The 57326-nt window shown below is 68.6% G+C and carries 57 protein-coding genes (1 of these 57 running past the window's edge); 44 read left to right on the top strand and 13 right to left on the bottom strand.

Features of this window, described 5'->3' with window-relative positions:
• The 13 genes from ftsY to trmD all read left to right on the top strand — a co-directional run.
• A protein-coding gene (ftsY, locus tag NG1_RS10405) for a signal recognition particle-docking protein FtsY (RefSeq protein ID WP_062969841.1) crosses the window boundary here: on the top strand, positions 1-126 show its 3' portion. The gene continues 1374 nt to the left of window position 1, outside the view; only the last 126 of its 1500 coding nucleotides appear in the window; its start codon lies off the left edge, out of view; it ends in the stop codon at positions 124-126.
• Between the two features lie 327 nt (positions 127-453).
• Positions 454-1833, top strand: coding sequence for an ammonium transporter (locus NG1_RS10400; protein ID WP_062969840.1), 1380 nt, complete (start codon positions 454-456; stop codon positions 1831-1833).
• A 4-nt stretch (positions 1834-1837) separates the two neighbouring features.
• Positions 1838-2176: a P-II family nitrogen regulator gene (locus tag NG1_RS10395; protein ID WP_040868325.1), complete on the top strand. Its 339-nt coding sequence runs from the start codon at positions 1838-1840 to the stop codon at positions 2174-2176.
• Between the two features lie 83 nt (positions 2177-2259).
• Positions 2260-4731, top strand: a complete 2472-nt coding sequence (locus NG1_RS10390) for a [protein-PII] uridylyltransferase (protein ID WP_062969839.1) — start codon at positions 2260-2262, stop codon at positions 4729-4731.
• Positions 4732-4851: 120 nt separating this feature from the next.
• Entirely contained in the window at positions 4852-5166 is a 315-nt protein-coding gene (locus NG1_RS10385) for a hypothetical protein (RefSeq protein WP_040868323.1), read from the top strand.
• Positions 5167-5272: 106 nt separating this feature from the next.
• Positions 5273-6835, top strand: coding sequence for a signal recognition particle protein (gene ffh, locus NG1_RS10380; RefSeq protein ID WP_062969838.1), 1563 nt, complete (start codon positions 5273-5275; stop codon positions 6833-6835).
• 130 nt (positions 6836-6965) lie between these two features.
• Positions 6966-8060, top strand: a complete 1095-nt coding sequence (locus NG1_RS10375; protein WP_062969837.1) for an amidohydrolase family protein — start codon at positions 6966-6968, stop codon at positions 8058-8060.
• Positions 8061-8114: 54 nt separating this feature from the next.
• Positions 8115-9098 carry an LLM class F420-dependent oxidoreductase gene (locus NG1_RS10370; protein WP_174315405.1) on the top strand — a complete coding sequence of 328 codons (984 nt, stop codon included), beginning with the start codon at positions 8115-8117 and terminating at the stop codon, positions 9096-9098.
• Between the two features lie 49 nt (positions 9099-9147).
• Complete coding sequence (locus NG1_RS10365) at positions 9148-9885, top strand: class I SAM-dependent methyltransferase (protein WP_062969835.1); 738 nt, start codon at positions 9148-9150, stop codon at positions 9883-9885.
• A 196-nt stretch (positions 9886-10081) separates the two neighbouring features.
• The gene (gene rpsP / locus NG1_RS10360; protein WP_062969834.1) at positions 10082-10513 is read left to right on the top strand and encodes a 30S ribosomal protein S16; all 432 of its coding nucleotides are present in this window, start codon (positions 10082-10084) and stop codon (positions 10511-10513) included.
• A 94-nt stretch (positions 10514-10607) separates the two neighbouring features.
• Complete coding sequence (locus NG1_RS10355; protein ID WP_011210690.1) at positions 10608-10850, top strand: RNA-binding protein; 243 nt, start codon at positions 10608-10610, stop codon at positions 10848-10850.
• Positions 10851-11375, top strand: a complete 525-nt coding sequence (gene rimM, locus NG1_RS10350) for a ribosome maturation factor RimM (protein ID WP_062969833.1) — start codon at positions 10851-10853, stop codon at positions 11373-11375.
• Between the two features lie 73 nt (positions 11376-11448).
• Complete coding sequence (gene trmD, locus NG1_RS10345; protein WP_062969832.1) at positions 11449-12156, top strand: tRNA (guanosine(37)-N1)-methyltransferase TrmD; 708 nt, start codon at positions 11449-11451, stop codon at positions 12154-12156.
• 213 nt (positions 12157-12369) lie between these two features.
• On the opposite strand, the gene NG1_RS10340 is transcribed toward trmD, so the two are convergent.
• Positions 12370-13221 (bottom strand): helix-turn-helix transcriptional regulator, encoded by an 852-nt coding sequence (locus NG1_RS10340; RefSeq protein WP_062969831.1) that lies wholly within the window; start codon positions 13219-13221, stop codon positions 12370-12372.
• A 99-nt stretch (positions 13222-13320) separates the two neighbouring features.
• Between NG1_RS10340 and NG1_RS10335 the strand changes: the two genes are divergently transcribed.
• From NG1_RS10335 to NG1_RS10270, 14 genes are all read left to right on the top strand, one after another.
• The gene (locus tag NG1_RS10335; RefSeq protein ID WP_062969830.1) at positions 13321-14955 is read left to right on the top strand and encodes an AMP-binding protein; all 1635 of its coding nucleotides are present in this window, start codon (positions 13321-13323) and stop codon (positions 14953-14955) included.
• Complete coding sequence (locus NG1_RS10330) at positions 14952-16589, top strand: AMP-binding protein (RefSeq protein WP_062969829.1); 1638 nt, start codon at positions 14952-14954, stop codon at positions 16587-16589. Before NG1_RS10335 ends, NG1_RS10330 begins: the two co-directional genes overlap by 4 nt.
• A 145-nt stretch (positions 16590-16734) precedes the next feature.
• Positions 16735-19107, top strand: a complete 2373-nt coding sequence (locus tag NG1_RS10325; RefSeq protein ID WP_062969828.1) for a Tex family protein — start codon at positions 16735-16737, stop codon at positions 19105-19107.
• Positions 19108-19134: 27 nt separating this feature from the next.
• Positions 19135-20055 (top strand): hypothetical protein, encoded by a 921-nt coding sequence (locus NG1_RS10320; RefSeq protein ID WP_245659852.1) that lies wholly within the window; start codon positions 19135-19137, stop codon positions 20053-20055.
• Between the two features lie 154 nt (positions 20056-20209).
• Positions 20210-20503: a hypothetical protein gene (locus tag NG1_RS10315; protein WP_063910312.1), complete on the top strand. Its 294-nt coding sequence runs from the start codon at positions 20210-20212 to the stop codon at positions 20501-20503.
• 244 nt (positions 20504-20747) lie between these two features.
• The gene (rplS, locus tag NG1_RS10310; RefSeq protein ID WP_040780792.1) at positions 20748-21089 is read left to right on the top strand and encodes a 50S ribosomal protein L19; all 342 of its coding nucleotides are present in this window, start codon (positions 20748-20750) and stop codon (positions 21087-21089) included.
• Between the two features lie 77 nt (positions 21090-21166).
• Entirely contained in the window at positions 21167-21949 is a 783-nt protein-coding gene (gene lepB, locus NG1_RS10305) for a signal peptidase I (protein WP_040868300.1), read from the top strand.
• A 23-nt stretch (positions 21950-21972) separates the two neighbouring features.
• Positions 21973-22782, top strand: coding sequence for a ribonuclease HII (locus NG1_RS10300; protein ID WP_084498827.1), 810 nt, complete (start codon positions 21973-21975; stop codon positions 22780-22782).
• Positions 22783-22828: 46 nt separating this feature from the next.
• On the top strand, positions 22829-23134 hold the full coding sequence (locus tag NG1_RS10295) for a DUF2469 domain-containing protein (protein ID WP_011210678.1): 306 nt from the start codon (positions 22829-22831) through the stop codon (positions 23132-23134).
• A 101-nt stretch (positions 23135-23235) separates the two neighbouring features.
• The gene (locus tag NG1_RS10290) at positions 23236-23592 is read left to right on the top strand and encodes a YraN family protein (RefSeq protein WP_062969827.1); all 357 of its coding nucleotides are present in this window, start codon (positions 23236-23238) and stop codon (positions 23590-23592) included.
• Positions 23593-25101 (top strand): YifB family Mg chelatase-like AAA ATPase, encoded by a 1509-nt coding sequence (locus NG1_RS10285; protein WP_062969826.1) that lies wholly within the window; start codon positions 23593-23595, stop codon positions 25099-25101.
• A gap of 629 nt (positions 25102-25730) precedes the next feature.
• A complete protein-coding gene (gene dprA, locus NG1_RS10280; protein WP_157113963.1) occupies positions 25731-26924 on the top strand; it encodes a DNA-processing protein DprA in 1194 nt (397 codons plus the stop codon).
• 54 nt (positions 26925-26978) lie between these two features.
• Positions 26979-27902: a tyrosine-type recombinase/integrase gene (locus NG1_RS10275; RefSeq protein WP_062969825.1), complete on the top strand. Its 924-nt coding sequence runs from the start codon at positions 26979-26981 to the stop codon at positions 27900-27902.
• Between the two features lie 802 nt (positions 27903-28704).
• Positions 28705-29394, top strand: a complete 690-nt coding sequence (locus NG1_RS10270) for an FHA domain-containing protein (RefSeq protein WP_084498826.1) — start codon at positions 28705-28707, stop codon at positions 29392-29394.
• Positions 29395-29432: 38 nt separating this feature from the next.
• Here the strand turns inward: NG1_RS10270 and NG1_RS10265 are convergent, their stop codons facing one another.
• From NG1_RS10265 to NG1_RS10260, 3 genes are all read right to left on the bottom strand, one after another.
• On the bottom strand, positions 29433-30098 hold the full coding sequence (locus tag NG1_RS10265) for a chymotrypsin family serine protease (protein ID WP_062969823.1): 666 nt from the start codon (positions 30096-30098) through the stop codon (positions 29433-29435).
• A gap of 208 nt (positions 30099-30306) precedes the next feature.
• Complete coding sequence (locus NG1_RS36555) at positions 30307-30621, bottom strand: hypothetical protein (protein WP_157113962.1); 315 nt, start codon at positions 30619-30621, stop codon at positions 30307-30309.
• A gap of 173 nt (positions 30622-30794) precedes the next feature.
• Positions 30795-32258, bottom strand: coding sequence for an MFS transporter (locus tag NG1_RS10260; protein WP_062969822.1), 1464 nt, complete (start codon positions 32256-32258; stop codon positions 30795-30797).
• 54 nt (positions 32259-32312) lie between these two features.
• Here NG1_RS10260 and NG1_RS10255 point away from each other — a divergent pair, with 54 nt between their 5' ends.
• The 5 genes from NG1_RS10255 to NG1_RS10235 all read left to right on the top strand — a co-directional run bounded on the left by NG1_RS10255 (position 32313) and on the right by NG1_RS10235 (position 37118).
• Positions 32313-33056: a TetR/AcrR family transcriptional regulator C-terminal domain-containing protein gene (locus tag NG1_RS10255; protein WP_062969821.1), complete on the top strand. Its 744-nt coding sequence runs from the start codon at positions 32313-32315 to the stop codon at positions 33054-33056.
• Between the two features lie 162 nt (positions 33057-33218).
• Positions 33219-33947 carry an acetoacetate decarboxylase family protein gene (locus tag NG1_RS10250; RefSeq protein WP_062969820.1) on the top strand — a complete coding sequence of 243 codons (729 nt, stop codon included), beginning with the start codon at positions 33219-33221 and terminating at the stop codon, positions 33945-33947.
• A gap of 550 nt (positions 33948-34497) precedes the next feature.
• Complete coding sequence (locus tag NG1_RS10245; protein WP_040868283.1) at positions 34498-34863, top strand: YidH family protein; 366 nt, start codon at positions 34498-34500, stop codon at positions 34861-34863.
• On the top strand, positions 34860-35168 hold the full coding sequence (locus NG1_RS10240) for a DUF202 domain-containing protein (RefSeq protein ID WP_062969819.1): 309 nt from the start codon (positions 34860-34862) through the stop codon (positions 35166-35168). The genes NG1_RS10245 and NG1_RS10240 overlap by 4 nt, the downstream gene beginning before the upstream one ends.
• A gap of 48 nt (positions 35169-35216) precedes the next feature.
• Positions 35217-37118, top strand: coding sequence for an alkyl/aryl-sulfatase (locus NG1_RS10235; protein WP_062969818.1), 1902 nt, complete (start codon positions 35217-35219; stop codon positions 37116-37118).
• Between the two features lie 26 nt (positions 37119-37144).
• Here the strand turns inward: NG1_RS10235 and NG1_RS10230 are convergent, their stop codons facing one another.
• The 3 genes from NG1_RS10230 to NG1_RS10220 all read right to left on the bottom strand — a co-directional run bounded on the left by NG1_RS10230 (position 37145) and on the right by NG1_RS10220 (position 38739).
• Entirely contained in the window at positions 37145-37660 is a 516-nt protein-coding gene (locus NG1_RS10230) for a DUF1990 domain-containing protein (RefSeq protein ID WP_062969817.1), read from the bottom strand.
• 238 nt (positions 37661-37898) lie between these two features.
• Entirely contained in the window at positions 37899-38375 is a 477-nt protein-coding gene (locus NG1_RS10225; RefSeq protein WP_062969816.1) for a M23 family metallopeptidase, read from the bottom strand.
• Positions 38376-38457: 82 nt separating this feature from the next.
• A complete protein-coding gene (locus NG1_RS10220; protein ID WP_062969815.1) occupies positions 38458-38739 on the bottom strand; it encodes a hypothetical protein in 282 nt (93 codons plus the stop codon).
• Between the two features lie 378 nt (positions 38740-39117).
• Here NG1_RS10220 and rpsB point away from each other — a divergent pair, with 378 nt between their 5' ends.
• The 5 genes from rpsB (at position 39118) to NG1_RS10195 (ending at position 43484) form a co-directional block, all read left to right on the top strand.
• Positions 39118-39930 carry a 30S ribosomal protein S2 gene (gene rpsB, locus NG1_RS10215; RefSeq protein WP_062969814.1) on the top strand — a complete coding sequence of 271 codons (813 nt, stop codon included), beginning with the start codon at positions 39118-39120 and terminating at the stop codon, positions 39928-39930.
• 99 nt (positions 39931-40029) lie between these two features.
• Complete coding sequence (gene tsf / locus NG1_RS10210) at positions 40030-40854, top strand: translation elongation factor Ts (RefSeq protein WP_040868273.1); 825 nt, start codon at positions 40030-40032, stop codon at positions 40852-40854.
• A 195-nt stretch (positions 40855-41049) separates the two neighbouring features.
• Positions 41050-41778 (top strand): UMP kinase, encoded by a 729-nt coding sequence (pyrH, locus tag NG1_RS10205; RefSeq protein ID WP_040868271.1) that lies wholly within the window; start codon positions 41050-41052, stop codon positions 41776-41778.
• Positions 41779-41828: 50 nt separating this feature from the next.
• Positions 41829-42386: a ribosome recycling factor gene (gene frr, locus NG1_RS10200; RefSeq protein WP_040868343.1), complete on the top strand. Its 558-nt coding sequence runs from the start codon at positions 41829-41831 to the stop codon at positions 42384-42386.
• Positions 42387-42494: 108 nt separating this feature from the next.
• A complete protein-coding gene (locus NG1_RS10195; protein ID WP_210750145.1) occupies positions 42495-43484 on the top strand; it encodes a phosphatidate cytidylyltransferase in 990 nt (329 codons plus the stop codon).
• Positions 43485-43493: 9 nt separating this feature from the next.
• Here the strand turns inward: NG1_RS10195 and NG1_RS10190 are convergent, their stop codons facing one another.
• Positions 43494-43838 carry a LapA family protein gene (locus NG1_RS10190; RefSeq protein ID WP_083863826.1) on the bottom strand — a complete coding sequence of 115 codons (345 nt, stop codon included), beginning with the start codon at positions 43836-43838 and terminating at the stop codon, positions 43494-43496.
• A 122-nt stretch (positions 43839-43960) separates the two neighbouring features.
• Here NG1_RS10190 and rlmN point away from each other — a divergent pair, with 122 nt between their 5' ends.
• Positions 43961-45070, top strand: coding sequence for a dual-specificity RNA methyltransferase RlmN (gene rlmN / locus NG1_RS10185; protein ID WP_062969813.1), 1110 nt, complete (start codon positions 43961-43963; stop codon positions 45068-45070).
• 127 nt (positions 45071-45197) lie between these two features.
• Here rlmN and NG1_RS10180 read toward each other — a convergent pair whose 3' ends face one another.
• Complete coding sequence (locus NG1_RS10180; RefSeq protein ID WP_062969812.1) at positions 45198-45611, bottom strand: DUF5997 family protein; 414 nt, start codon at positions 45609-45611, stop codon at positions 45198-45200.
• Positions 45612-45773: 162 nt separating this feature from the next.
• On the opposite strand from NG1_RS10180, the gene NG1_RS10175 reads away from it, so the two are divergent.
• On the top strand, positions 45774-46691 hold the full coding sequence (locus tag NG1_RS10175; RefSeq protein ID WP_062969811.1) for a LysR family transcriptional regulator: 918 nt from the start codon (positions 45774-45776) through the stop codon (positions 46689-46691).
• 58 nt (positions 46692-46749) lie between these two features.
• Here the strand turns inward: NG1_RS10175 and NG1_RS10170 are convergent, their stop codons facing one another.
• Both NG1_RS10170 and NG1_RS10165 read right to left on the bottom strand, forming a co-directional pair.
• Complete coding sequence (locus NG1_RS10170; protein ID WP_040868263.1) at positions 46750-47064, bottom strand: hypothetical protein; 315 nt, start codon at positions 47062-47064, stop codon at positions 46750-46752.
• Between the two features lie 140 nt (positions 47065-47204).
• Entirely contained in the window at positions 47205-47471 is a 267-nt protein-coding gene (locus NG1_RS10165) for a DUF2631 domain-containing protein (protein ID WP_040868261.1), read from the bottom strand.
• Positions 47472-47616: 145 nt separating this feature from the next.
• Between NG1_RS10165 and dxr the strand changes: the two genes are divergently transcribed.
• The 5 genes from dxr to NG1_RS10140 all read left to right on the top strand — a co-directional run bounded on the left by dxr (position 47617) and on the right by NG1_RS10140 (position 54291).
• Entirely contained in the window at positions 47617-48756 is a 1140-nt protein-coding gene (gene dxr, locus NG1_RS10160) for a 1-deoxy-D-xylulose-5-phosphate reductoisomerase (RefSeq protein WP_062969810.1), read from the top strand.
• Positions 48757-48990: 234 nt separating this feature from the next.
• Positions 48991-50190: a M50 family metallopeptidase gene (locus tag NG1_RS10155; protein WP_062969809.1), complete on the top strand. Its 1200-nt coding sequence runs from the start codon at positions 48991-48993 to the stop codon at positions 50188-50190.
• A gap of 151 nt (positions 50191-50341) precedes the next feature.
• Positions 50342-51499, top strand: a complete 1158-nt coding sequence (gene ispG, locus NG1_RS10150) for a flavodoxin-dependent (E)-4-hydroxy-3-methylbut-2-enyl-diphosphate synthase (protein ID WP_062969808.1) — start codon at positions 50342-50344, stop codon at positions 51497-51499.
• Between the two features lie 66 nt (positions 51500-51565).
• A complete protein-coding gene (locus NG1_RS10145) occupies positions 51566-52429 on the top strand; it encodes a GNAT family N-acetyltransferase (protein WP_084498823.1) in 864 nt (287 codons plus the stop codon).
• A gap of 74 nt (positions 52430-52503) precedes the next feature.
• Positions 52504-54291, top strand: a complete 1788-nt coding sequence (locus tag NG1_RS10140) for a penicillin-binding transpeptidase domain-containing protein (RefSeq protein WP_062969807.1) — start codon at positions 52504-52506, stop codon at positions 54289-54291.
• 184 nt (positions 54292-54475) lie between these two features.
• On the opposite strand, the gene NG1_RS10135 is transcribed toward NG1_RS10140, so the two are convergent.
• Together NG1_RS10135 and NG1_RS10130 are read right to left on the bottom strand one after the other, a co-directional pair.
• Positions 54476-55483, bottom strand: a complete 1008-nt coding sequence (locus NG1_RS10135) for a hypothetical protein (protein WP_062969806.1) — start codon at positions 55481-55483, stop codon at positions 54476-54478.
• 120 nt (positions 55484-55603) lie between these two features.
• A partial coding sequence (locus NG1_RS10130; RefSeq protein WP_174554909.1) for a beta strand repeat-containing protein occupies positions 55604-57326 on the bottom strand: 1723 nt, incomplete at its 5' end.

Below are 57326 nucleotides of genomic sequence, written 5' to 3'. Positions count from 1 at the left end.
GGTGGCATCGTCTTCCAGGTCCAGCACGAACTGGGCGTGCCGGTGAAGCTGGTCGGACTCGGCGAGGGCGCCGACGATCTGGCTCCGTTCGAGCCGGCCGCGTTCGTGGACGCGCTGCTGGGCTGATCCTTCCGCTTCGAAAGGGGCTGCGGCCCGTGGCGTTCCGGTCGGCGGTGCGCCGCGAGCCGCTCCCCGCCGGGATGCGAGGCCGATCACACCCCGGATGTTTGCCGAGTCCTCCTCCGCTGTAACGAATGTCCGATTTCCGGGTGCGGGCCTCACAGCGCCGCGAAACGCCCGGTGTAGGTGACGAAACGTAGTGGCAACACGGCTATGCCATCCGTTCACGTAGGTGAAACACGTCAGCTCTACGGATGAAACACCGAGTAAGGACCCTTCTGTTCAGGTCCATTTGCCGGAATCGGCGGGGCCCGAGATGAGGAGGACATTAAGGTGGCTTTTCCACTTACCGGTGCACCGGATACCGGTGACACCGCCTGGATGCTGGCGAGCTCGGCGCTGGTGTTGCTGATGACGCCGGGCCTTGCTTTCTTCTACGGTGGCATGGTCCGGTCGAAGTACGTGCTCAACATGATCATGATGAGCATCAGCGCCATGGGCCTGGTCGGCGTGCTGTGGTCGCTGTACGGATACTCGACGGCTTTCGGCGACAACAAATTCGGCGTGATCGGTGACCCGACCCAGTTCTTCGGCCTCAAGGGCTTGATCGGGGGCAACTCGGTCGCCGAGGTCAAGGACGCGGCGGGCGCGGTCACCACCGAAGCGGTGAACATCCCGCTCGCGGGCACGATCCCGGCCACCGTCTTCGTCGCCTTCCAATTGATGTTCGCCATCATCACGGTTGCCCTCATCTCGGGCGCGGTCGCCGACCGCTTGAAGTTCGGCGCGTGGCTGCTGTTCGCGGGCATCTGGTCCACGGTGGTCTACTTCCCGGTCGCACACTGGGTGTTCGACTTCGACGTCAAGGACGCCGACGGCAACGTCGTGCACGAGGGCGGCTGGATCGCGAACAAACTGCTCGCGGTCGACTTCGCGGGTGGCACGGCGGTGCACATCAACGCCGGTGCCGCCGGTCTGGCCCTGGTGCTGGTGCTCGGCAAGCGCAAGGGCTGGCCGACGACCCCGTTCCGTCCGCACAACCTGCCGTTCGTCATGCTTGGCGCCGGTCTGCTGTGGTTCGGCTGGTTCGGCTTCAACGCCGGTTCCGCGGTGACCTCCGGCGGCCTCGCCGGTTCGACCTTCGTCACCACAACCGTCGCGACCTGCGCCGCCATGCTGGCCTGGCTGCTGGTGGAGAAGATCCGCGACGGCAAGCCCACCTCGCTCGGCGCGGCATCGGGCATCGTGGCGGGCCTGGTCGCCATCACCCCGTCGTGTTCCTCGGTGAACGTGCTCGGCGCGCTGGCCATCGGCGCGATCGCGGGCGCGTTGTGCGCCCTCGCGGTCGGCCTGAAGTTCAAGTTCGGTTTCGACGACTCGCTCGACGTGGTCGGCGTGCACCTGGTCGGCGGCATCGTCGGCACCCTGATGGTCGGTTTCGTCGCGGCGCCCGAGGCGGGTGCGGGCAAGACCGGTCTGCTCTACGGCGGTGGCGTCGATCAGTTGTGGCGGCAAGCGGTGGGCGCCGGTGTGGTACTTGCGTTCTCCTTCGTCGCGACGCTGATCATTGCCTATATCGTGAAGTTCACCATTGGGCTGCGCGTGAGCGAGGAAGCAGAGTCGGTGGGCTTGGACGAGTCCGAGCACGCGGAAACCGCCTACGACTTCGCCGCTCTGGGTAGCACGGCACGTTCGGCCGTCAAGGAGGCATGACGACATGAAACTGATCACCGCAATCGTCAAACCGTTCACGCTCGAGGACGTCAAGTCCGGGCTCGAGCAGGCGGGTGTGCTGGGCATGACCGTCAGCGAGGTCCAAGGGTACGGCCGGCAGAAGGGCCACACCGAGGTGTACCGCGGCGCGGAGTACTCCGTCGACTTCGTGCCGAAGGTCCGCGTGGAGGTCGTCGTGGACGACGCGTCCGTCGACAAGGTCGTGGAAGTGATCGTGGAGGCCTCCCGCACCGGCAAGATCGGCGACGGCAAGGTCTGGGTAACCCCGGTGGAGTCCATCATCCGGGTTCGGACCGGCGAACGCGGCACCGACGCGCTGTAGCGGGATATCGATCGAGCGGCGGCCCCGCTCCCGCCGGAGCTCCGGCCGGGGCGGGGCCGCGCGCATGAACTGGGCGGTGGGTTGTGGGTAGTCAGTACGAGCACGACGGTGAGCCGAAGGTCACCGGAGGCAGCGGCAAGGTGTCCAACGGGGCGGCCGACCTGGTCCGCGCGCGAAGCCAACTGCTCGACGGCGGCCAGCCGCGCAATCCCCGGCTGGACGCCGAGTCGCTGCGCCAGGCCTTGGTCGACCTCTACGAACTGTGGCTCACGAGCAAGGGCGCCGAACTGGGCATCGCCCCCGACAGCGGCTTGGCCGTGGTGGCCGTCGGCGGTCTGGGTCGCGGCGAGATGCTGCCGTACTCCGATCTGGATCTGGTGCTGCTGCACGACGACGTCGACCCGGCCCGGGTGGCCGAGGTCGCCGATCAGCTCTGGTATCCGCTGTGGGACGCGCACATCAAACTCGACCACAGTGTGCGGACCGTTCCGCAGGCGTTGCGGGTGGCAGCGGACGACCTCATCGCCGCGCTGGGCATGCTCGAGGCCAGGCACATCGTCGGCGACCAGGACTTGAGCAATCTGCTGATCGGCGGGGTGCGCCGGGAATGGCGCACCGGGATCCGCTCCCGCTTCGACGAGCTCATCGCCCAGGCGCAGACCCGATGGGAGCGCAACGGCGAGATCGCCCACCGCGCCGAGCCCGACCTGAAGAACGGGCGCGGTGGCCTGCGCGACATCCAGCTGCTCGACGCCCTGGCCATCGCCCAGCTGACCGACGCCATGCCCGGCCTCGGTCCGGACGTGCCCGGCGGCGGATTGAAACAGGCGCATCGGCGCCTGCTCGACGTGCGAACCGAACTGCACCGGGTGGCGGGCCGGGCCCGCGACCAGCTGCGGGCGCAGGACGCCGACGAGATCGGCGCGGCCCTGCGCGTCGGCGATCGGTTCGATCTGGCTCGCACCCTGAGCGATTCGGCCCGGACGGTCAGTTACTCCGTGGACGTCGGGTTGCGCACCGCGGCCAACTCGCTGCCGCGCCGGGGCCTGGCGCGCCTGCGCCGGATGCCGGTGCGCAGGCCGCTGGACGAGGGAGTGGTCGAGCACGCGGGCGAGGTGGTGCTGGCCCGGGATGCCCGCCCGCAGCGCGATCCCGGCCTCATCCTGCGCGTGGCTGCGGCGTCCGCGCAGACCGGCCTGCCGATGTCGGCCACCACCCTCAACCGGCTCTCCGAGGACGCCCCCGAGCTACGCGAGCCGTGGCCCAAGGACGCCCTCAACGACCTGCTGGTCCTGTTGGGCGCGGGCCGCGGCACCATCGACGCGGTCGAGGCGCTGGACCGGACCGGACTGTGGGGCAGGCTGCTGCCGGAATGGGGAGCCGTGCGCGACCTGCCGCCGCGCGATGTCCAGCACATCTGGACCGTCGACCGCCACCTCATGGAGACGGTCGCCTACGCGGGCGGGCTGAGCACCCGGGTGGCCCGCCCGGACCTGCTCGCCCTCGGCGCGCTGCTGCACGACATCGGCAAGGGCCGCGCGGGCGATCACAGCCTCGTCGGCGCGGAACTCGCCACGCACATCGGCCGCCGCCTCGGTTTGTGGCCCTCGGACGTGCGGACGCTCAGCGCGATCGTCCGCCACCACCTGCTGCTGCCGGAAACCGCCACCCGGCGCGACCTGTCCGATCCGGAGACGGTGCGCTCCGTCGTCGAGACCCTCGACGGCGATCCGCAGCTGCTGGAACTGCTGCACACACTGGCCGAGGCGGACTCGCTGGCCACCGGCCCCGGTGTGTGGGGCGACTGGAAGGCCTCGCTGATCGGTGAGCTGGTCCGCCGCTGCCGACTGGTCATGGCGGGCGACCAGCTGCCGACGCCGGAGCCGATCGCACCGGAACTGATCGAGAAGGCCCGCGCGGGCGGGGTGCATGTGGACCTGAAGCCCGGTGAGAGCAAACACACCTACACGGTGACCGTCATCGCGCCGGACAGCCCAGGGCTGCTCTCCGACGCCGCCGGTGTGCTCGCGCTGCACTCGCTGCGGGTGCTGTCGGCCGCGCTGGGGGTCGAAGGCGCGTCCGCGGTGGACACTTTCGTCGTCGCTCCCAAGTTCGGCGATCCGCCGGACCCGGGCCTGCTGCGCCAGGAACTGATCCGCGCCACGGCCGGCGATCTGGATGTGCCCGGGGCGCTGGCCAAACGCGAGCGGGAGGCGAGCACCATCGGCCGCAGCCGGTACGCGCAGGCTCGGCCCCGAGTGATCTGGTCGGACACCTCCGCACCCGGCCAGGTGATCCTGGAGTTGCGCGCCGAGGACCGGGTGGGCCTGCTCAGCCGCCTGGCCGCCGAACTGGCCGCCTGCGGAGCCGACGTCCGCTGGGCCAAGGTCGTCACGATGGGATCGGCGGTGGTCGACAGCTTCTGCCTGGATCTGGGATCCGAGGACGGCCCCGCCCGCCGGGAAGCGATCGAGAAAGCGCTCCTCGCGGTGGTTCCCAAAACTGCGCCCAAACCGCCCGAAGCGACTGCTTCTGACTCGGAAAGTAGCCGCTAGCTGCGCATAATCCGGTGATCAATCTGTTGCAGGATATTTGCTGCATCCGAACTCCCGCTCGGCGGCCGGACCATACGATCTAGGGCGTCCGGCTATCGCGAGCACGAGGGGAGCAGGTCGATGGCAATCGAAGTCGTTTCGGCGTCCACGATGACGAGTGACGAGACCACGCACATGGCACGCTGCGTCGGCGGCGACCGCTGGGTGGTCTCCTGGCTTCCGGGTCGCACATTGACCGGGCGACAGGCGGTGACCGCGATGACGATCGCGTCCAGGGTCGCCACCTCGCCCATCCCGAGCACGGCGGAGTGGGCTGTCCTCGACGACCTGGCCCTGGAACTGGGCCTGACCGCCAACGAGGCGGTCTTCATGGTGGCCGAGGAGAACCACGACTACCGCAAAACCGCCAAGCCACGCCGCCGCGTGCTCGACTAGCAGGCCCGCGCTCGGCCCGGAAGGACGCACCGCCTGCGCGAACACGCGGGTGATCCCATTACCCTGGGAGAGAATGTGACGTCCCCCGAGATCAGGAGCGCGATCGGTGTTCGAATCCCTGTCCGACCGGCTTACCGGTGCCCTCAAGGATCTGCGCGGTAAGGGGCGTCTGTCACCGGCCGACATCGACGCCACCTGCCGCGAGATCCGCCTCGCGCTGCTGGAGGCCGACGTCGCGCTGCCCGTCGTCCGCGGCTTCATCGGACGGATCAAGGAGCGCGCCAAGGGCGCCGAGGTCAGCGCGGCGCTGAACCCGGCCCAGCAGGTCGTGAAGATCGTCAACGAGGAACTCGTCGGCATCCTCGGCGGCGAGACCAGGCGGCTGAACCTGGCCAAGAACCCGCCGACGGTGGTCATGCTGGCCGGTCTGCAGGGTTCCGGTAAGACCACGCTCGCGGGCAAGCTGGCGAAGTTGCTGAAGGGGCAGGGTCATCAGCCGTTGCTGGTGGCGTGCGACCTGCAGCGTCCCGGCGCCGTCACCCAGCTGCAAGTGGTCGGCGAGCGCGCGGGCGTGCCCGTCTACGCGCCGCACCCCGGCACGTCCGTCGGCGGCGGGGAGAACCCGCTGGGCATCTCGGCCGCCGATCCGGTGAACGTGGCGCGCGGTGGTGTCGAGGAGGCGCGCCAGAAGCAGTACGACGTGGTCATCGTCGACACCGCGGGCCGTCTCGGCATCGACGAGGAACTCATGCGCCAGGCGGCGGGCATCCGCGACGCCGTGCAACCGGACGAGACCCTGTTCGTGCTCGACGCGATGATCGGCCAGGACGCGGTCAACACCGCCGAGGCGTTCCGCGACGGCGTCGGCTTCACCGGTGTGGTGCTCACCAAGCTCGACGGCGACGCCCGTGGTGGCGCGGCGCTGAGCGTCCGCGAGGTCACCGGTGTGCCGATCCTGTACGCCTCGACCGGTGAGAAGCTCGAGGACTTCGACGTCTTCCACCCGGACCGTATGGCCAGCCGCATCCTCGGCATGGGTGACGTGCTCACCCTGATCGAGCAAGCCGAGCAGGTCTACGACGCCGAACAGGCCGAGGAGGCCGCGCGCAAGATCGGCAGCGGCGAACTCACCCTCGAGGACTTCCTCGACCAGATGCTGGCCATCCGCAAGATGGGCCCGATCGGCAACCTGCTCGGCATGCTGCCGGGCGCGGGCCAGATGAAGGATGTGCTCGCGCAGGTCGACGACAAGCAACTCGATCGCGTGCAGGCGATCATCCGCGGCATGACCCCGGCCGAACGGGCGAATCCGAAGATCATCAACGCCTCCCGCCGCCTGCGCATCGCCAACGGTTCCGGCGTCCAGGTCTCCGACGTCAATCAGCTCGTCGACCGCTTCTTCGAGGCCAAGAAGATGATGGCGATGATGGGCCGCCAGATGGGGCTGCCCGGCAGCCGCCGGGGCAACGCGAAGAAGGGCAAGAAGGGCAAGAAGGGTGGGCGCGGCCCCACGCCGCCGAAGGTGCGCGGCGGCTTCCCGGGAATGGGCGGTATGCCCGGCCTGCCTGCCGGAATGCCCGACCTGTCGAACATGCCCGCGGGCTTGGACGAGTTGCCGCCCGGGCTGGAGGGGTTCGACCTCAGCAAGCTGAAGTTCCCGAAGAAGTAGGGCACTTCGCCGCGGCAGGCCCCTTCGGTCGGATGGGCGTCGCCGTCCCGCGGTCACCCGGTGCGTGGGTGACCGTCGCGGGAATCGCCCAGTGGGTTGGAGACGGCCGGTGACATCCAGGAGGTTTTTCGTGCATCTGCGAGGTGTGGTTCTCCCCGAGGACGAGGTGCGCGATCTCTGGGTGCGCGACGGCCTGGTGTCGTTCGAACCCGTACCGGGTGCCGAAACGCTGTGCGATGCGGGATGGATCGTGCCGGGCCTGGTCGACGCGCACTGTCACGTCGGCATCCGGTACGGCGGCGGCCACGAGGACCGCGCGGGCGCCGTCGCGCAAGCCGAGACCGAGCGTGACGCCGGGGCGCTGCTGCTGCGCGACGCGGGCTCGCCGATCGACACCCGTTTCATCGACGACCACGAGGACCTGCCGCGGATCATCCGCGCCGGCCGCCACATCGCCCGCCCGAAGCGCTACATTCGCGAATTGGGCATCGAACTCGACGACGAACGCGATCTGCCGGAGATCGTCGCCGAGCAGGCCCGCCTCGGTGACGGCTGGGTCAAGATCGTCGGCGACTGGATCGACCGCTCCGTCGGCGACCTGCGCCCACTGTGGAGCGACGCGATCCTGAAGGAGGCCATCGACGCGGCGCACGCCAACGGCGCCCGGGTCACCGCGCACGTCTTCGGCGAGGACGCGCTACCCGGCTTGATCAACGCTGGTATCGACTGCCTGGAGCATGGCACCGGCCTGACCGAGGAAACCATCGAGATGATGGTCGAGCACGGCACCGCCCTGGTCCCCACCCTGGTCAACATCGACACCTTCCCCGACATCGCCGACAGCGCGGGCAAATTCCCCGTCTACGCCTCGCACATGCGCGATCTGCACCGTCGGGTGCGCGGCACGGTCGCCGCCGCGCACGAGGCGGGCGTGCCGATCTTCGCGGGCACCGACGCGGGCGGCTCCATCCGCCACGGGCGCATCGCCGACGAGATCGCCGCGCTCGGCGCAGCGGGCCTGTCCGCGCACGACGCGCTCGGCGCGGCCTCCTGGAATGCCCGCGACTGGCTCGGGCGGCCCGGTATCGAAGACGGTGCCCCCGCGGATTTCGTCGTCTATCAAGAGGATCCGCGCACCCATCCGGAAACGCTCGGCACGCCGTACGCCGTGGTCCTGCGCGGGCGGGTGTACGGCGCGCACGGCCCGGTCACCGGCCATCGATAACTCGTCATCGCGGCTCACCCGCGCGTTCGCCGACGCGGCGTAAGGTCGGATTCCGTGACAATTCGCCTCGGTTATCAGATGCCCAACTTCAGCTACGGCAAGTCGGTGCGCGAACTCTTCCCCACGGTTGTCGCGCAGGCCAGAGAGGCCGAAGCCGCGGGTTTCGACACGGCCTTCGTGATGGACCACTTCTATCAGCTGCCCGGCATCGGCACGCCCGACGAGCCGATGCTCGAGGCGTACACCGCGCTCGGCGGTCTGGCCACGGCGACGGAGCGAATCCAGTTGTCGGCGTTGGTCACCGGCAACACCTACCGCAACCCGGCCATGCTCGCCAAGACCGTCACGACGCTGGACGTGGTCAGCGGTGGCCGCGCGGTGCTCGGCATCGGCGCGGGCTGGTTCGAACTCGAGCACCGCTCCTTCGGCTACGAATTCGGGACGTTCACCGACCGCTTCGAGCGGCTGGAGGAGGCCCTGCGGATCATCCAGCCGATGCTGCGCGGGGAACGCCCCACGTTCCAGGGCAAGTGGTATCAGGTCGAGCAGGCCATGAACGAGCCGCGCGTCCGCGACGATCTGCCGATCCTGCTCGGCGGCAGCGGCGAGAAGAAGACCTTCGGCCTGGCTGCCCGCTTCGCCGACCACCTCAACATCATCTGCAACGCCTCCGAACTGCCGCGCAAGATCGAGGCGCTGCGGGCACGCTGCGCCGAAGCCGGCCGGGACCCGCAGACCCTGGAGACCAGCTACCTGTGCTTCGTGATGATGGACGAGGACGGCGATCTGGTACGCAAGCAGCAGCGGGATTACCTGAGCCGCATGGGTATCGACCTGTCGGCGATGTCGGACTCCGAGCGCGCGCAGAGTCCGGCCGACCGTCAGTTCGTCGGCACACCGGACGATGTTGCCGAACAGCTGCGGACCCGCGTTCTGGACCAGGGTGTCGACGGACTGATCATCAACATGGTGTTCAACGGGCACGAGGAGGGCGCGGTCGAGCTCGCCGGACGTACTTTTGCTCCGCTGGTGCGCTGACGAGCGAGAACCGGGTCCGAATGCCGTTGGCGCCGGATACAATCGGCCGATGATAGCCCCTCCGTGGCGCGCGTCGTACGGTATCGACGCGCCGTCGGTGCTGCTGTTGCTGGGAGTTCTCGCGGTCGGGTATCTCGCCGCCGCCCTGGTGGTGGCGCTGTTCGGGCAGCTGCGCCCGAGTCTGCTGCTGCTGGTCATCGGCGTAGTGCTGGCGGCGCAGTTCGGGTTGTTCCTGCACGCCACCCGCCGGGGCAAGTTCCGGGTCTGGGCGGGTCTGCTCGACGACCTCGACCTGCGCGGCGACGAACGACTACTGGACATGGGATGCGGCCGCGGGGCGGTGCTGCTCGCCGCCGCGCGGCGTCTACCCGCCGGGCGCGCGGTGGGCCTGGACCTGTGGTGCTCGGCCGACCACTGCGGGAACATCCCGGCCACCGCCGAGCAGAACGCGCTCGCCGAGAACGTCGCCGACCGGATCGAGCTGCGCACCGGCGACATGACCCGCATGCCCTTTCCGGACGGCGCGTTCGACGTCGTCGTCTCCAGCTTGGCGATTCACACGATCAAGACCGCCGAGGGCCGCGCGAGCGCGGTCCGGGAGGCGTGCCGCGTGCTGCGTCCCGGCGGCAAGCTGGTCATCGTCGATATCGGCAAGACCCGCGATTACCGCGCCGTCGTGGCGGCGCACGGCGCGACAGCCCTCACCCTGCGCCCCGTGGGATGGCAGATGTGGTGGGGCGGTCCCTGGGTGCCCACCCGCGCGCTCACCGCCACCGCTGCGGGCTAGCCGCACCGAGGAGACGCGATTTCCGGCGTGATCATGCGGTCTGGCACAATGGACCACCGTCCTTCCGGACAAGTGGCAGCCCGTCTCCGGTTCCGTACCGCGCGGCGGTCACACACTCGAAAGCGCAAAACCGGGCTCGCAGACCATGCGGGTCGCCGAATTGCGTCGTGACCAACCAACGAAAGGCAGATCAGCAGTGGCTGTTCGCATCAAGCTCACCCGCCTGGGCAAGATCCGCAACCCGCAGTACCGCGTCGTCGTCGCCGACGCCCGCACCCGCCGCGACGGCCGGGCCATCGAGTCCATCGGCAAGTACCACCCGAAGGAAGAGCCCTCGCTGATCGAGATCAACTCCGAGCGCGTGCAGTACTGGCTGGGCGTCGGCGCGCAGCCGACCGAGCCGGTCCTCCAGCTGCTGAAGATCACCGGTGACTGGCAGAAGTTCAAGGGCATCGAGGGCGCCGAGGGCACCCTGAAGACCAAGTCGGCCAAGCCGTCCAAGCTGGACCTGTTCAACGCCGCGCTGGCCGCCGCCGACAACGAGCCGGTCGCCGAGGCGGTCACTCCCAAGAAGAAGGGCAAGAAGGACGCCGAAGAGGGCGCCGAGTCCGCCGAGGCCGCCGAGTAATGAGCCGGCCTCACCCGTCCACCCGCTACCCGTCCCGAGCCGTGCACAGACCGGCCCCGGCGACGGGTGAGTCGCGTCTCGAGGTGATGGAACAGTGAGCGCCGTCGTCGCCGATGCCGTCGAGCACTTGGTGCGCGGCATCGTCGCCAACCCCGACGACGTCCGCGTCGAGCTGATCACCGGCCGCCGCGGGCGCACCGTCGAGGTGCACGTCCATCCCGACGACCTGGGTAAGGTGATCGGCCGCGGCGGACGTACCGCGACCGCGCTGCGCACCCTCGTGGCCGGTATCGGCGGCCGGGGCATCCGGGTCGACGTGGTCGACACCGACCAGTAGATGGAACTCGTCGTCGGACGGGTCGCCAAGTCGCACGGCGTGCGCGGCGAACTCGTCGTCGAGGTACGCACCGACGAGCCCGAGGCGCGTTTCGCGCCGGGCACGACATTGCGCGGCCGGCTGCCCCGAGCGGCGGAGGTCCGCGAGTTCACCGTGGAGTCGGCCCGGGAGCACTCGGGCCGGCTTCTGGTGTGCCTGGTCGGCGTGACCGATCGCACCGGGTCCGACGCGCTACGCGGCATGCTGTTCGTGGTCGACAGCGCCGACCTCCCGCCTTCCGAGGACCCGGACGAGTTCTACGACCACGAGCTGGAGGGGCTGGAGGTCCGGCTCCTCGACGGCACCGTGGTCGGCTCCGTGCGTGAAGTGCTGCATTCCGCCGCCGGGGAGCTGCTCGACGTGCGCGCCGCCGAGGACGGACGGGAGATCTTGATCCCGTTCGTCACCGCCATCGTGCCCACTGTGTCGCTCGCCGACGGTGTGATCGTGATCGATCCGCCCGAGGGTCTGCTCGACCCCGAATGATGCGGCGCGAGCCTCGATCGCGCGTCGCTCACCCGGCCGGTGCGAGGCGGCCCGGCGGCGAGAGGAGACAGAGATGAGAATCGACGTCGTCACGATCTTCCCGGAGTACCTGGAGCCGCTGCGCACGGCACTGCTCGGTAAGGCGATCGACAGGGGCCTGATCTCCCTCACGGTGCACGACCTGCGCGGCTGGACCCACGACGTGCACAAGTCGGTCGACGACGCTCCCTACGGGGGCGGGCCCGGCATGGTGATGAAGCCGACCGTGTGGGGTGACGCGCTCGACGAGGTCTGTCCCGATGACGCCCTGCTCGTGGTTCCCACTCCGGCGGGCGTGCCGTTCACGCAGGCGACCGCGCACCGCTGGGCCGCAGAGCGGCATCTCGTGTTCGCCTGCGGCCGCTACGAGGGCATCGACCAGCGCGTCTTCGACGACGCCGCTCGCCGTGTGCGGGTGGAGGAGGTCAGCATCGGCGACTACGTGCTGATCGGCGGCGAGGCGGCCGTGCTGGTGATGACCGAGGCCGTGGTCCGGCTGCTGCCCGGCGTGCTCGGCAATCAGCAGTCCCATCAAGAGGATTCGTTCTCCGACGGCTTGCTCGAAGGCCCCAGTTACACCCGCCCGGTCACCTGGCGCGGCCTCGACGTCCCGCCGATCCTGCTGTCCGGCGACCACGCGAAAGTGGCCGCCTGGCGGCGCGAACAAGCTCTCGCCAGGACCCGCGAACGCCGCCCGGACTTGCTTCCGGACCAGGGCACGGTGCACGAACCCGGCCGATAGACAGGAACCGCCCGCTCGGCGGATCAGCGCCACAGGTCGAACACGGCTTCCGTGGCGCGGAGCTGTGTAGTCCGACAGGACGCGCATCGCGTTCCGTGATTCCCGGTCGCCGGTTCGATCAGTGGGTCGGGACGGCTGCGGCGTGGGCCGGCTGTCTCGTTCACCACAGCTCGGCATCGGTCACCGTCGAGGCATATCGCGGGCGCGGGTCGCTCACGGCAGTAAGCCGTGGCGGCGGGCCGCTGCCACCGCCTCGTGCCGGGAGTGGGCGTCGAGTTTGACCATCGCGTTGCGCAGATAGCTCTTCACGGTTTCCGGACCGAGCGAAAGACGCTGCGCCGTTTCCTGATTGGTGCAACCCAAGGCGATCTGGGAGAGCACGTCGAGTTCGCGGCGGGACAGTTTCGGGCTGTCGGGGTGCGGCTCGCCGGTCAGGACCCGGGTGAGTCGTTCGCACACCGCGTGCAGGCGTCCGCGCAACCGATCGTCCTCGGTCGAGCGCGCCATACCGCGCAGTTCGGCGTGGATGTCGCGCAGTTCCTCGGTGACGGCCGGTGCCGTCGCGGCCGACGGCGCGGCCACCTCCAGCAGGCGCAGCCGACGGTCGACTTCGTCGCGCACCGCGATCTCGGTGGCCAGGCGGCGACCGGCCTGGACGACGAGATCCGCGGTGCGGTCGCCCAGCGGGCTCGCACCACGGGTCGCGGCATAGAGCACCGCGCGGGAGCGCCGGTCCACCATCACGGGCACGGCGAGCACGGAGCGGATGCCCTCGCCGGAGACCGGCCCGTCGTAGTCGTGGGTGATCGAGGACGCGCGGCGATAGTCGGTGACCGCGGCGGGCCGTCCGGAATCCATTACCCGGCCGCCCAGCCCCGAAGTCCGCACGACGGCCAGGCCGCGCAGGCCGTTGGTCAGCGTGCCCACGAATTCCGACAGCAGCAGCGCGTCACCGTGCACTTCGCCGCCGAACGCCACCGGCACGCCCGCAGCGCTCGCCACCCAGCGGATCTCGGCACGCAGAGCGTCGCTGTCGCGCGGACGCAGCAGAGCGGTGTGGGTCACGAGACTCACCCCTTTTCGGGGGTAGTGGGCAGCGGGATGTGACCCACATCCTATTGCACACCCGGGTTGCGCTGGATCACAGAACGAGGAGAACCGAAGATGGGCACCGACCTGAATCAGCGGGTGCGCGAACTGCTGGACTGTTACGACCGCGCCGACGCGTCGGCGGCGGACCTGCTGTGCGATCGGCATCCGGCCGACCGGGTCGCCTTCACGATCGTCGAAGCCGACTTGTCCTCGATCGATCTCACCTACGGCGAACTGCGCGAACGCTCCGCCCGCTTCGCCGCCGCACTGGCCGAACTGGGTGTCGAACCCGGACACCGCGTGGCCACGCTGATGGCGAAGTCGGCGGACCTCGTGGTCGCACTGCTCGGCATCTGGCGCCGCGGCGCGGTGCACGTTCCGCTGTTCACCGCCTTCGCTCCGCCCGCCATCGCCCTGCGGTTGAACGCCGCCCGTGCCACGGTCGTCATCGCCGATGCCGACCAGGCTCCGAAACTGGCGGCCGGTCCGGATCTGCCCGCGGACCCGCCCTGGCGACTGATCGTCGCCGGAGGGGAGGTTCCCGAGGGAGCCCTGCGCATGGGCGAACTGCTCGAGACTCGTCCGGCGGCCCACCCGAGCGCACACCCCGTCGCGGTGGGCGGGGACGGCCTGCTGGTCCAGCTGTTCACCAGCGGCACAACGGGCACGCCCAAAGGCGTCCCGATCCCGCTGCGCGCGCTCGCCTCCTTCCACGCGTACCAGGAATTCGCGCTGGACGTCCGGCCCGACGACGTCTTCTGGAACGCCGCCGATCCGGGCTGGGCCTACGGCCTCTACTACGCAATCCTCGGCCCGCTGGCCACCGGCATCCGCAGCATCCTGCTGCACGCGGGTTTCTCCGCCCCGCTCACTTGGCAGGTGCTGGAAACCTTCGGCGTCACGAACTTCGCGGCCGCCCCGACCGTGTACCGCGCGCTGCGCGCCGACAGCGCCACGCCTCCGGTGCACTCCCGGCTGCGCCGCGCGTCGTCGGCGGGGGAGCCGCTCACACCCGAGGTCGTCGCCTGGTCCGTGGAGCATCTCGGTGTCGCGGTGCGCGATCATTACGGCCAGACCGAGCACGGGATGGTCATCTGCAACGCCTGGCACGAAGACCTCGACACCGAGACTCCCGCGGGATCGATGGGCCGCTCGTTGCCCGGATGGACCTGCGCCGTGCTCGCCGACGACGCCGACACCCTCGCGCCCGCGGGTGAACTGGGCCGCGTCGCGATCGACACCGAACACAGCCCGCTGCTGTGGTTCCTCGGCTACCTCGACGCCCCGGAACGCACCGCCCAGCGCTACACCGCCGACGGCCGCTGGTATCTGACCGGCGACGCGGGCTCGCAGGACGCCGACGGCTTCTTCCGTTTCTCGGCCCGCGACGACGACGTGATCATCATGGCGGGCTACCGCATCGGTCCGTTCGAGGTGGAGAGCGTGCTGGTACTGCACGAGCAGGTCGCGGAAGCGGCCGTGGTCGGCATGCCGGACGAACTGCGCGGCGAAGTGCTCGAGGCGTTCGTCGTGCTGCGCGAGGGCGCCACGGGCGGCTCGGAGTTGGAAGCCGAATTGCAGAGCCTGGTGAAGAAGAAGTTCGCCGCGCACGCCTATCCGCGCAGGGTCCACTTCGTGCCGAGCCTGCCGAAGACGCCCAGTGGCAAGGTGCAGCGATTCGTGCTGCGGCAGGGTGGTGCCCGATGACGCAGGCGCCCCTGCCCAGTTACGCCTCCGGGGTCTCGGACGTCCCGCTGCTCGGTGACACCATCGGCGGCAATCTCGATCGCACGGTGGCGGCGTTCCCGGACCGGGAAGCGCTGGTGGACCGGCCGACCGGGCGGCGCTGGACCTACCGTGCGCTCGGCGCCGCGGTCGACGCCCTCGCGTGCGGTCTGGCGGGCCGCGGCATCGGCAAGGGCGACCGGGTCGGCATCTGGGCGCCGAACTGCGCGGAATGGTTCATCGTGCAGTACGCCACGGCGAAGATCGGCGCGATCCTGGTCAACATCAATCCGGCGTATCGCACCAGCGAACTGGAGTATGTGCTGCGCCAGGCCGGCGTCCGGATGCTCCTCGCGGCCGAGCGGTTCAAGTCCTCGGATTACGTCGCGATGATCGAGCAGGTCCGGCCGAACTGTCCGGAGCCGGCGCAGGTGCTCGTCCTCGGCACACCCGAGTGGGACGCGCTGGCCCGCACCGAGGTCGACGCCGAACGGCTCGCCACGCTCGGCGCGCTGCTGTCGGCCGATGACCCGATCAACATCCAGTACACCTCGGGTACCACGGGTTTCCCGAAGGGCGCCACGCTCAGCCACCACAACATCCTGAACAACGGCTATTTCGTCGGTGAGCTGTGCGGATACACCGAACACGACCGCATCTGCGTCCCGACTCCCTTCTACCACTGTTTCGGGATGGTCATGGGCAATCTCGCGAGCACGAGCCACGGTGCGGCCGTTGTGATCCCGGCGCCGTCGTTCGATCCGAAGGCGACGCTGGCCGCGGTCGAGGCCGAGCGCTGCACCTCGCTCTACGGCGTGCCGACGATGTTCATCGACATGCTCGCCGAACTGGATTCGGCGACCGTGGAGCTGTCCACGCTGCGGACCGGGATCATGGCGGGCTCACCGTGCCCGGTCGAGGTGATGAAGCGGGTGATCGACCGGATGGGCATGCGCGAGGTGTGCATCTGCTACGGCATGACGGAAACATCCCCGGTCTCCACCCAGACCCGGCGCGACGACGGCATCGACCGGCGCACCGCCACGGTCGGCCGGGCCGGGCCGCATCTGGAGGTCAAGATCGTCGATCCCGCAACGGGTCTCACGGTGCCGCGCGGCGAACCCGGCGAACTGTGCACCCGCGGCTACTCGGTGATGCTCGGGTACTGGAACGATCCGGACAAGACCGCCGAGGCCATCGATGCCGCCCGGTGGATGCACACCGGCGATATCGGCGTGATGGACGACCAGGGCTATCTGGCCATTACCGGCCGGATCAAGGACATGGTCATCCGCGGCGGCGAGAACGTCTATCCGCGTGAGATCGAGGAATTCCTCTACACCCATCCCGATATCCTGGACGCGCAGGTGATCGGCGTGCCGGATCCGAAGTACGGCGAGGAGCTGATGGCCTGGATCCGGATGCGCGAGGGCGCACCGCCGTTGGACGCCGCGGCCGTGCGCGAGTTCGCCACCGGCAAGCTGGCGCACTTCAAGATCCCCCGCTACGTGCACGTGGTCGAGGAATTCCCGATGACGGTCACCGGCAAGGTCCGCAAGGCCGAAATGCGGGAAATAGCCCCGGCGATCCTCGCGTCGTCGAAGGAGGCCCCGTAGAAATCGGCCCGCCGCGCTACCGCCGGCGCGCAGCGGAACGGCCGGGTACCCGCGACCGGCGAAAGACGCGGAGAGGCGGGGGAGCGGTAGTGTCTCCGACGTGACGACAGCGCCCGAGACTGCCAGTGCAGAGTCCACACCCGCCGTGCCACGCTCCGACACCGCGGGCCCAGCCAGCGTGAACCGTCGCATCGCCGAGGAACTCGCGGTGCGCGAGACCCAGGTGCGCGCCGCCGTCGAGTTGCTCGACGCGGGCTCGACGGTGCCGTTCATCGCCCGGTACCGCAAGGAGGTCACCGGCGGGTTGGACGACGCGCAGCTGCGCATGCTCGACGAACGTCTGCATTACCTGCGCGAACTCGACGAGCGCCGGGCCGCGATCCTCGAATCGATCCGCGGCCAGGGCAAACTCGACGACGCCCTGCACCGGCAGATCCAGCTCGCCGAGACCAAGGCGCGGCTCGAGGACATCTACCTGCCGTACAAGCCGAAACGGCGCACCAAGGCGCAGATCGCGCGCGAGGCCGGGCACGAACCGGTGGCCGACGCCCTGATCGAGGATCCGAACACCGATCCGGCGCAGTACACCGCCGAGCAGCTCGACGGTGCGCGCGCCATCCTGGTGGAACGCTTCGCCGAGGACGCCGACCTGGTCGGCGAGCTGCGCGAACTGATGTGGAACCGCGGGCAGGTCACCTCGACCGTGCGCGCGGGCAAGGAGGAGACGGGCGCGAAGTTCGCCGACTACTTCGAGTTCAGCGAGCCGTTCGACAAGCTGCCCTCCCACCGCATCCTCGCGCTGCTGCGCGGGGAGAAGGAGGAGGTGCTCACACTGCACCTCGAGCCCGACACCGAGGAGCCGCAGCCGGGCGAGCGCACCATCTACGAGGGTCGCATCGCCGCCCGCTTCGGCATCGCCGACCGCGGCCGCCGCGCCGACTCCTGGCTGCTGGACACCGTGCGCTGGGCGTGGCGTACCAAGTTGCAGGTCAGCCTCGGTATCGACACCAGGATGCGGCTGCGGCAGGCGGCGGAGAAGGACGCGGTCGACGTGTTCGCCGCGAATCTGCGCGATCTGCTGCTCGCCGCCCCCGCCGGCACCCGCACGACCATGGGGCTGGATCCCGGCTACCGCACCGGGGTGAAGGTCGCGGTGGTCGACGCCACCGGCAAGGTGGTCGCCACCGAGGTGATCTACCCGCACAAACCGCAGGGCCAGACCGAGAAGTCGCTGGCGGTGCTCGGCGCGCTGGTCGCCCGCTTCGGCGTGGAGCTCATCGCCATCGGCAACGGCACCGCCTCGCGCGAGACCGACGCCCTCGCCGCCGAGCTGATCTCGCGCATTCCGGAGAACAAGCCCACCAAGATCGTGGTCTCCGAGGCGGGCGCCTCGGTGTACTCCGCCTCCGCATACGCCTCGCAGGAACTTCCCGACCTGGACGTCTCGCTGCGCGGGGCGGTGTCGATCGCGCGGCGGTTGCAGGACCCGCTGGCCGAGCTGGTGAAGATCGATCCCAAGTCCATCGGCGTCGGTCAGTACCAGCACGACGTGTCCGAATCGCTGTTGGCCCGCTCGCTGGGCGCGGTGGTCGAGGACGCGGTGAACGCGGTCGGCGTCGACGTGAACACGGCCTCGGTGCCGCTGCTGTCGCGGGTATCCGGCATCGCCGGTTCGGTGGCGGAAAGCATTGTGGCGCATCGGGACCAGAACGGCCCGTTCCGCAGCAGGACCGCGCTGCTCGACGTCCCGCGCCTGGGGCCGAAGGCGTTCGAACAGTGTGCGGGCTTCCTGCGCATCCGCGGCGGCGACGATCCGCTGGACACCTCCGCGGTACACCCGGAGGCGTACCCGGTGGTGCGGCGCATCCTGGCATCGACCGGACGCCCCATCGCGGAGGTCATCGGCAACACCACGGTGCTGCGCTCGCTGCGCGCCGGTGAGTTCACCGACGAACGCTTCGGTGTCCCCACGGTCACCGACATCATCGCCGAGTTGGAGAAGCCGGGCCGCGACCCGCGTCCGGAATTCAAGACCGCCGAGTTCGCCGCGGGCGTGGAGAAGGTCGCCGACCTGAAACCGGGCATGGTGCTCGAGGGCGTGGTGACGAATGTGGCCGCGTTCGGCGCGTTCGTCGACGTGGGTGTGCACCAGGACGGTCTGGTGCACGTCTCGGCCATGTCGCACAACTTCGTCAAGGACCCGCGCGAAGTGGTCAAGTCCGGCGACGTGGTCAAGGTGAAGGTGCTCGAGGTGGACGTGGCGCGTCAGCGCATCGGGCTGTCCCTGCGCCTGGACGATGAGCCCGGTACACCCGCCAAAGGCGGCGACAACCGGCAGCGCGGCCAGGGCGGCCGACCCGCGGGCGGGGAGCCGCGCCAGCGGCAGAATGGCCAGAACAAGCAGCAGGGCCAGAACCGCAATCAAGGTCAGGGGCGCGGAGGCAACCAGCGCCGCAACGCCCCCGCGCCGAGCGGCTCGATGGCGGACGCGCTGCGCAGGGCGGGTTTCGGCCAGTAGTCCGACGCGCGGGAGGGAGTAACGGCCATGCGACGGTGGCTCCACGAGGACGTGATCGCCCAAGGGCGGCTGCCGTTGCTGTGCTTCCTGCTCGGGTTCATCGTCGGATTCCTGGTCATCCGCGTCAGCGTCCGGCTGATCCGCGCGCGGGTGCGGTGGTGGCCGGGCAATCTGCGGGCCGGTGACACGCACATCCACCACATGGTGTTCGGCGTGATCCTGGTGCTGTCCTCCGGGGTCGGCATGGTCGCCCAGTACCAGAGCGCCGGTATGACCACCGCGGGCATCCTCGCCGCGCTCTTCGGTGTGGGCGCCGCGCTGGTTCTGGACGAATTCGCGCTGATCTTCTATCTGCGCGACGTGTACTGGGAGAAACAGGGACGAACGTCGGTGGACGCGGTGTTCGTCGCGCTCGCCGTGACCGGATTGCTGCTGCTGGGCTTCCACCCGCTGTGGATGCTGGACATCAACGACTTCCGGCGCGATCCGAGCGTCGAGGTCCGCGCTTTCGTCGTCGTGTTCGCGGTGGTCAACCTCGCCCTCGCCGCGATCGTGATCGCCAAAGGCAAGATTTGGACCGGCCTGTTCGGCATGTTCTTCCTGCCGCTGCTGTTCGTCGGCGCGCTGCGCCTGAGCCGCCCCGGCGCGCCCTGGGCGCGCTGGCGTTACGCCGACCGCAGACGCATGATGTACCGGGCCATCGTCCGGGAACGGCGCTATCGCCGCCCGGTCATCCGCGCCAAGATCTTCGTGCAGGATCTGGTCGCGGGGAAACCGGACGTCGAGCACGTCCGCACGGCGGCGGAAGCGGAACTCACTCGCACGGTCGTGCCCGCTCCGCCCGCTCCGCATCGGCACCACTCGCTATGGCATTCCGACCATGGTTCGCTGCATACGCCCAGCTCGCCGCCCGCCCAGGACGCGATCTCCGGCGAACAGAACCACTGAGCGGAGCATCTGCCGAGCCGACCTGCCGCAGACCCTCGCTGCGCGAGGGTCTGCGATCTCCTCGGCTTACCGCCGCCACCCGGGGGAGGCGGGCAGGGTTTCGGATGCCGCCATTCGTGGGACCCGAGGCTATGCGTATACGTATACTGCGATCGTGTTGGATCCCTTCAGTCTCGTGGTCGGCGCCGGCTTGGTCGGTGTCGGCTGGGCATGTGGCAGGTTCGGGCATCGGCGGCGAGCCCGGCCGGGAGGAAGTCTTCCCGCGCGCTGCGGTTGCGGGCACGACCTGGCGCTGCACGACCGCACCACCGGCACTTGTCACGCCGAGATCTCCCGTAAGGGCACGCACGGCCTGCGGGAATGGGTCGGTTGCCAGTGCCGCCGCTACACCGGCCCCACCCCGCTGGAGGAAGTGTTCGCGTCACCGATCCTCCCGCCCGAGTCCTGAACGGGCAGGAGACGACGCACGGCCGGTCGCCGCGCTGTCTCGCGCCCCCACGGGCCGTAGGTGAGAGGGCGCCACCGCGCCACCGCCCGGGCCGATTTCCTCCGTGGCGCGCCGATCTGGCACAATGCTCAGGTTGCCCTGGGTGGTTGTCGACCAGGCGCACCCCCTAATTCGGAGCATGAACCGGCCGAGCACTTCGAGTGCCGCCAGGGTCCTCTGTTCGCGCGAAACCATAAGGATGGAAATGAACACCCTTGACTTCGTCGACGAAAAGTCGCTGCGTAGCGACGTCCCCGAGTTCCGCCCGGGCGACACGCTGAACGTGCACGTGAAGGTCATCGAAGGCTCGAAGGAGCGCATCCAGGTCTTCAAGGGCGTCGTGATCCGCCGCCAGGGTGGTGGCATCCGCGAGACCTTCACGGTGCGCAAGGTGTCGTTCGGTGTCGGCGTGGAGCGCACCTTCCCGGTGCACAGCCCGAACATCGACCACATCGATGTCGTGACCCGCGGTGATGTTCGCCGCGCCAAGCTGTACTACCTGCGCGAGCTGCGCGGCAAGGCCGCCAAGATCAAGGAAAAGCGCTGAGCTAGCTTCTCGGCACAGCAGATCTTCCTCAGCCCGGCATCGGACTTCGGTTTCGCTGCCGGGCTAATCTGTTCGGCGTGGCAGACGAAAGTGGGTCGGTGTCGGTGTCCGAATCGGGCGACGAGAATTCGCGGGTAGGTCGCGCCAAGCGGCGACCGAAGAAGAAGCAGCGGCCGTTCTGGCAGGAATTGCCGATCCTCATCGTGATCGCCGCGGTGATCGCCGCGTTGATGGTCACGTTCGTCGGTCGGCCGTACGTGATTCCGTCGGAGTCGATGGAAACCACGTTGCACGGCTGCGCCGGTTGCACCGGTGACCGCATCTATGTGCAGAAGCTGAGCTACTACTGGGGTGATCCGCAGCCGGGCGACGTGGTCGTGTTCGTCGGCCCGCCCTCGTGGAACACCACCTACAAGTCGATCCGCTCGGACAACGCCGCCGTGCGTGGCGTGCAGAACTTCTTCTCGTTCTTCGGCCTGGTGCCGCCGGACGAGAACGATCTGGTGAAGCGCGTGATCGCGGTCGGCGGCCAGACCGTGCAGTGCTGTGACGCGCAGGGCCGGGTCATCGTGGACGGCAAGCCTCTGGACGAGCCGTATGCCCGCTACCTCGCCCCGTATGTGCCGGGCCAGCCCTACGGCCCGGGGGGAGGACGCGAATTCAAGCCCGTGAAAGTGCCCGAGGGGCATCTGTGGGTGATGGGCGACAACCGCAATCAGTCCGCCGATTCCCGCGCCCATATCACCGACGAACTGCAGGGCACCATCCCCGTGGAGAACGTGCGCGGCAAGGCGGTGTTCAAGATCTGGCCGCCCGGCCGGATCGGACCGGTGCGTGCGGAGAATCCGCAGGAGAACTGACCGCTCGGACGCAGGATAATTGGATGGTGGGGCAAGGTCGAGTGCCGGTGGGTAACGGTTGGCCGCCGCGTGTGGTGATGCGCAGGGCCGGAGGTTTGCGCACGCTCGAGGCGGCTCTGATCCGCAGCGGCCTCGGCCCTGTCGCCGGCGTCGACGAAGCGGGGCGCGGTCCGTGCGCGGGACCGCTGGTGGTGGCGGCATGCCTGCTCGCTCCGAAGGCGTATGACAAGCTGGCCGGCCTCGACGACTCCAAGAAGCTCACCGAGGCCACCCGGGAAGAGCTGTATCCGGTGATCATCCGGCTGGCGCTGGCCTACCGGGTGGTCGTCATCCCGGCCTGGGAGATCGACTCGATCGGCATCCACGTCGCCAATATCGAGGGTATGCGCCGCGCAGTGGCCGGGCTCGGGCGCACGCCTGGCTACGTGCTCACCGATGGATTCCGGGTACCTGGCATCCCGGTGCCCTCGCTGCCGGTGATCGGGGGCGACGGTGCGGCGGCCTGCATCGCGGCGGCCAGCATTCTGGCCAAGGTCACCAGGGACCGCATCATGGTCGAGCTGGACCAGCGATTCCCCGGCTACGGCTTCGCCGCCCACAAGGGCTACAACACGCCCGAGCACACCGCAGCATTGCACCGCCTCGGACCCAGCAGCGAGCACCGCCGCTCCTGGCGCAATGTGCGCGAAGCCGCCGGGCTGCGGCCGGTCGCGACGGCGGCCGACGTCGCGGACGCCGTACTGGCCGAAGGACTGGACGAAGCCCTGTCAGAGCAGTTTCCGAACGAGCGTTCGGCTGGCCGAGTGGCTACCGACGCAGCGCATGCGCGATGATGTGACCATACGACGCGATGCGGCGAGAAGGAGGACGTCCCACCCGATGAGTGCCGAGGACCTCGAGAAGTACGAAACCGAGATGGAGCTCTCGCTGTATCGCGAGTACAAGGACATCGTCGGTCAGTTTTCGTACGTGGTGGAGACGGAGCGCCGCTTCTACCTCGCCAACTCCGTGGAGCTGCGGCCGCAGAACGCGGATGGCGAGGTGTACTTCGAGGTGCGGATGAGCGACGCGTGGGTGTGGGACATGTACCGCCCGGCCCGCTTCGTCAAGCACGTCCGGGTCATCACCTTCAAGGACGTCAACATCGAGGAGCTGGAGAAGCCGGACCTGCGGCTGCCCGAGTGAGCAGGCCGGGAGTTCTGCACAGCGACTCGGTTATCAACAGGTTTTTCGATTCCCCAGGTCGGCGGCGCTGAGCTGATTCGGTCCCCGCGCACGCTGGCCGGGTGACGGACAAACAGGCGCTCGGCGCGCACGGGGAGGAACTGGCGGCAGAGTTTCTGCGCGCCGCGGGGATGGAGATCATCGCCAGGAACTGGCGTTGCCGATACGGCGAACTCGATCTCATCGCCAAAGACGGGGATGTGACCGCGTTCGTCGAGGTCAAAACGCGTTCGGGCCTGGGTTACGGCACTCCTGCGGAGTCGGTCACCTTCGCCAAGCGGCAACGGATCCGACGGCTGGCCCTGCTGTGGCTGGCCGAGCAGGACGGACCGTGGCGGCGCATCCGGTTCGACGTGGTGTCGGTGCTGGCGCAGCGTGGTCGGACACCGGTCATCGATCATCTCGAGGCGGTGTTCTGAATGGCCCTCGGCCGGGCGCACTCGGTCGCGGTCACCGGCGTGGACGGCCTGCTCGTCGAAATCGAAGCCGATATCGGCCAGGGCCTGCCCTCGGTCCATCTGGTCGGGCTCCCCGACACCGCGTTGCAGGAATCGCGCGACCGGGTCCGCTCCGCGGTGGCGAACTCCGGGGAAAAGTGGCCCGACGGCCGGGTGGTGCTCGCGCTGTCGCCCGCGACCTTGCCGAAACTGGGCAGCGTCTACGACCTGGCACTCGCGGTCGCGGTGCTGGACGCGTCCGGTTCGGTCCCCTCCGAACGGCTCGCGAAGACGGTGCTGCTCGGCGAACTCGCGTTGGACGGGCGGGTGCGGCGAGTGCGCGGCATCCTGCCCGCCGTGCTCGCGGCGCGCAAGGCAGGCTGGTCGACCGTCGTGGTGCCTGCGGTGACCATGGCCGAGGCCGGACTGGTCGAGGGCATCGAGGTGCTCGGAGCGCGCAGTTTGCGCGGCGTGGTGGCGTGGCTGCGCGGGGAAGGAGCACTCGACGAGCCGGACGGTGACCTGCCGGATACGGTGCGACAGGGCGGCGATCTCAGCGAGGTGGTCGGTCAGGACGAAGCCCGCTGGGCCTTGGAGGTCGCCGCGGCGGGCGGGCACCACTTGCTGCTCACCGGACCACCGGGCATCGGCAAAACCATGCTGGCGCAACGTCTTCCGAGCCTGCTGCCACCGCTCACGGAGACCGAGGCGCTGGAGGTGACGGCGATCCACTCCATGGCGGGCACACTCGCCGGTGACCACCCGTTGATCACCGCACCACCGTTCGTCGCCCCGCACCACTCGACCTCGGTGACCGCGATGATCGGCGGCGGTTCGGGAACCGCCCGCCCCGGCGCGGTCAGCCGGGCCCACCGCGGCGTGCTGTTCCTCGACGAATGCGCCGAACTCGGCACGAAGGTGCTGGAGGCGATGCGGACGCCGCTGGAGGAAGGGGAAGTGCGCATCGCCCGGCGCGACGGTGTGGCACGCTACCCGGCCCGCTTCCAGCTCGTCTTGGCTGCCAACCCCTGTCCCTGTGCCCCGGCCCGCGACGTCGACTGCATCTGCGCGCCGCTGGCTCGCCGCCGCTACCTCGGCAAACTATCCGGGCCGCTGATGGATCGGATCGACATCTGGGTGCGGATGCACGGGCAGTCCGGCGCGGCGTTCAGCACCGACGCGGCCGAGAGCAGCGAGGTCGTCCGCGCCCGAGTCACCTCGGCGCGTCGCGGTGCCGCCGAGCGCTGGCGTGAGTACGGATGGCTCACCAACGCCGAGGTTCCTGGTCACATTCTGCGCCAGCGGTTCCGTCTACCGCGTGAATCGCTCGCCCCCGTCGAGGCCGCGCTGCGTCTCGGCCGCATGTCCGCGCGTGGTGCGGACCGGGCCATCCGCGTCGCCTGGACCATCTGCGATCTGCGCGGCGGCGATCTGCCCTCGGCACAGGACGTTCTAGCCGCATTGAACTTTCGTCAGCGGGGCGCGCAATGAGCGCGCGGGAGCCGACCGCGGGCACGGCAGCGGAGTTCTTTGCGGCGGCGGATATACCTGCCGCAGTGGGCGCGCCTGTGGCTGCGGATGCGCCCGCGGCGCGGAACGTGCCTCCAGCGCTCCAGACGGAGCACGCGGCTGTAGCGGTCGAAGCGCCCACGGATGCGGGTGTGTCCAGGGCAGCGGATGTCCCTGTGGAGGCGCCTGCGGCCGGGGCGATCGACGTTCTCGCGGCCACGAGTGTTCGTGCGGCGGTGAACAAGCCTGCGGTGCTCGATGTGCCCGGTGTATCCAGTGCGCCCGGGGCGGTAGATGGGCACGCGGCGGCAAACCGGGCTGGGTTGGACGAAGTGCCCACGGCCGCGAGTGCGGCTGGGGCGGCGAGTGTGCCTGGGGTGGTGAGTGCGGCTGGGGTGGTGAGTGCGGCTGGGGTGGTGAGTGTGCCTGGGGTGGTGAGTGTGCCTGGGGTGGTGAGTGTGCCTGGGGTGGTGAGTGCGGCTGGCGCGGCGAATGCGGCTGGCGCGGCGAATGCGGCTGTGGCCGCGAGTGCGCCTATGGTTGCGGCGGTGCCTGCGGTAGTGGACGTGACGGGGCTCGAAAGTGTGCCTGGGGCAAGGGATGCGTCTGCGATGGCGAGTGTGCCTGGAGTCGTCGTCGTGCCCGCGTGCGGGTCGAATTCCATAGCCGGTGAATCCGACGTCCGGAGGCTCGCGTGGGTGTACCTGTCGCGGGTGGTGCAGGGGCCGTGCGCGCCGCTGTCGGCGCTCATCGAGTCGGTGGGGGTGGTCGAGGCGGCGCGGGCCGTACGGGAGTGCGCGCTACCCGAACCGCTGCGCGGGCCGACGGCGCAGCGGCGCGATGTCGACGTGGCGGCGCGCGATCTGGAGGCCATCGACCGGATCGGCGGGCGTGTGGTGACGCCGGACGATCCGGAATGGCCCGCCTGGCGCATGCTCGGTCTCGCGCAGCTCGAGCCGGGACGGGATCGGGACGGCGCCGTGCCATTGGTGCTGTGGGTGCGCGGCCCACGTTCGCTGCTGGAATCCAGCGAGCGCGCTGTGGCGGTGGTGGGTGCGCGGTGCAGCACCGGGTACGGCAACCGGGTGACGGGGGAGATCGCGGGTGACCTCGCCGCGCAAGGATGGACGATTGTCTCCGGGGCGGCGTTCGGGATCGACGCCATGGCGCACCGGGCGGCGCTGGCGGTGGATGGACTCACGATCGCGGTGCTGGCGTGCGGCATCGACCGGCCTTATCCGGCGCAGCACGCCCGCCTGCTGGCCGACATCGGCGAATCCGGTTTGGTGGTCAGCGAATACCCGCCCGGTGTCACCGCGCAGAAACACCAATTCCTCGCCCGGAACCGCTTGATCGCCGCCTTGGCCGATGGCGTGCTCGTCGTCGAGGCCGGGCTGCGCAGCGGCGCGCGCAACACCGTCAAATGGGCCCGCCGTCTCGGCCGTCCAGCCCTGGCCGTGCCAGGCCCGGTGACCTCGGCCGCTTCGGTGGGCTGCCACCGCATGATCCGCGACGGTGAAGCCCTCCTGGTGACCAGGGCCGAGGAAGTCGCCGACGAGGCGGGGCCGTTGCGGTTGTCGATTGCCGGGGCGGGGGCAGGCGGCAATCCGGAGGACCAGTTGACCGAAGACGAGGCCTTGGTCTTCGCCACGCTGCCGAGAAGCGGTGCGCGATTGCCACTGGAGGTGTCCCGGCAGTGCGGATTGCCACTTCCGGTGGTGCGTGCGACGTTGTCCGCTCTCGAATTGGCGGGACTGGCGACCAGTGACGAAAGCGGTTGGCACCGAACGGCGCGTCGCGGATGAACGCGATCGGCGCGGTCGCTTGCCATCCGGACCGCGGGTCGGGACGGTGGAAGCATGGAGGAACTGCCCGAAGATCTGGAAGCGCTGCTGCTCGAGTACGGCAGGCATCTGCGGCTCGGGCGCAACCGGTCGGAGCACACCGTACGCGCTTACCTGGGGGACGCCCGGTCCCTGCTGGAGCATCTGTACACGCGGTCGGCCGATTCGGCGATCCGCGAACTGGACCTGCTGTTGCTGCGTTCATGGCTGGCGCAGCAAGCGGCGGCGGGCGCGGCGCGAACGACCGTGGCCCGAAGGGCGTCGTCGGCGCGTACGTTCACCGCCTGGCTCACCCGGACCGGCCGGTTGCCCGCAGATCCGGGGCTGCGGTTGGGCTCGCCGAAGGCGCATCGCGTCCTTCCCGCCGTACTCGGCAGGCAACAGGCGCTGGGTGCCATGGACGCCGCGGAATCCGGTGCCGCGCAGCGCGATCCGATGGCCTTGCGCGATCGGGCGATCGTGGAATTGCTGTATGCCACCGGCATCCGGGTCAGCGAGCTGTGTGGACTGGACATCGAGGACGTGGACCGCGAGCGGCGGGTGGTGCGGGTGCTCGGCAAAGGCAACAAAGAGCGATCCGCGCCGTTCGGCACGCCCGCCGACGAGGCGGTCGGCAATTGGCTGCACTATGGCCGCCCCGATTTCGCCACCGCCGCGTCCGGCCGCGCGCTGCTGCTCGGCCGCCGCGGCAGGCGTCTGGATCAGCGCCAGGCCAGAACCGTTGTGCACGAGGTGGTCTCGGCCATCCCCGGCGCACCGGACCTCGGCCCGCACGGTCTGCGGCACACCGCCGCGACCCACCTCCTCGAAGGCGGGGCCGACCTGCGTGTGGTTCAGGAACTCCTCGGCCACGCCAGCATGGCCACCACTCAGCTCTACACCCACGTCTCCATCGATCGGCTCAAGAAAGTGCACGACCAAGCCCACCCCCGGGCTTGACGGCGCGGTCACGATGGCCGGGATGCCGCGCACCCGGCCGGGGTGCTCCGTCCCCAGCGCGGGTAAGCGCAACACCGGACGAACGACAACTGGTCGGCTCACGGGCTCACGTAATAGTGCACCCGAGCCTCCCGTCCATCCGCGGTACGCCGGCCGCCGGGCCCGGTGTGCACCTGCCGCCAACCGCGTCGTTCGTACATGGCTATCGCCGCCGCGCCGTCGGATGAGACCGTGAGCACGGTGCGCTGCCCCCGATCCGCGGCCATGCGCGCGGGCCGCGGTCGGCAGTTGTGAACCCACGCCTGCTCGACACGCGGCTGGAGGGACATACAACCGGATCACCGAGACGGCGAACTCCGTGCCCGCCGATCGGCGCACGACCTCCGGCAGTACGCCGCCTGCGCCGAGTCCGACGTGTCCGACCACGGTCTGGTCGCGCGCCGCGACGACCGCCGCGAGGAGCTTGGGGGTGCCAGCCAACCCGCCGGATCAGCAGGCCAGAGCTGCGGATACCGGTCGCGTTCGTGGACGTGCCGCAGCGCCGCGATGCAGGCGTCGAGGTCCGCCTCGCTTCGCGGTCGAATGATCACGATCACCATTCTGAGCCGCTCACCCCGCCGAGTCGTCCGCTGTCAGACCGATTGGTCGGCTTTGGCGCTTTTGTCGTGTCCGAAGGTTCGCTTCAAGCCCCGCTCACGCAGGGAAAAGGCGAATCCGTATGTGATCAGCCCCGAGAAAGCGCACCCTTAAAGTAGCGAATCAGTGCTCGCAGTTCACGACGTACGAGTGGAAAGACCGAACGATGTCTACGTTCAGCGGACCACAGGCCCTGCGTCGCGGACTATACCCACTGACGGGGCAGTCCGCGTGGCCACGTTCTGCCGTTCCTTCCACTTCGCCCCGGCCCGTCGTGCAGGAGAGGATACGCGAGATTTCTCTCGACGGCGGCGCGTCCAGAATGACGATCGGGCGGTCCGGCGCGGCCGATATCGCCGTGCCTTCCGACCCGACCGTATCCCGGCTGCACGCCATTATCGAGCGTGTCGGCGGATGCTGGGTCATCGTCGACGACGGGCTGTCCAAGAACGGGACATTCGTCAATGGCGAGCGCGTCGGCGGACGGCGGAAACTCGGCTCCGGCGACACGATTCGCGTCGGTCGTTCGGTATTCGTCTTCCGGGCCGCCGACTCCTTCGACGAGGAAATGACGCTTGCCCATTCGCCGCTGCCGACCCGTAATTCGCTGACCCCGGCCCAGTATCTCGTTCTGGAGGCGCTGTGCCGCCCTTACGATGCACGCGACGGGTATTCGTACCCCGCCGCCAACCGTCAGATCGCGGACGATTTGTGCCTGAGTCTCTCGACCGTCAAGACGCACATGCGGGCGCTGTTCCGGATATTCCAGGTCGAAGCCCTACCGCCGAATCAGAAACGGCTGTTCCTGGTCGAACGCGCTGTCGAATTGGGCGTCGTCAGCGACCAGGAGAGGTAAGGCTCCGGCTGGGATCGTCAGCGGCGGTCCGGGACGGATCAGATCGGTTGGAAACCCGCGCCCGCGCCGCCGCGCGCGTTCACGTCGGCGACGACGGCGGTGATGTCGGTGCCGAGTTGCGGTCCCAGGCACGGGATGGCCAAGTAGCCGCTGACCATGCCGACGAGCGTGGTCCCGACGACCAGCGGCGCGCCCGAATCGCCCTCGACAACGCACGTCTGGGTCCATGTCCTATCGCCGCCGGTGAACACGTCGCCATAGGCTGCACCGCAGGTCCTGCCGGTTGTCCGGCCTTCCTTGCATACTGTGTCCGGCGGTCGGGCGGGCCCGCCGATGGCGGTGATAGTGGTTCCACCCACCTGGTTGACCGGCGCGACCTTCGCCGGGTCGAACTCGATCACGGCATAGTCCATGGTGTCGTCGGAGTAAGCGATGGTGCCGACGGTACCGGCGTCGCGATTGCCCTCGGCGACGATGGCGGCGTTCGCGTCCCCGCAGTGCCCCGCGGTGAACCCGACCAGCCGGCCACCGGAGTCGCGCCCGATCGTGGTGAGCGTGCAGATGTTCTGACCGCCGACGACGATGCCGGAGCCGCCACCCAGAACGGATGGCGTCTCGGCTTGCGCGGTCCCGGGTGCCCCGAATAGCGCTGTGGCCGCGGTCAGAGCCGCTGCAGCGCCCACGAGTTTCCTGAACTTGGTCATCCGGTAATTCAACCGCACTTATCGGTGCGTCACGATTGATTCGCAGATGTTTCCCGGTGGGGGCGCCTCGGTGAGGTCTGGAACGAAATTATTTGCTCGCGTCTCGACGCATAGCGGGCTCGGGGAGCGGCCGACACAAACGAGACGCCTCGGGTGTGCGACACATCCCGAGGCGCACTCGTCTTCGAGGCGCTGCCCACGAATTCGATCAAGCGGCGCAGACGAACACGGCGACCGCGTTGACCACCGGTGGAAGCAGCAACAAAGGAGCGCAGAAAATGCCCAGCGGCCAAATCAGGCCCAATGTCGCGGGCTCGACCTGAACCGGTACCGGTTGATCCCCCACTTGCACAGGTCCCGGGGTTACGTCCGGGGCGGCGGAAGCAATTCCTGAACCCAGGGCGATGATCGGTGTGAGCGCTACCGCCGCTGCCGTTGCGCGCATTTTGTTCGTGATCATGATGTCTCCATCGATTGATTGCTTCACCAGCCCTCGTTGGTTGAAGGCCGTCATTGTGAACACACCAACAACTCTCGTCGGCGGGCGCGCGTGAGACCATCAGCCCCGGGGTCGGAATCATTCATACCGGGTGAGCCGACGAGACACAGGAGTCGTTATTCTGCGCGGCCTGCGGGCCGTCGGCGCAGCGCCGGACCGGTGGACTTTCGCCGGTCCGGCGCCGGTCGCCGACATGATCAGCCGTGCGCGACCGGAGCGGTTTCCGGCTGCTGGGCCGGTTGCGGCCGCCGCGCCCGCAGCAGGACCGCGCCGAGCAGGGCGGCGGCGACACTGAATCCGGCGCTGATCCACGCCCCGGCGGACATGGCGGCGGTGAAGGCGTCCTTGGCGGGCTCGATGTAGCCCAGCTGGAAGGCGGCGCCGATGGATTCACGCGCCGCGTCGGGAACGTCGGCGGGCATGTTCGAGGTGAACACGCCGGCCAGCACGCTACCGAGGACGGCGATGCTGATCGCCATGCCGACCTGCTGGATCGTGTCGTTCATCGCGGAGCCCACACCGGCGTGCTGGAGCGGGATCGCGCTCATGATCGCCGCGTAGGCGGCCGGACCCGCCAGACCGCCGCCGATGCCCATCACCAGCATGCTCACCAGAACCCACAGGTATCCGCTCCCTGTCGCGAGGATGCCGAAGGCCACGCCCATGACGAGCAGCCCCGACACGATGAGCGTCTTGTTGCTCAGAGTCTTGCCCAGTGTCGCGCCGAGGCCGTTGCAGACCGCCGCCGCCACGGCGTACGGCAGCAGCGCCAGCCCGGCTTTCATCGGACCGTAGCCGAGCACGAACTGGAGGTACTGGGTCAGCATGAGCATGACCGCGCCCATGCCGAAGACCATCAGCAGCAGAGTGAGAGAGGTGCCGGTGAAATCCCGGCTGCGGAATACCGCCAACGGCAACATGGGATGTGCCGAGCGGCTCTCCCAGACCACGAAACCGGCCGCCGCGAGGACGGCCAGCACGATCATCCCGATGTTCCACTCCCGCTCGATGATCACGTAGACCGTCGCGCTCAGCGCTACGACGGACAGGACGACGCCGACGAGGTCGACCGGCCGTTGTTCGCCGGTGGTCTCGGGCATCAGCACGACGGCGGCGATGATCGCGAGCGCCGCCACCGGGATATTGAGCAGGAACACCGACCCCCACCAGTAGTGCTGGAGCAGGAAGCCGCCCAGTGTGGGCCCGGCGACGATGCCGACCATGGACACCGTCGACCAGGCCGCCATCGCTGTACGCCGTTCGTCCTCGGCGAAGGTGGTCATGAGGATGGACAGGGTCGACGGCATCAACAGCGACCCGCCGACGCCCATCGCGACGCGGGCGGCCACGACCTGCCACGGTTCGGTCGCCAGCACGGCCGCCAGCGACGCAACCCCGAACACGGCCAGGCCGGTGATCAGCGCTCGTCGCCTGCCGAACCGGTCGGACAGGCTTCCGGCGGTGAGCAGGAGGCCGGCGAAGACCAGCACGTAGGCGTCCAGAATCCACTGCACGTCCGCCGGTGTGGCGCCTAGCTCCCGGATCAGCGACGGGATCGCGAGATTGAGCACGGTGCTGTCGAGCATCAGCACGAGCAAGGACAGACAGAGGACCCCCAGGACCCACCAGCGGCGGGGGTCTCGTACAACGTTCGATTCCACTCGCACAGCGTACGAGAAACTCGAACGCTGTGCGAGGGATTATAAGATCGTGTCGTGACCAAGCAGTTCGCCTCGGTATGGACCAAGCAACCCCGCCGGCCCAAGGCATCCGGGTTGCACCGGGAGCAGATCATCGCCGCGGCGTTCGAGATCCTCGACGCCGAAGGGTTGGAGTCGCTGAGCATGCGCAAGCTCGGCGCGAAGCTGGGCGCGGGCGCGACCAGTCTCTACTGGCACGTCTCCAACAAGGAGGAGCTGCTGGAGTTGGTGCTCGACCAGTTCTGGGGGGTGGTGCAGATTCCGGAGCCCGATGAGGCGTCCTGGCGCGAATTGCTCACCACTTTCGCCTACAGCTTCCGCGCGTCCATTCGCGAGCATCCGTGGAGCGTCTCGTTGGTCGGGCAGCTGCCCAGTATCGGTCCCAACTCGCTGCGGCTGAGTGATCGGCTGCGCCGCGCCTTCGTGCGTGCGGGCTTCGAGGGGGTGGACATCTACCTGGCCAGTGGAACGGTGATGTGTTTCGTCCTCGGCCAGGTGACTCCCGAGATCGCCTGGGAGAAGGCGTCGAAGGGGGCCGAGGTCGACACCGACGGCATACTGCGCGTGATGGACGAGGTAGCGGGCGGCTATCCGGAGATGCTCGCGGACTATCGGGCGACCGTCCCGTCCGATCAGGAAGCAGGGCGGGCCATGGCCTTCGACTTCGGCTTGCTCTGCGTCCTGGATGGTTTGCAGGCGCGCCTGCGCGCGATGTCGGAATCTCCGAGGTCGGCCCGAACGGGCGGATCGGGCGAGTGACCTGGACAAGACTGTAACTGGTTATTTTTGATATAAAGCGTGCGGATCGACGGTATTGTGCGAACAAACTGATACATGTTCTATTGATCATCTGGCGGCAGGTGCGTGCCAACGCGGCGCAGTCCGCCGCAGTTGGACAGAAAGTGGCAGAAAGGCGTCTCCGTGAGTACGCACACCGTCCTCGGCCGAGAGGTGCGCATGCCGGTCCGCATCCGGCTCGCGCACGCGTTCATGGCTACTTATCTGGTGCCCGCCGAGCCGGCGCAGCGCCTCATCGACTACTCCGGCCTGCGGCTGCTGCGGCTGCCGGGCGGGCGGGCGATGTGCACGCTGGTCTTCGTCGACTACGTCGACGGCGATCTGGGCCCTTACAACGAGTTCGGCGTCTCGTTCATGGTGCGCCACCACACCGCGGGCGCGGCCTCGGGATTCGGTGATCTGCGGGCGCTGGCGACCGGGCGGGCCGGCGTCTTGATCCACAAGCTGCCGGTCGACGGTGATTTCACCCTCGCCGCAGGACGCGGTATCTGGGGATTTCCCAAAGAACTCGCCGAATTCGCCGTCGACCACGGTGGCCGGACGCGCACCGGCGCGCTGCACCAGAACGGGCAGCTCATCGCCGATCTCGCGATTCGGCCCGGATTCGCGACTCCGAACCGCGCCACCGGGTCCTCGTTCGACGCCTACTCGCACATCGATGGCGTCACCCGCTGCACGCGCTGGGAGATGCGGCCTTCGGGCATGCGGGCGCGCTTCGGCGGGGCCGAGCTGACTCTCGGGGACCACGAGATCGCCGCGGAACTCCGGTCGATCGGCCTGCCGAAGCGCGCGGTGATGTCGTCATCCGTCTCGCGACTGGCCATGACGTTCGAGGACGCGATCGCGGTCTGACGCCGCTGGGTAACCACCCGGTCACGGGCGGGCGGGGAGCGTGGACGGTCCTCATAGCGCCGGTTACCCTGACGTAGCTGATCATTTGCCAATGCTTTCGGTTATGGAGTGTGCCCGTGATCGTCACCGACCGGATCTGCGCGCCCGAAGTAGACTTCGAGCTGCGACTACCAACCGAGGGCCGGCGACTTTCGGGAGCCGGCCGTCCTGTCGGCTGTCTTCGGCAGACATGGTTGCTGGCTGGCATGGGAGCCCTCGAGGCGGCAGCCGGTCCTCTGAGCGATGCCGGGGTCGGCGCGCACGCCAGGGCGACCGTTCCGGCGCGCGTACCGTCGCCGATCGCGTTCCCACGGCCGGTGCGGACCAGCCGCGCGCTTCCGCTCCTCCCGCTAGCGTGGGGTGGTGTGACCACCGTGCGGTCCGGCGTGAAGCTGCGCGCCGGAAGAACACCCTGCGCCAGGAGCCGCCCCTTCTCGCGGCACGCATGTACCGGCCACGCGACCCCCACGTGGGCGAATGCCGCAGGGCGCTCGATCCGAACCGAGGCGGCGTGACGCTGCCGAATCCGGAAGCCGAATCGGAAGAGGGCGACGAGGAACTCGACTACCGCTTCACGCTCGCGAACGAGCGCACCTTCCTGGCCTGGATGCGGACCGCGCTGGGGCTGCTGGCCGGCGGCGTCGCTGTGCACACATTGGTCCAGTCATTCCGGATCGCAGGGCTGCGGCGCGCGATCGCGTTGAGCTGCCTGGTCTTGGCGGCGGTCGTCGCGGTCGGCGCGTACGCGCACTGGCGGCGCATCGGCGTGGCCATGCGGCGCGGCGATCCGCTGCCGGAGACGGTGCTGGTGCCGATCCTGTCGGCGGGCATCGCGATCGTCTCGGTGCTGGCGGGTGTGGCGGTGCTGCTGCGATGAGCGCGCCGCATCTGTCCGCCGAACGCACCGCGCTGGCGTGGCGGCGCACCGCCGTGTCGGCGATGGTCGTCGGCACGCTGTTCATGCATCAGGCGCTCGGCAGCGGGTGGCGCGCGGCCGCCGTCGCGCCCATCGGCGCAGCGATCGCGATGGCGGCGCTGGCCGGGGGCTGCTACCTGCGCAACCGAGGGCTTCACCGAGGCCACTACGCCCATGGCGGCCGCGTCATCGCCGGGACGGCGATGGCGGTGGTCGTGGTCGCGCTGGCCGCCGCGGCGGCCGGTTCTCTCGAACCGCTGCCCTGAAGGGCCGGCGGCCCAGCAAGGTTGGCCGAAGACGATAGGAGGACGACAATGAGTACAGCGAGCGAGCCGAGCCACTTCATCGTCGCGGAGCACGAGCGCGCGACCGCCGCCCTGCCCTTCGCCGACACGACCGATTCGGCCGACTCCGAGCGCGGTTTCATCGCCGCGCTGGAACCCGGCGTGGTCACCTCCGAAGACGGAACCGTCGTGTGGGACAACGACTCCTATGCGTTCCTGCGGGATCCCTGCCCCGCCTCGGTGCATCCCAGCCTGTGGCGGCAGTCGGGCCTCGCGATGCGACAAGGGTTGTTCGAGGTGACCGAGGGCATCTATCAGATCCGCGGTTTCGACATCTCCAATATGACGCTGGTCGAAGGCGAAACCGGCGTCGTCGTGATCGATCCGCTGATCTCGGCCGAGACCGCGGCGGCCGGTCTCGCGCTCTACCGCGCCCATCGGGGCGACCGGCCGGTGACCGGTCTGATCTATACGCATTCGCACATCGACCACTTCGGCGGGGCGTGCGGGGTCACCACCGCGGCGGCGGTCGAGGAAGGGCGCTGTCCGGTGCTGGCGCCGGCCGGCTTCCTGGAACACGCGGTGGCCGAGAACATCTACGCCGGAACGGCGATGGCGCGCCGCGCCGGGTACATGTACGGCGCGGTGCTGCCGCGCGGACCGCTGGGCGCGGTGGGCTCCGGGCTCGGTCAGACCACGTCGGTCGGCACGGTCACGCTGATCCCGCCGACCGTCGACATCACCGCCACCGGCCAAGAGGAGACGATCGACGGCATACGGATGGTCTTCCAGCTCACCCCCGGCACCGAAGCGCCCGCGGAGATGAACTTCCACTTCCCCGACCGCCGCGCCCTCTGCATGGCGGAGAACGCGACCCACACGCTGCACAACGTGCTCACGTTGCGCGGCGCGCTGGTACGCGACGCTCATATCTGGGCGAGATATCTGACCGAGGCGATCAACCTGTTCGCCCGCGACTGCGACGTCGTCTTCGCCTCGCACCATTGGCCGACCTGGGGCACCGAACGCCTGGTGGAATTCCTCTCCCTACAACGCGATCTGTACGGGTACCTGCACGACCAGACCGTCCGCCTGCTGAATCAGGGCTACGTGGGCGCGGAGATCGCCGAGCTGGTCACTCTTCCGCCCGCCATCGAGCAGGCCTGGCACACGCGCGGATACTACGGTTCGGTCAGCCACAACGTGAAGGCCGTCTACCAGCGCTACATGGGCTGGTTCGACGGCAACCCCGCCCACCTGTGGGAGCACCCACCGGTCGAATCCGCCCGGCGGCACGTGGAATTCATGGGCGGCGCGGACGAAGTGCTGCGCAAGGCGCGGGCCTCCTACGACGCCGGGGACTACCGCTGGGTGGCCCAGGTGCTCAACTACGTCATCTTCGCGGAGCTGGACAACGAAGACGCGAAGCAATTGCAGGCCACGACGTTCGAGCAACTGGGCTACGGGGCGGAGAACGCGACCTGGCGCAACTTCTATCTCAGCGGAGCCTACGAGCTGCGCTACGGTTCGTTCGGCACGCCCACCAAGAGCGAATCGCCGACCATGGTGGCGGCACTGAGCACCGACCAGATCTTCGACGCCTTGGCGTTGCGCGTCGACGGCCCCAAGGCGTGGGACCATCGGCTCGTGACGGACTGGATACTCACCGATCAGGACCGCACCCACCGGCTCGAATTGCGCAACGGCCGCCTCACCCACTTCGACGTCGCGCCCGGCATGACCCTCCCGGAACCCGATGCCTCGTTCACGCTGGCCAAGTCCACCCTGATCCGAGTATTGCTGGCCGGCGACGACTTCGGCGTCGCGGCGGCCGCGGGCGACATCGTCATCGAGGGAGACGTCACCAAGCTCGCCGAACTGGTCGGCATCTTCGACGCTCCCGATCCCGATTTCGCGATCGTCACCCCGTAGCTCCCGGCCCGCGCCGGGTGTCCTGGTCAGACCGACGTCGGCAATGTCGCGAGGTACCGGCCCGCGACGAAGCGCTGGATCAGCCGCACCACGGGTCCCCCGAGCCGGGTGTACCAGGTAGCGGGGCGGGAGAACGCGACGATCAGTCCGTACACCGCGTCATCGGAGGGGTCGTACTCGACGGCGAACAGTTCTTCGCCGGACGCCGGATGTCCGGGCAAGGTTCCGTACGCGAAACCCCGCCGGTCCGGTTCGTCGAGTACGTACACCACGCGGCACGGTGCGGTGATCCCGAACGGGCCGAGTCCGAGCCGCACCGTGATGGCGGTGCCTGGTTCGGCCGTCGGGGTGTCGGCGGATCGAAAGATTCCGGTCCCTTTCTGGACCCGGTAGGACAGGATCTCCGCACCGGCCCGCTCGAACAGCGCGCGTCCCCGACCGATGCGTCGCCGCAGCCGTAAACCGTGATATCCGTCCGGCACCGTGTCTCGCGTCGCGCCGACCTGGGAATACGTGAACGACCCTGCGCGTCCATCCGCCATGCCCCGATCTTCACCCCACCGCCCACGGTCTCGCCACCCCCGGCTCGCCGACACGCCGGTTTCGATCGCTCCGGGCTCCTCGAAGAAGCGACTCGAGCGGCACGAAACAGCGAGTCATCCGGTGCCGGGGCTCAAAGGCGCAGCGTCGCGCCGCAACGGGAGTGGGGACGCGATCAGATGCGTGACGACGGGCCCGGTCGCTGGTGCTGGGTCGAGGGCGGCCCAGTTCGATTCGGGCTCAGGAACGCACCGGTTTCAGCCGCAGGGGAGTGAGGTGGAGTAACCCGAGGGGGTCCAGATACTCGCGCGTGCGGCGCCGACCGCCCTCGGCGCGCGCTCCCCAGTGCAGACATGCCGTCACACACCCGGGGTGCCCGGACTCGAGTGTCCCGATCCGGGTGCCGCGGCCGACCCGCCTGCCCACGGGAACCTCGGCGCGGACGGGCTCGTAAGTCGTGCGCAGGCCGCCGGGGTGCTCGATGGACACGACCGGCTTGTCTGCCACGGCTCCGGCGAACACGACGATCCCTTCTCCCGCGGCGAGCACTGCCTGACCCTCGATGCCTGCCAGATCGACCCCGCGATGCCCCGGTAGCCAGTTCTGCGCGGGTTTGTCGAAGTGCCGTTCGACCGCGGGGCGCGGTTGCAGGGGCCAGCCGAACCGTCCTTCGGGGCCGGCTGTCGCGGTCGGCGCCGTCGCGACGATCGCGGTCATACCGAGAGCCAAGGCCGAAGAGATACGCCGACGAGGCCACATGGCATTCGAATTGGTCATCGGGCCGGGTCCTCCGGTCCGATCACGCTCCGCAGAGCGGTGCGGGCGGCGCGCACAGGTCGCCGCCGGAGGCGGAAGCCGTCTCGAGATGCTCTTGCCCACCCGCGCCGAGCCCGGATTGCCGGAACGGCAGCGGCGCCCGCCGCAGCAGATCGGAGAGAGACGGCAGGCAAACGGACCCCGTGCACGCCCCGCGCACGGGGTCCGCGGCAGGAGTCTCGGCTCCGACCGGCGGAGCGGCGACGACGCCGAGGACGAAGAACAGGGGGACGAGGAAGGTGGTCGCGGTGGAGAACGGTTTCATGGCTCCAGCCTTCCGCGAATGCGGCGGCTCCCAGGGCTGGATCCGTGGAATGTGGATAACGCGCTCGCTTGTGGAAAGCTGACGTTCCGGCTGGTCAAGGCTTCGGATCGAACCGATTTAGGTCTGGGTGCCACGAGGCCGTAAACTGATCGGGCGGTCTGTGCCTGCATGGACCGACTTCGCGCGCCACCCGTGCTTGTTCATAGCGGCGCTGTTCGGATCGAACTCGACATATGTGAGTTCGCGGCAGCGTGTTCGGAACAGGGAATCGCCGGCTGGTCCCACCCTCGCGGTCGGGTCCGACGATTCGGCGGCGCCAGGGCAGTGGATCGCCGATTCACTGCGTCAACCGGCAAATGAAAGAGAGATACGGGAGCTATGGCTGTCGTAACCATGAAGCAGCTGCTCGACAGCGGCGCACACTTCGGACACCAGACCCGGCGCTGGAACCCGAAGATGAAGCGGTTCATCTTCACCGACCGCAACGGCATCTACATCATCGACCTGCAGCAGACGCTGACCTACATCGACAAGGCCTACGAGTTCGTCAAGGAGACCGTCGCCCACGGTGGCACCGTCCTCTTCGTCGGCACCAAGAAGCAGGCCCAGGAGTCGATCGCGGCCGAGGCGACTCGCGTCGGGATGCCCTACGTCAACCAGCGCTGGCTGGGCGGCATGCTCACCAACTTCTCCACCGTGCACAAGCGCCTGCAGCGCCTCAAGGAGCTCGAGGCCATGGAGCAGACCGGTGGCTTCGAGGGTCGCACCAAGAAGGAAATCCTCATGCTGACGCGTGAGATGAACAAGCTGGAGCGCACCCTCGGCGGTATCCGCGACATGCAGAAGGTGCCGTCGGCCATCTGGGTCGTCGACACCAACAAGGAGCACATCGCCGTCGGCGAGGCGCGCAAGCTGAACATCCCGGTCATCGCGATCCTGGACACCAACTGCGACCCCGACCTGGTCGACTACCCGATCCCGGGTAACGACGACGCGATCCGCTCCGCCGCCCTGCTGACCAAGGTCGTCGCCTCCGCGGTGGCCGAGGGTGTGCAGGCTCGCGCGGGCGCGTCCTCGGGCGACGAGAAGCCGGAGGCGGGTGCGGGCGAGCCGCTGGCCGAATGGGAGCAGGAGCTGCTCGCGCAGGCCGCCCCCGGCGCCGAGGCCGCCGAGACCTCGGCCGAGGCCTGAGTCTCGTCGTAACGCACAGTTTCGGCGGCGATCACGAGCGAGTGCCATCGTGATCGCCGCTGCCAACACTCATACTTCTCCAAAGGAGGCTCGCCGAGAATGGCGAACTACACCGCTGCCGATGTGAAGCGGCTCCGGGAGCTGACCGGCTCCGGCATGATGGACTGCAAGAACGCGCTGGCCGAGACCGACGGTGATTTCGACAAGGCCGTCGAGCTGCTGCGCATCAAGGGCGCGAAGGACGTCGGCAAGCGTGCCGAGCGGACCACCGCCGAAGGCCTGGTCGCCGCCAAGGACGGCGTCATGGTCGAGATCAACTCCGAGACCGACTTCGTCGCGAAGAACGCGGAATTCCAGCAGCTGGCCGAGCAGGTCGTCGCCGCGGCGGCGGCCGCCAAGCCCGGCGACCTGGAGACGCTGAAGGCGCTGGACCTGGGCGGCAAGACCGTCGACGAGGCGGTGCAGGCGCTGGCCGCGAAGATCGGCGAGAAGCTCGAGCTGCGCCGTGTCATCTCGCTGGACGGCCCGGTCGCCACCTACCTGCACAAGCGTGCCTCCGACCTGCCGCCCGCCGTCGGCGTGCTGGTCGAGTACACCGGCGAAGGTGACGCCGCGGCCGAGGCCGCCCGCTCCGCCGCCATGCAGGTCGCCGCGCTCAAGGCCAAGTACGTGACCCGCGACGAGGTTCCTGCCGACATCGTGGAGAACGAGCGCCGCATCGCCGAGCAGACCGCTCGCGAGGAGGGCAAGCCCGAGGCCGCGCTGCCGAAGATCACCGAGGGCCGGGTCAACGGCTTCTTCAAGGACGTCGTGCTGCTGGAGCAGCCGTCGGTCACCGATTCGAAGAAGACCGTCAAGGCGTTGCTGGACGAGGCCGGTGTCACCGTCACCCGCTTCGCCCGCTTCGAGGTCGGCGCGAACTGAGTCTCGCCGCACCCCCAGCGTGCAGGCCCCCCGCCGACCGAACGAACGCCGGTTGACGGGGGGCCTTCTGCTGCCGCTCCAACCGAATAGGGCAGGATGGATGCCGCTCTGCCTTGCTCTACGTCACAGGCGCCTGCCGCGCGCAACGAATCGCCGCAAGAACGACAATCCCTCGCCGAAGGAGACTGGAGACCCATGACGGACCCGGGGACCGATCGCCCAGGATATCGCCGGGTACTGCTGAAACTCGGCGGAGAGATGTTCGGCGGCGGGAAGGTCGGGCTCGACCCGGACGTCGTGCAGACGGTGGCCGAGCAGATCGCCGAGGTGGTCGCCACCGGCATGCAGGTGGCCGTCGTGATCGGCGGCGGGAACTTCTTCCGCGGCGCCGAACTCGAGGAACGCGGCATGGAACGCGCGCGTTCCGACTACATGGGCATGCTCGGAACGGTGATGAACAGCCTTGCCCTGCAAGACTTCCTGCAGCAGCAGGGCGTGGACACCCGGGTGCAGACCGCGATCACCATGGGCCAGGTCGCCGAGCCCTACCTCCCGCTGCGCGCCAAGCGTCACCTGGAGAAGGGCCGCGTGGTCATCTTCGGCGCGGGGATGGGCATGCCGTACTTCTCCACCGACACCACCGCCGCGCAGCGCGCGCTGGAGATCGGCGCGGACGTGGTGTTGATGGCCAAGGCGGTCGACGGGGTGTTCACCGCCGACCCGCGCGTCGACGAGACCGCGACCATGTACTCCGAGATCACTCACAAAGAGGTCATCGAGCGCGACCTCAAGGTTGCCGACGCGACCGCCTTCAGCTTGTGCATGGACAACCAGATGCCGATTCTGGTGTTCAATTTGTTGACCAAGGGCAATATCGCCCGCGCGGTCGCCGGTGAGAAGATCGGCACACTGGTTCGGTCCTGATACCCGCGGACCGCGGATCATGACATGACGACGCTGTGGAGGAAACGGTCGTGATTGAAGAAGCGCTCTTCGATGCCGAGGAGAAGATGGAAAAGGCCGTCTCGGTAGCGAAGGACGATCTCGGAACCATTCGTACCGGGCGGGCCAATCCGGGCATGTTCTCCCGGGTCGTGGTCGACTATTACGGATCGCCGACCCCGATCACCCAGATGTCCAGCATCACGGTGCCGGAGCCGCGCATGGTCGTGATCAAGCCTTACGAGGCAGGCCAGCTCGGCGCGATCGAGACGGCGATCCGCAACTCGGATCTCGGGGTCAACCCCACCAACAACGGCGACATCATCCGGATCTCGGTGCCGCAGCTGACCGAGGAGCGCCGCCGTGAACTCGCCAAGCAGGCGAGGGGCAAGGGCGAGGACGCCAAGGTCGCCATCCGCAATGTCCGTCGCAAGGCGATGGACGAACTGTCTCGTATCCAGAAGGATGGCGAGGCGGGCGAGGACGAGGTCGGGCGCGCCGAGAAGGAGCTCGACAAGACCACCGCCAAGTACGTCGGCCAGGTCGACGAATTGGTCAAGCACAAGGAAGCCGAACTGCTCGAGGTCTGACGCGGATCGGTCGGCAGGCGGGACGGGGCCGGAGGAGGCCGGATCACCGCGAGTGCCGGCGGAACAGCGCCAAGGCCCGCCCGGGCGGGGGACGAACGGAACGACGAGTTGAGCGACGGGACAATCGTGGCCGAGAACGCCGCCGCGACCGGTGCGGCAGAGGAGCCGCCGGTGAACGGGACAGCCGATGCGAGGCGACAGCACCCGCACGACGCTGGTGCGTCCGGTCATGAACCGTTACGCGTCCCCGCGGCATCCGAACCCGCTCCCGCGTCGAAAGGTTCGCGCGCGGGCCGGAATCTGCCCGCCGCGCTGACCGTCGGCTTCGGTCTGGGGCTTTCGCTGATCGCGATCCTGCTGTTCGTGCCGAAAGTGTTCATCGGCGTCGCGGCGGCCGGGGTCGGCGTGGCCACCTGGGAGGTCGCCAAGCGGCTGCGCGAGGCCGACGTGCTCGTCCCGCGGGTTCCGCTGATCGCGGGTGGCCAGGCGGTGTTCTGGCTGGGCTGGCCGTACGGGGCCAGCGGCGTCGCGGGCGCGTTCGCCGCCACCACGCTGATCTGCATGGTGTGGCGGCTGTTCGATCACGGCTTGCGGACCGCGCCGCGAAACTTCTTGCGCGACACGGCCATCACGGTGTTCACGCTGGCCTGGATCCCCTTGCTGGCCTCGTTCGCCACGCTGCTGCTGCTCGAGCCGGACGGCAATCTGCGGGTGCTGACCTTCATGATCCTGGTGGTCTGCTCCGATGTCGGCGGTTATGTGGCGGGCGTGCTGTTCGGCAAGCATCCGATGGTGCCCTCGATCAGCCCGAAGAAGTCGTGGGAGGGTTTCGCCGGTTCGCTGGTGTTCAGCGTGATCGGCGGTCTGCTCACGGTGACGCTGCTGCTGGAGGCCAACTCGATGATCGGCGTCGTGCTCGGCGTCGGCCTGGTGCTGGTGGCCACCTGCGGCGATCTGATCGAGTCGCAGATCAAGCGCGAACTCGGCATCAAGGACATGGGCACCTTGCTGCCGGGTCACGGGGGCATCATGGACCGCCTCGACTCCATGCTTCCTTCGGCGTTCGTCTCCTGGTTGGTGCTGTCGACGCTGCTGTGATCGGGCGCGTCAGCCCTTCTTGGCCGCCTTGCGCAACTGCAGGATGCGAACGCCGCCCACCGAGGCCATGACGAGTGCCCCGCCGATCACCGACAGCAGCACGGTGACGCCGAGCGGCAGCGAGAAGTCCCAGAAGAAGAAGTGCACCTGGATCTGCTCCAGGTTCTGCAGGATGAAGATCAGCAACAGGACCAGGATCAAGACGCCGGTGACCAACCCGCTCCAGGCGTAACCGGTGCGCGAGGACAGTGATTTCTTGACAGGGGCGACAGGCGGGGCGCCCGGCGGCGTCGTGCGTTGGCGCTGCGACAGGTCCGGGTCCGGCTCCGTCGGGTATTCGGGGTGCGTGGACATATCTCGATCATGGCCGACAGCTATCGTGGCCGCAGGTATTTCCCGGCGACCAACCGGGTATGTCGGGCCCGACTGTGGTCGAGTGCCCGGGTAGTTCCGGCGGATGGGAGAATGGAGCAACTATGACCGTCTCCCTGCCCCTGGTTTTCGACGCTCCGCGCCGTGGCATGCCGCCTCGGCATCTCGCCGACCTCGATGCCGAGGGCAGGCGCGCGGCTGTCGAGGAACTGGGCCTGCCGAAATTCCGCGCCGATCAGATCGCGCGCCAGTACTACGCGCGATTGCAAGCCGATCCGGCGCGGATGACCGATCTGCCCGCCGCGGTGCGGGAGAAGATCGGCGATGCGCTGTTCCCGCCGTTGTTGAGCGTGGTCAAGCACGTGGCGTGCGACGCGGGGGAGACCCGCAAGACATTGTGGCGCGCGGGCGACGGGACGCTGCTGGAAAGCGTCCTGATGCGCTACCCGGACCGCGCGACCTTGTGCATCTCCAGCCAGGCCGGTTGCGGCATGGCGTGCCCGTTCTGCGCCACCGGTCAGGGCGGGCTCAACCGCAACCTCTCCACCGCCGAGATCGTCGACCAGGTGCGTGCCGCGGCCGCGGCGCTGCGGGACGGCGAAGTGGCGGGTGGGCCCGGCAGGCTGTCCAACATCGTCTTCATGGGCATGGGCGAGCCGCTGGCCAATTACAAGCGGGTGGTCGCGGCGGTGCGCCGGATCACCTCGCCCGCGCCGGACGGCCTTGGCATCTCCCAGCGCAACGTCGTGGTCTCGACCGTCGGGCTCGCTCCGGCCATCCGCAAGCTGGCCGACGAGGGATTGTCGGTCACGCTCGCGGTCTCCCTGCACACGCCCGACGACGAACTGCGCGACACCCTCGTCCCGGTCAACAATCGCTGGCCGATCGCCGAGGTGCTCGACGCGACCCGCTATTACGCGGACAAGACCGGCCGCCGCGTCTCGGTCGAGTACGCGCTCATCCGCGACATCAACGACCACCCGTGGCGCGCGGACATGCTGGGCGAGAAGCTGCACAAGGCGCTCGGTTCCCGCGTGCACGTCAACGTCATCCCGCTCAACCCCACGCCCGGCTCGAAGTGGGACGCCAGCCCCAAGCCGGTCGAGCAGGAGTTCGTCCGTCGCGTCAACGCCCAGGGCGTGCCCTGCACGGTCCGCGACACCCGCGGCCAGGAAATCGCCGCCGCCTGCGGTCAGCTGGCAGCGGAGAACTGAGACGCCAGAGGCTCGCCGGCCGATGTGACCGCTCGAGCGGACGCGCCGGCCGAAGCCGCGCACACGCTTGCGCTGCCGGTAACGGGGTTCGGAGCGTCCTTCTCGACGGCTGGTCTCGGATGCCGCGCTAGCCGCGGTTCTTCGCCGGGCGGTTGGTGGCGGCGCGGCGTTCGGCCTCTTTCGCCTTGATACGGGCATCCTCCGCGCGGACCGCGGCATAGTTCTCACGCTCGCGCACGAGCCATTCCGGCGGGTCGGCGAGCAGCGCGTCGATCTCGTCGGCGGTGAGGTGGTCGGAGACCTCGGCGCGGGTCAAGCCGGTGTTGGAGACGCCGAGCTTGCGGGCCACCACGTCGCGGGGAAACGGGCCGGTGCGGCGCAGTTCGGTGAGCCACTCGGGGGGATCGTTGCGCAGCGCGTCCAGCTGAGCGCGAGAGATCGGCGCGTTGCGGAACTCCTCGGGCGCGGCCGGAAGGTAGATGCCGAGTTTGTTCGCCGCCGTCAACGGCTTCATAGTCTGCGGTTTCTTGTCCGGGCTCACCGGAACAGCCTAACGGGCGCCGCCGGACGGATTCGTCCGCAGCCCCGCCTCGCCTACGCGGAGGCGGGGAGGCCGCCGGACGGGCGCCAGCGCGTATGCGGGGCAGCCGGCTATCCGGCGGCGCGAGTGGCCCCCATCGCCTGGTGGCTTACGCTTCCACGAATGAGCCGGTTGGAGTCGATCGATGTCGTGCGCCTGCGCTGGTTCGTCGCGGTCGCGCAGGAGTTGCACTTCGCGCGCGCGGCGAAATCGCTGCACATCTCGCGTCAGAAGCTGAGCCATACCGTCATCGACTTGGAGAACGAACTCGGCACGAAGCTTTTCGTGCCCGGCGCGCAACCGACCCGGCTCACCGACGACGGACGGGAGCTACTGGAGCAGGCGCGCGAGATCATCGGCCGGACCGAGTCCGCGGCGCGACGGCCGGAGGATCCGGCCGCCCTGCGGGTGGGTTTCGTGCCGGGCGTCACGGTGTCCAAATGGACCCGGATCTGGGCCGAGCGCTTCCCCGACACCCCGCTCGAGGTGATCGCGCTGGCGCAGGCGGAACAGGAGACGGCCCTGCGGGAGGCGCGCGTCGATATGTGCTTCGTCCGGCTGCCGATCGATCGCGAAGGCATGAGCGCGATCCCGCTCTACCGGGAGGTTCCCGTCGTCGTGGTGCAGAAGGAACACCCGCTCTCGGTGTTCGACGAGGTACGCGTGAACGACCTTGCCGACGAGCATGTGCAGGACACCTCGGACCTCGACGCGGTCGGCGGCGCGCTGGAACTCGTCGCCGCGGCCGGGGGCGCGGCCATCGTGCCGCACTCGCTGGCTCGCCTGCACCATCGCCGCGACCTCGTCTATCGCACGATGCTCGACGTCCCGGATACCGAGATCGCGCTGGCCTGGCCCGCCGATCGCACCACCGATCCGGTCGAGGATTTCATCGGCGTCGTGCGCGGCCGCTCCGCGCGAAGCTCACGAGCCGCCGCCCGCCCCGAGCAGAACGAGCCACGGCAGAAGCCCCCGGCCAAGAAGACGGGCGCTCGTCCGGGTCCTGCCGCGAAGAAACCCGCGCGGCGCCGCGGGCGCTAGCCGATTGGTGCTCAGGGGGTGGCGGCGCGAACCCCGGAGGGTCCGCGCCGCGCGGCGATCAGCCCTTACAAACCCGGTTCAGTTCGTCGGTCGCGGCGTCCATGTTCGCGACCTTGTCATCGGTGAGGGCGTGGGCGTAGCCGGCGATGGCGGCCTTCTCCGCGCCTTCGGCCTCGATGGCCGAGAGCTTGGTGGCCAGCGACTGCTGCACGGTCGGGTCCAGATTCCCGCCCGACTCGTCGATGGCGGCGTTGATCGCGTCGATGGCCGCGCCGCACGCCGGTGACTGGGCGTGCGCGGGCGCGGCGGGCAGCAACAGCAGCGAACCGAACGCGCTCGCGGCGAGCAGGGCGGCCGAACAGGTCTTGATCATTGCGTCCTAAGGGTTGTGTGGACAGAGAACAGAGGTCCGCGACCCGGCTGGGACGCGGACCTCGGACGCACACGGTACCGGCTGTCAGCGCGCGGTACAGGACGAATGAAGTTGTGCGAGAGGACTTTCCGGATGGAGAACTAGCGCGGCTTGCGCTGCAGCAGCGAGTCGCGGATCAGGATGCCCGCGATCAGGGCGGCGAAGCCGACCAGGAAGATGTCCTCGATCTTGCCGCTGTGGTTGCCGACCAGCATGGCCAGCAGGATCAGCGCGACGATCCAGCCCGCGATCCGGAAGGTGCGACGCGACTCGCCGCTCCAACCCCAGGCGGCGGAGGGAACTTCGGCGGGATCCACGCGAGTGACGACGCGCTCGGTGTCGGCGTGTTCGAGTTCCGTGGCGGCCACGATCGCTCCTTAGCTGTTCCTTGTACCGTGATTCCGGTACGCACTCGATGAGCTGCTGCCGCATATCGTGACATACGACGGCGCGTCGTTGTAAGTCGGCCCGCGCCCCGTCGGACGCGTTCCGGCGGTAGGACACAATGAAGTCGTGTCCGACATCGTGAGAGTCCTGCTCCTGGGCAGCACCGGATCCATTGGCACCCAAGCGCTCGAGGTGATCGCCGCCAATCCCGACCGCTTCGAGGTGGTCGGACTCGCCGCGCGCGGCGGCAACACCGAGCTGCTCGCCGCCCAGATGGCCGCGACGGGCACGCGCAATGTCGCCGTCGCCGATCCGGCCGCGGCCCAGCGGCTGGACCTGCCGCTGGGCGGCCCGGGTGCGGTGACCGAGCTGGTGCGCCGCACGGAGGCGGACATCGTGCTCAACGCCCTGGTCGGTTCGCTCGGACTGGAACCAACGCTGGCCACCCTCCAGTCGGGCACCCGCCTCGCCCTGGCCAATAAGGAATCCCTGGTGGCGGGCGGTTCCCTGGTCACACGCGCCGCCGCCCCCGGGCAGATCGTCCCGGTGGACTCGGAACATTCCGCGCTGGCGCAGTGCCTGCGCGGCGGCCGCGCCGACGAGGTCGACCGGCTGGTGCTGACCGCGTCCGGCGGCCCGTTCCGCGGCTGGACCGCCGACATGCTCGAGTCGGTGGGGCCCGCCGAGGCCAAGGCCCATCCCACCTGGTCGATGGGCTTGATGAACACACTGAACTCGGCCTCGCTGGTGAACAAGGGGCTCGAGCTGATCGAGACCCACCTGCTGTTCGGGATTCCCTACGACCGCATCGACGTCACCGTGCACCCCCAGTCGATCGTGCACTCGATGGTCACCTTCACCGACGGCTCCACGATCGCCCAGGCCAGCCCGCCGGACATGAAGCTGCCCATCGCGCTGGCGCTCGGCTGGCCGGACCGGGTGCCGGGCGCGGCCGCCTCCTGCGATTTCGGCACCGCCTCCACCTGGACGTTCGAACCGGTCGACAACAGTGTCTTCCCCGCGGTCGAGCTGGCCCGTGCGGCCGGGCAGGCGGGAGGGAGCGTCACCGCGGTCTACAACGCCGCCAACGAGGTCGCGGTGCAGGCTTTCCTGGACGGAGCCATCCGCTTCCCGCAGATCGTCGGCACGGTGGCCGCCGCGGTGGAGGCCGCCGAGCAGTGGCGCGCCGAGCCGGATTCGCTCGACGAGGTACTCGCCGCGGACACCTGGGCGCGGGAGTTCGCCGCCGCCCGGGTACGCGGCTGACACCGTCGCGCGCCGGATCGGACGCGCGAAGCGACGGCGTCCTGGCACACTGAACACACAGGACACGACTTTGTCCGGTTAGGCGTACCTCCGCCTTCGCTCCGGCCATTCGCGGGCTGAAGACGGACTACGTCCGACAGCACCCATTAGGGTGGTCAGAGTGCTCGCGGCCAGGAGCGGACGCGTGCGTGCGGGATATTCGAGCTGCGCAAACGCAGGAGGGCTGTAGAGCAAATGGTGTTCGCGTTGGGGTTCGTGCTGTTCGCGCTGGGCATCACCGTGTCGATCGCGCTGCACGAATGTGGGCACATGTGGACCGCCCAGGCGACCGGCATGAAGGTGCGGCGGTATTTCATCGGATTCGGACCGAAGATCTTCTCGTTCCGCCGCGGTGAGACCGAATACGGCCTCAAGGCGCTTCCGCTCGGCGGTTTCTGCGACATCGCGGGTATGACGGCGCTCGACGAACTGCGCCCGGAAGAACTCGACCGCGCCATGTACCGCCAGGCCACCTGGAAGCGGCTGGTCGTGATGTCCGGCGGCATCGCGATGAACTTCGTCCTCGGCTTCATCCTGATCGTGGTGCTCGCCATCGGCTGGGGACTGCCGAACCTGAAGGAACCCCCGGCCACCGCGCTGGGCGAGATGAGCTGCGTGCCGCAGGGCAAGCCGGACGGCTCCAGCGAACCGTGCACCGGCACCGGCCCCGCGCAGCGCGCCGGATTGCAGCGCGGAGACATCGTCAAAGAGGTGAACGGCGTCAAGGTGGACACCTGGCGTCAGTTCCAGGCCGAGACGCAGAAGCAGACCGGCCCGTTCACCTACCTCGTCGAGCGGGACGGCCGCGCCCTCAGCATTCCCGTCACCCCGGAGCGGGTCATCCGCTACCCCGAGGGCGGTGGCGCGGGCCGCGAGGTCGGAGCCATCGGCGTGGCGCCGGAACGCTACGAACCCGTGCAATACGACGTGCTGGGCGCCGTTCCCGCCGCGGCCACGTTCACCGGGGACATGTTCGTGCGCACGGTGGACTCGCTGACCGAGATGCCTGCGAAGGTGTCCTCGCTGTGGGACGCGGTCACCGGCGGTGAGCGGGATCCGGAAACCCCGGTCAGCGTGTACGGCGCCAGCAAGATCGGTGGTGAGACCGCGGAACGCGGCCTGTGGAACATGTTCATTCTGGTGCTGGCCAGCCTGAACTTCTTCCTCGGCATCTTCAACCTGCTGCCGTTGCTGCCGCTGGACGGCGGCCACATCGCGGTGGTGATCTACGAGAAGATCCGCAACACCATCCGCGGCTGGAAGGGACTCGCGCCCGGTGCGCCGGTGAACTACCTGAAGTTGCTGCCCGCCACGTACGTGGTCGTGGTGATCGGCGGCGCTTACATGCTGCTCACCCTGGCCGCCGACATCGTCAACCCGATCAAGCTGTTCTGACCGGGGCCGCCGGGCGTGCGGTGCGGCTCGCGACGTAGTCCGGCGCGGTCAACCGGGGAAGCCTTGTCGTTGCTGTCACAGGGTGGGCGTCGTGCGCCAAGGCTAGACTCGGCACCATCCGGCCGGACACGACGAAAGTAGGCAGCCGAAGGTGACCAGCACAATCGGATTGGGGATGCCGACCGCGCCCGCTGCGGTGCTCGCTCCCCGGCGTAAGACCCGCCAGCTGATGGTGGGCAACGTCGGGGTGGGCAGTGATCACCCGATCTCGGTGCAGTCCATGACCACGACCAAGACGCACGATGTGAACGCCACCCTGCAGCAGATCGCGGAGCTCACCGCGTCGGGGTGCGACATCGTGCGGGTGGCCTGCCCGCGTCAGGAGGACGCGGATGCGCTGGCCACGATCGCGGCGAAATCCCAGATCCCGGTGATCGCCGACATCCACTTCCAGCCGCGCTACATCTTCGCGGCGATCGACGCCGGATGCGCGGCGGTGCGCGTCAACCCCGGCAACATCAAGGAGTTCGACGGCAGGGTCGCGGAGGTCGCCAAGGCCGCGGGCGCCGCGGGCATCCCGATCCGCATCGGCGTCAACGCCGGTTCCCTGGACAAGCGGATGATGGAGAAGTACGGCAAGGCCACCCCGGAGGCGCTGGTGGAGTCGGCGCTGTGGGAGGCGAGCCTGTTCGAGGAGCACGGGTTCGGCGACATCAAGATCTCGGTCAAGCACAACGACCCGGTGATCATGGTGGAGGCCTACCGTCAGTTGGCCGCGCAGTGCGATTACCCGCTGCACCTCGGCGTCACCGAGGCGGGCCCGGCGTTCCAGGGCACGATCAAGTCGGCGGTCGCGTTCGGCGCGCTGTTGTCGGAGGGCATCGGCGACACGATCCGCGTGTCGCTGTCCGCGCCGCCCGCCGAGGAGGTCAAGGTCGGCGGGCAGATCCTGCAATCGCTGAACCTGCGCCCGCGCAAGCTGGAGATCGTGTCCTGCCCGTCCTGCGGGCGCGCCCAGGTCGACGTGTACACGCTGGCCAACGAGGTGACCGCGGGCCTGGAGGGCATGACGGTGCCGCTGCGGGTGGCCGTCATGGGCTGCGTGGTGAACGGACCCGGCGAGGCTCGCGAGGCCGATCTGGGTGTGGCCTCCGGCAACGGCAAGGGCCAGATCTTCGTCAAGGGCGAGGTCATCAAGACCGTCCCGGAGGCGAAGATCGTCGAGACGCTCATCGAAGAGGCGCTGCGCATCGCCGAGGAGATGGGCGAGGACGCGGTCGCCGGCGAACCGGTCGTCACCGTCAGCTGAGCGCCACTCACCAGGGCTTTCGGCATAGCCATACCGCATCGCGCCGGTTCGTGGCAGGCTGTCATCGTGCGGAGTCTGCTGGAGCCGGCGCGACGGGCCAAATACGCCCCTGCGCGGCAGCTCGCTAATCGAGATCTTGCTCAGGTGCTGCGTGTGCTGGATGCCGATCCGGTGGCCTCGTGCATGGTCGCCGCCCGGTTGCAGGAGTTCGGCCTGGACAACCGGTGCGGGCAGGGTGAGCTCTGGAGCAGAGGCGGTCCCGCCGAGTCGCTGTGTTTCTCGGGGGCGAACCTGGTGCCGTTGCTGGGCGATCGTGACGCGTTGCGCGCGTTCGCCGATCGGGCGATCCGCTGGCCCCGGATCTGTTCTTCGGTGGTGGGGCGCAGAGAACTGGCGTTGCCGCTGTGGGAGATGCTGTCCGGACACTGGGGCCCGGAGCGGGAGCTACGCGGGGAACAGCCGCTGCTGGCGCTGGCCCAGCCGCCGCTGTCCACGCCCGACCAGGAGGTCCGCCGGGTGCGCCGCGACGAGCTCGATCGCTACCTCTCGGCCGCGATCGCGATGTTCATCGAGGAGGTCGGCGTCGATCCGCGCGCGGGCGACGGCGGCCGCGGCTATCGCCGCCGCATCCAGAGCCTGATCGAATCCGGCCGTGCCTGGGCCCGTTTCGAGGACGGGGAAGTGGTCTTCAAAGCCGAGGTCGGATCACTGTCCCGGCGCACGGGCCAGATCCAGGGAGTCTGGGTGCATCCGGATCATCGGGGGAAGGGCCGTGGCACAGCGGGCACCTCGGCGGTCGCCAACGCGGTGGTCGCTTCCGGCCGCACCGCGAGCCTGTACGTGAACGATTACAACGCGATCGCCCGCCGCGCCTACAGCAGGGTCGGGTTTCGCCAGATCGCGACCTTCGCCACCGTCCTGGTCGACTGAACACGCCTGCGGGCACGGCGAATTCCGGAGTGCCGCAGGCATTTGCCCGTCAGTGACTATTACGATCGGTGCCGATGTCGACTCGGACGCTCCTCTCGCTCGCCGTCGCGGCCTTCACGGTGGCCGCCGCCGGTTGTGCGAGCGAGCCGCAGGGGCCTGTTCCCGCCGCCGACGCCTTCGTCCAAGCGTTCGCCGAGCATCGGGTGACCGCTGCCGCGCAGCTCACCAACCTGCCGGAGAAGGCGAGCGACGCGTTGCGTTCCGCGTGGGATCAACTGCAGGCCGAACAGCTCATCGCGCGCACCGGGGCGGCGCGCGTGACCGGTGACACCGCGACCGTCGACTACACCTACGAGTGGCGGTTGCCCAAGAACCGGATGTGGAAGTACTCGGGCCAGCTGCAGATGGGCCGCAGCAACGGGCGCTGGATGGTCCGCTGGACCTCCTCCGACATCCACCCCAAACTCGGCGACACCCAGACCATGGTGTTACGGACCAACCCGCCACCGCGGGCGCGGGTCAACGAGCAGGCCGGCAGCGACGTCATGGTGCCCGGCAAGGTTTCCCGGGTCACGTTCGTCGCGGCCGACGCCGCCGACCCCGCATCCGTGGCCACCACGCTGGCCGCCGCGCTGCACCGCTTCGACAAGTCGCTCACACCGCAGTCGATCCTCGACGAGGCGAAGGCGGCCAAGGGCGCTTACACGGTCGCGCTGCTCAACGAGACCGAATCCGGCCAGGTGACCACCGATCTCATCGGGCTGCCCGGTGTCACGCTGACTCAGCAGTGGGATCTGGTCGCCACCGATCGGGAATTCGCGCCCGATCTGCTCACCCAGGTGCGCAAGACGGTGATCGCGGAGGTGGACGGCAAGGCGGGGTGGAGCGTGGTCACCATGAACTCCAACGGCGCCGACACCGATGTGCTGATGGAAGTGCCCTCCCAGCCCGCGCCGTCGTTCTCGCTCAGCATCGACCGCAATGTGCAGAACGCCGCCCAGCTCGCCGTGCGGCCGCGTACCGAGCAGACCATGATGGTGGTGCTGCGCCCGTCCACCGGTGCGATTCTCGCGGTTGCGCAGAACAGGGCCGCCGACCGGGACGGTCCCCTCGCGACGATCGGCCAGTACCCGCCCGGTTCGGTGTTCAAGACGGTGACCGCGGCCGCGGCCATGTCGAACGGCCTCGCGACGCCGGATACGGTGCTGCCGTGTCCGAGCCGCATCGTCATCGGCGAGCGGACCATCCCCAACTACAACCTGTTCACCGTCGGCGATGTGCCGATGTCGACGGCCTACGAGAGGTCCTGCAACACCTCGTTCGCCGAACTCGCCAGCGAGCTGCCCGGCCCCGCGTTGCACGAGGCCGCGGCGAAGCTCGGTGTCGGACCCGTCTATTCGGTGGTGGGGCTGCCGACGGCCTCCGGCTCGGTGCCGCCCTCCGACGACCTGATCCAGCGCACCGAGGACGGCATCGGTCAGGGCAGGGTGGTGGTCAGCCCGTTCGGCATGGCGCTCATGGCGGCGACCATCGCGCACGGCTCGGCGCCCGTGCCGTACCTGATCGCGGGGCGCCCCACACAGATCGACGGTGATCGCCCGGTGCTGGCTCCCGACGTCATCGAAGGATTGCGCGCGATGATGCGCAAGGTGGTCGTCGGCGGCACGGCGGAGCGGATCGCCGATCAAGGCGCGGTCTACGGCAAGACCGGCGAGGCCGAAGTGGACGGCGGGTCGCACTCCTGGTTCGTCGGTTACCGTGGCGACATCGCCTTCGCCACGCTGCTGGTCAAAGGCGGTAGTTCCGACAATGCCGTCGCCGTGACACGGGACATGCTGGCGGCGTTGCCCGCCGGTTACTGACTGGTTTTCGCGCCCAGACGGGAAGGACCCAGATCAGGACTTCCCGGTGCCGCGGCACAGGAGAGCGTACCGCCCGAATCGATATCGGCCGATGGTTCAACGGTGTCCTCCTGCCTCGTGCTCGGACCGCGCGACCCGGACAGCCGTTGTCGGGACTGTCCGGGCCGACGGGTGTGCGTGCCTTTCATTTCCTCTCGGGCGCAGCGATCAGCAAATGCTCCAAACTGGTCGTCCGGTCCGAATATTCGTCCACGCCGATGACCGCGACGAATTCGCGATCCCCGACACGGTGCTGGAGGGAAAGCCACGAGTTGGCGAGATACCAGCCCGCTGCGGCGGTGCCGCGTGGCCGCAGACCGCCGCAATAGATCCAATAACGATCGGGATGCTGATCCGCGCTCGGTCGTACTCGCGCGACGATGCCGATATTCCGGTCGTCGTTCGAGTCGTACCGGCTGCCGTCGGTCAACTCCAGACGCACCGCCGCGGAGCCGTCCTCGGTGCCGCTGTCATGGATGGTGAACAGCGGGTTGTCGACGAGGTGCGGATACAACCGGGTGCAGTTGTTACCGCTCAGCCCGAAGCTGATGTACGGACGGTCGTAATGGGTGACCATGTAGCGGTCGCTGCGGACCTCGGCCCGAATACTGGTGTGGCGCGCAAGCAAGGAGAACATGTACATCAGCCCCCGGAAATCGTTCTCCGCCACCACGGAGGGGATATCGACGGGACGATCCGGGAAACCGCCCTCCTGCTTCCCGAATACACGCCGCCGGGAGATCCCCGCCGCCCGCAGTGCGTCCACGGACGACCTGGTCAGCTCGAACGACGGGTACACCAGAGTGGTTCCCCTGGTGCTCGTCTCCATCCCGAGAAAAGCCTCGAGCCGGACATCGGTGCCGGAATAACCCGGCCCGAGCGATCCCATGCCGTCCGGTGTCGAGTTGGCCATCTGGAACAATCCTTCAACCGTCCAGCCGGGAAACATCCGCTCGAGCACCCGGCAGTGATAGTCGCGCGGAAGGCCGATCATGCGACCGGACAACCACTGGTAGTACTGCGCTTTCGCCGGCCCATGCCCTGGGGGAATGGGCGGGTCCAGCTGCGCCGCGCAGCGGTCGTACGCGACGAGAAAATCTGGATGACTTTTGAGATGCCGCTCCGCTAGCAGCATCTTCAGTACGGTCGCCAACGGAAACCCCCTTACCCCTGCAGCCTCGGTCGACGGTGACGGAGACTCTGTGTATTGGCTCAACCGCAACGAAACTGGGCCGCCGGCAAAAGCGCGCCGACGGCCCAGCCGCATCAGCCGTCAGATGAAGATGAATGGGAGACCATTACTGGTTCCTCCGGAGCTGGTCGCGGTGATTTGCACTGTTCCCGTTCCGGCGGGAGTGACTGCTGTGATCTGCGTTGCGGAATCGACGGTGAACGAAGTTGCCGGTGTGCCTCCGAAGTCGACGGAGGTGGTGCCTGTCAGGTTCGTCCCGGTGAGGACGACTGTCGTTCCCCCGGCCGCCGGTCCTACATTCGGAAGCACGACCGCGAGGGCCGGAACCGCGAGGTAGGTGTAGGCGAGGCCGTTGCTGGTTCCGCCGGAGGTGGTGGCGGTGACTTGCACCGTACCGGTCCCGGCGGGCGCTACGGCGGTGATCTGGGTTGGCGAGTTGATCGTGAACGAGGTCGCCGGCGTGCCGCCGAAATCGACCGCCGTGGTGCCTGTCAGATCCGTCCCCGTGATGACGACAACGGTTCCGCCCGCTTCCAGGCCGACGCTCGGAAGCAAGGTGGTCAGGCTGGGCGCCGCGACGTAGGTGTAGGCGACGCCGTTGCTGATCCCGCCGGGGGTGGTGGCGGTGACCTGCACGATTCCGGTCCCCGCGGGCGATACCGCGGTGACCTGGGTGGCGGAGTCGACGGTGAACGAGGTCGCCGGTGTGGCACCGAAGTTCACCGCTGTCGTTCCGGTCAGGCCGGTTCCGGTGAGAACGACCGTCGTGCCACCCGAGGCCGGTCCTACGCTCGGCAGCGCGGTGACGAGGGTGGGAAGCGCGACGTAGGTGTAGGCCACGCCGTTACTGGTTCCGCCCGCCGTGGTCGCGGTGACCACCACGGTCCCGGTCCCCGCCGGTGCGACGGCCGTGATCTGGGTAGCCGAGTTGACGGTGAACGAAGTCGCCGGTGTACCACCGAAATCGACCGCCGTGACTCCCGTCAATCCCGTGCCGGTGAGGACGACGGTTGTGCCGCCCGATGCCGAGCCCAGATTCGGCACCGCCGTGGTCAGGGTGGGAACCGCGACGTAGGTGTAGAGCACGCCGTTGGTGGTCCCGCCCGGAGTGGTGGCGGTGATCTGCACGATGCCGGTCCCTGCCGGTGCGACGGCCGTGATCTGGGTAGCCGAGTTGACGGTGAACGAGGTCGCCGGTGTGGCGCCGAAGTTGACCGCCGTGGTGCCGCTCAGATTTGTTCCGGTGAGGACGACGGTCGTGCCGCCGGAGACCGAACCCAGATTCGGAACTGCCGTGACGAAGGTGGGAAGCGCGACGTAGGTGTAGGCCACGCCGTTGCTGGTTCCGCCCGCCGTGGTCGCGGTGACCACCACGGTCCCGGTTCCCGCCGGTGCGACGGCGGTGATCTGCGTGTCGGAATCGACGATGAACGAGGTCGCCGGTGTGGCACCGAAGTTCACCGCGGTAGCGGTGGACAGACCCGTCCCGGTGAGGACGACGATCGTCCCTCCCGACACCGGGCCCACATTCGGCACCAGCGTGGTCAGCGCGGGTACCGGAATGTAGGTGTAGGCGAGACCGTTGCTGATTCCGCCGGCCGTGGTCGCCGTGACTTGCACGGTCCCGGTTCCCGCTGGTGCGACGGCGGTGATCTGGGTTGCGGAGTTGACGGTGAACGAGGTCGCCGGTGTGGCGCCGAAGTTCACCGCGGTTGTTCCGGTCAGTCCCGTGCCGGTCAGGACGACGGTCGTTCCCCCCAATTCCGTGCCCACATTCGGCAATTCCGTGACGAGCGTGGGCACC

It is taken from the genome of Nocardia gamkensis NBRC 108242 (assembly GCF_001612985.1).
GTDB classification, from domain to species: Bacteria; Actinomycetota; Actinomycetes; order Mycobacteriales; family Mycobacteriaceae; genus Nocardia; species Nocardia gamkensis.
The sequence above is the reverse complement of the archived record's forward strand: the minus strand, read 5'-3'. Positions and strand labels throughout refer to the sequence as shown.

Bases quoted from the DNA above. Each gene is read 5' to 3' on its own strand.
- NG1_RS10235 (WP_062969818.1), top strand. From the start codon at position 35,217: ATGAGTACAGCGAGCGAGCCGAGCCACTTCATCGTCGCGGAGCACGAG.
- NG1_RS10240 (WP_062969819.1), top strand. From the start codon at position 34,860: ATGAGCGCGCCGCATCTGTCCGCCGAACGCACCGCGCTGGCGTGGCGG.
- NG1_RS10270 (WP_084498826.1), top strand. From the start codon at position 28,705: ATGTCTACGTTCAGCGGACCACAGGCCCTGCGTCGCGGACTATACCCA.
- rpsB (WP_062969814.1), top strand. From the start codon at position 39,118: ATGGCTGTCGTAACCATGAAGCAGCTGCTCGACAGCGGCGCACACTTC.
- NG1_RS10170 (WP_040868263.1), bottom strand. From the start codon at position 47,064: ATGATCAAGACCTGTTCGGCCGCCCTGCTCGCCGCGAGCGCGTTCGGT.
- NG1_RS10285 (WP_062969826.1), top strand. From the start codon at position 23,593: ATGGCCCTCGGCCGGGCGCACTCGGTCGCGGTCACCGGCGTGGACGGC.
- rlmN (WP_062969813.1), top strand. From the start codon at position 43,961: ATGACCGTCTCCCTGCCCCTGGTTTTCGACGCTCCGCGCCGTGGCATG.
- NG1_RS10265 (WP_062969823.1), bottom strand. From the start codon at position 30,098: ATGACCAAGTTCAGGAAACTCGTGGGCGCTGCAGCGGCTCTGACCGCG.
- NG1_RS10275 (WP_062969825.1), top strand. From the start codon at position 26,979: ATGGAGGAACTGCCCGAAGATCTGGAAGCGCTGCTGCTCGAGTACGGC.
- NG1_RS10320 (WP_245659852.1), top strand. From the start codon at position 19,135: ATGCGACGGTGGCTCCACGAGGACGTGATCGCCCAAGGGCGGCTGCCG.
- NG1_RS10175 (WP_062969811.1), top strand. From the start codon at position 45,774: ATGAGCCGGTTGGAGTCGATCGATGTCGTGCGCCTGCGCTGGTTCGTC.
- NG1_RS10155 (WP_062969809.1), top strand. From the start codon at position 48,991: ATGGTGTTCGCGTTGGGGTTCGTGCTGTTCGCGCTGGGCATCACCGTG.
- NG1_RS10140 (WP_062969807.1), top strand. From the start codon at position 52,504: ATGTCGACTCGGACGCTCCTCTCGCTCGCCGTCGCGGCCTTCACGGTG.
- rimM (WP_062969833.1), top strand. From the start codon at position 10,851: ATGGAACTCGTCGTCGGACGGGTCGCCAAGTCGCACGGCGTGCGCGGC.
- NG1_RS10330 (WP_062969829.1), top strand. From the start codon at position 14,952: ATGACGCAGGCGCCCCTGCCCAGTTACGCCTCCGGGGTCTCGGACGTC.
- NG1_RS10395 (WP_040868325.1), top strand. From the start codon at position 1,838: ATGAAACTGATCACCGCAATCGTCAAACCGTTCACGCTCGAGGACGTC.
- NG1_RS10385 (WP_040868323.1), top strand. From the start codon at position 4,852: ATGGCAATCGAAGTCGTTTCGGCGTCCACGATGACGAGTGACGAGACC.
- trmD (WP_062969832.1), top strand. From the start codon at position 11,449: ATGAGAATCGACGTCGTCACGATCTTCCCGGAGTACCTGGAGCCGCTG.
- NG1_RS10335 (WP_062969830.1), top strand. From the start codon at position 13,321: ATGGGCACCGACCTGAATCAGCGGGTGCGCGAACTGCTGGACTGTTAC.
- NG1_RS10365 (WP_062969835.1), top strand. From the start codon at position 9,148: ATGATAGCCCCTCCGTGGCGCGCGTCGTACGGTATCGACGCGCCGTCG.
- NG1_RS10230 (WP_062969817.1), bottom strand. From the start codon at position 37,660: ATGGCGGATGGACGCGCAGGGTCGTTCACGTATTCCCAGGTCGGCGCG.
- dprA (WP_157113963.1), top strand. From the start codon at position 25,731: ATGGCGAGTGTGCCTGGAGTCGTCGTCGTGCCCGCGTGCGGGTCGAAT.
- tsf (WP_040868273.1), top strand. From the start codon at position 40,030: ATGGCGAACTACACCGCTGCCGATGTGAAGCGGCTCCGGGAGCTGACC.
- NG1_RS10190 (WP_083863826.1), bottom strand. From the start codon at position 43,838: ATGTCCACGCACCCCGAATACCCGACGGAGCCGGACCCGGACCTGTCG.
- NG1_RS10225 (WP_062969816.1), bottom strand. From the start codon at position 38,375: ATGACCGCGATCGTCGCGACGGCGCCGACCGCGACAGCCGGCCCCGAA.
- NG1_RS10300 (WP_084498827.1), top strand. From the start codon at position 21,973: ATGGTGGGGCAAGGTCGAGTGCCGGTGGGTAACGGTTGGCCGCCGCGT.
- NG1_RS10220 (WP_062969815.1), bottom strand. From the start codon at position 38,739: ATGAAACCGTTCTCCACCGCGACCACCTTCCTCGTCCCCCTGTTCTTC.
- pyrH (WP_040868271.1), top strand. From the start codon at position 41,050: ATGACGGACCCGGGGACCGATCGCCCAGGATATCGCCGGGTACTGCTG.
- NG1_RS10295 (WP_011210678.1), top strand. From the start codon at position 22,829: ATGAGTGCCGAGGACCTCGAGAAGTACGAAACCGAGATGGAGCTCTCG.
- rplS (WP_040780792.1), top strand. From the start codon at position 20,748: ATGAACACCCTTGACTTCGTCGACGAAAAGTCGCTGCGTAGCGACGTC.